This is a genomic window from Lysobacter solisilvae (genome assembly GCF_016613535.2).
Taxonomy (GTDB): domain Bacteria; phylum Pseudomonadota; class Gammaproteobacteria; order Xanthomonadales; family Xanthomonadaceae; genus Agrilutibacter; species Agrilutibacter solisilvae.
Window position 1 is genome coordinate 3,019,354 of the sequence record NZ_CP071518.1, and the last position, 56,247, is coordinate 3,075,600.

47 protein-coding genes, 4 tRNA genes and 1 pseudogene (2 of these 52 cut by a window edge) are annotated in these 56,247 nt (G+C 69.6%); 23 read left to right on the plus strand and 29 right to left on the minus strand.

Going from position 1 to position 56,247, the window contains the following annotated elements; translation table 11 throughout:
• Nucleotides 1-210, plus strand: the end of a protein-coding gene (locus I8J32_RS13210) for a hypothetical protein (protein ID WP_200616400.1). It extends 591 nt beyond the left edge of the window; 210 of the gene's 801 nt are visible here — the last part of the coding sequence; the start codon falls outside the window, past its left edge; its stop codon occupies nt 208-210.
• 51 nt (nt 211-261) lie between these two features.
• Here the strand turns inward: I8J32_RS13210 and I8J32_RS13215 are convergent, their stop codons facing one another.
• The 4 genes from I8J32_RS13215 to I8J32_RS13230 all read right to left on the minus strand — a co-directional run bounded on the left by I8J32_RS13215 (nt 262) and on the right by I8J32_RS13230 (nt 4,588).
• Nucleotides 262-1,656 (minus strand): TIGR03013 family XrtA/PEP-CTERM system glycosyltransferase, encoded by a 1,395-nt coding sequence (locus I8J32_RS13215; protein WP_200616402.1) that lies wholly within the window; start codon nt 1,654-1,656, stop codon nt 262-264.
• Between the two features lie 249 nt (nt 1,657-1,905).
• Nucleotides 1,906-2,565, minus strand: a complete 660-nt coding sequence (locus I8J32_RS13220; RefSeq protein ID WP_200616404.1) for a 4'-phosphopantetheinyl transferase family protein — start codon at nt 2,563-2,565, stop codon at nt 1,906-1,908.
• 363 nt (nt 2,566-2,928) lie between these two features.
• Entirely contained in the window at nt 2,929-3,456 is a 528-nt protein-coding gene (locus I8J32_RS13225) for a hypothetical protein (RefSeq protein ID WP_207526612.1), read from the minus strand.
• A gap of 235 nt (nt 3,457-3,691) precedes the next feature.
• Entirely contained in the window at nt 3,692-4,588 is an 897-nt protein-coding gene (locus I8J32_RS13230; protein ID WP_200616407.1) for a 4'-phosphopantetheinyl transferase family protein, read from the minus strand.
• Between the two features lie 159 nt (nt 4,589-4,747).
• Between I8J32_RS13230 and imuA the strand changes: the two are divergent.
• The 4 genes and pseudogenes from imuA to I8J32_RS13250 form a co-directional block, all read left to right on the plus strand.
• Nucleotides 4,748-5,356 (plus strand): annotated as a pseudogene (imuA, locus tag I8J32_RS17695) (translesion DNA synthesis-associated protein ImuA); the annotation flags it as partial.
• A gap of 393 nt (nt 5,357-5,749) precedes the next feature.
• Nucleotides 5,750-7,246, plus strand: coding sequence for a Y-family DNA polymerase (locus I8J32_RS13240; protein ID WP_200616411.1), 1,497 nt, complete (start codon nt 5,750-5,752; stop codon nt 7,244-7,246).
• A 35-nt stretch (nt 7,247-7,281) separates the two neighbouring features.
• Nucleotides 7,282-10,440: an error-prone DNA polymerase gene (locus I8J32_RS13245; protein ID WP_407061030.1), complete on the plus strand. Its 3,159-nt coding sequence runs from the start codon at nt 7,282-7,284 to the stop codon at nt 10,438-10,440.
• 95 nt (nt 10,441-10,535) lie between these two features.
• Nucleotides 10,536-12,074, plus strand: coding sequence for a hypothetical protein (locus tag I8J32_RS13250; protein ID WP_200616413.1), 1,539 nt, complete (start codon nt 10,536-10,538; stop codon nt 12,072-12,074).
• Nucleotides 12,075-12,147: 73 nt separating this feature from the next.
• Here the strand turns inward: I8J32_RS13250 and I8J32_RS13255 are convergent, their stop codons facing one another.
• Nucleotides 12,148-13,506: an aminotransferase-like domain-containing protein gene (locus tag I8J32_RS13255; RefSeq protein WP_284691287.1), complete on the minus strand. Its 1,359-nt coding sequence runs from the start codon at nt 13,504-13,506 to the stop codon at nt 12,148-12,150.
• 175 nt (nt 13,507-13,681) lie between these two features.
• On the opposite strand from I8J32_RS13255, the gene I8J32_RS13260 reads away from it, so the two are divergent.
• From I8J32_RS13260 to I8J32_RS13290, 7 genes are all read left to right on the plus strand, one after another.
• Nucleotides 13,682-14,032, plus strand: a complete 351-nt coding sequence (locus tag I8J32_RS13260; protein WP_200616416.1) for a hypothetical protein — start codon at nt 13,682-13,684, stop codon at nt 14,030-14,032.
• The gene (locus I8J32_RS13265; protein WP_200616417.1) at nt 14,029-14,232 is read left to right on the plus strand and encodes a DUF2909 domain-containing protein; all 204 of its coding nucleotides are present in this window, start codon (nt 14,029-14,031) and stop codon (nt 14,230-14,232) included. Before I8J32_RS13260 ends, I8J32_RS13265 begins: the two co-directional genes overlap by 4 nt.
• 249 nt (nt 14,233-14,481) lie before the next feature.
• Nucleotides 14,482-15,057: a sigma-70 family RNA polymerase sigma factor gene (locus I8J32_RS13270; RefSeq protein ID WP_200616419.1), complete on the plus strand. Its 576-nt coding sequence runs from the start codon at nt 14,482-14,484 to the stop codon at nt 15,055-15,057.
• A complete protein-coding gene (locus I8J32_RS13275) occupies nt 15,054-15,830 on the plus strand; it encodes an anti-sigma factor (RefSeq protein WP_200616420.1) in 777 nt (258 codons plus the stop codon). The genes I8J32_RS13270 and I8J32_RS13275 overlap by 4 nt, the downstream gene beginning before the upstream one ends.
• Nucleotides 15,831-16,148: 318 nt before the next feature.
• The gene (locus tag I8J32_RS13280) at nt 16,149-17,555 is read left to right on the plus strand and encodes a DUF4331 domain-containing protein (protein ID WP_200616422.1); all 1,407 of its coding nucleotides are present in this window, start codon (nt 16,149-16,151) and stop codon (nt 17,553-17,555) included.
• A 126-nt stretch (nt 17,556-17,681) separates the two neighbouring features.
• A complete protein-coding gene (locus tag I8J32_RS13285) occupies nt 17,682-18,857 on the plus strand; it encodes a hypothetical protein (protein WP_200616424.1) in 1,176 nt (391 codons plus the stop codon).
• The gene (locus I8J32_RS13290; RefSeq protein ID WP_200616426.1) at nt 18,854-19,963 is read left to right on the plus strand and encodes a HupE/UreJ family protein; all 1,110 of its coding nucleotides are present in this window, start codon (nt 18,854-18,856) and stop codon (nt 19,961-19,963) included. The genes I8J32_RS13285 and I8J32_RS13290 overlap by 4 nt, the downstream gene beginning before the upstream one ends.
• 126 nt (nt 19,964-20,089) lie before the next feature.
• On the opposite strand, the gene I8J32_RS13295 is transcribed toward I8J32_RS13290, so the two are convergent.
• Both I8J32_RS13295 and I8J32_RS13300 read right to left on the minus strand, forming a co-directional pair.
• Nucleotides 20,090-20,165, minus strand: a tRNA-Glu gene (locus tag I8J32_RS13295).
• 55 nt (nt 20,166-20,220) lie between these two features.
• Nucleotides 20,221-20,296, minus strand: a tRNA-Ala gene (locus I8J32_RS13300).
• Nucleotides 20,297-20,410: 114 nt separating this feature from the next.
• On the opposite strand from I8J32_RS13300, the gene I8J32_RS13305 reads away from it, so the two are divergent.
• Nucleotides 20,411-20,950, plus strand: a complete 540-nt coding sequence (locus I8J32_RS13305; RefSeq protein WP_200616427.1) for a hypothetical protein — start codon at nt 20,411-20,413, stop codon at nt 20,948-20,950.
• Nucleotides 20,951-21,045: 95 nt separating this feature from the next.
• Here the strand turns inward: I8J32_RS13305 and I8J32_RS13310 are convergent.
• The 4 genes from I8J32_RS13310 to ppsR form a co-directional block, all read right to left on the minus strand.
• Nucleotides 21,046-21,121: transfer RNA gene (locus I8J32_RS13310), tRNA-Glu, on the minus strand.
• Between the two features lie 55 nt (nt 21,122-21,176).
• Nucleotides 21,177-21,252, minus strand: a tRNA-Ala gene (locus tag I8J32_RS13315).
• A 45-nt stretch (nt 21,253-21,297) separates the two neighbouring features.
• Nucleotides 21,298-21,795 carry a DUF1249 domain-containing protein gene (locus tag I8J32_RS13320; protein ID WP_200616429.1) on the minus strand — a complete coding sequence of 166 codons (498 nt, stop codon included), beginning with the start codon at nt 21,793-21,795 and terminating at the stop codon, nt 21,298-21,300.
• A gap of 317 nt (nt 21,796-22,112) precedes the next feature.
• Nucleotides 22,113-22,934, minus strand: coding sequence for a posphoenolpyruvate synthetase regulatory kinase/phosphorylase PpsR (ppsR, locus tag I8J32_RS13325; RefSeq protein ID WP_200616430.1), 822 nt, complete (start codon nt 22,932-22,934; stop codon nt 22,113-22,115).
• A 141-nt stretch (nt 22,935-23,075) separates the two neighbouring features.
• Between ppsR and ppsA the strand changes: the two genes are divergently transcribed.
• Nucleotides 23,076-25,448 carry a phosphoenolpyruvate synthase gene (gene ppsA, locus I8J32_RS13330; protein ID WP_200616431.1) on the plus strand — a complete coding sequence of 791 codons (2,373 nt, stop codon included), beginning with the start codon at nt 23,076-23,078 and terminating at the stop codon, nt 25,446-25,448.
• A 7-nt stretch (nt 25,449-25,455) separates the two neighbouring features.
• The gene (locus I8J32_RS13335) at nt 25,456-26,499 is read left to right on the plus strand and encodes a mechanosensitive ion channel family protein (protein WP_200616433.1); all 1,044 of its coding nucleotides are present in this window, start codon (nt 25,456-25,458) and stop codon (nt 26,497-26,499) included.
• A 75-nt stretch (nt 26,500-26,574) separates the two neighbouring features.
• Here I8J32_RS13335 and orn read toward each other — a convergent pair whose 3' ends face one another.
• Entirely contained in the window at nt 26,575-27,183 is a 609-nt protein-coding gene (gene orn, locus I8J32_RS13340; protein WP_200616434.1) for an oligoribonuclease, read from the minus strand.
• Between the two features lie 67 nt (nt 27,184-27,250).
• On the opposite strand from orn, the gene I8J32_RS13345 reads away from it, so the two are divergent.
• Nucleotides 27,251-27,709, plus strand: coding sequence for a DUF2721 domain-containing protein (locus I8J32_RS13345; protein ID WP_200616436.1), 459 nt, complete (start codon nt 27,251-27,253; stop codon nt 27,707-27,709).
• Nucleotides 27,710-27,740: 31 nt separating this feature from the next.
• Here the strand turns inward: I8J32_RS13345 and tadA are convergent, their stop codons facing one another.
• From tadA to folD, 4 genes are all read right to left on the minus strand, one after another.
• A complete protein-coding gene (gene tadA / locus I8J32_RS13350) occupies nt 27,741-28,190 on the minus strand; it encodes a tRNA adenosine(34) deaminase TadA (protein WP_200616496.1) in 450 nt (149 codons plus the stop codon).
• Between the two features lie 58 nt (nt 28,191-28,248).
• A complete protein-coding gene (gene guaA / locus I8J32_RS13355; protein ID WP_200616437.1) occupies nt 28,249-29,814 on the minus strand; it encodes a glutamine-hydrolyzing GMP synthase in 1,566 nt (521 codons plus the stop codon).
• Nucleotides 29,815-29,977: 163 nt separating this feature from the next.
• The gene (guaB, locus tag I8J32_RS13360; RefSeq protein WP_200616438.1) at nt 29,978-31,435 is read right to left on the minus strand and encodes an IMP dehydrogenase; all 1,458 of its coding nucleotides are present in this window, start codon (nt 31,433-31,435) and stop codon (nt 29,978-29,980) included.
• Between the two features lie 750 nt (nt 31,436-32,185).
• Nucleotides 32,186-33,046 (minus strand): bifunctional methylenetetrahydrofolate dehydrogenase/methenyltetrahydrofolate cyclohydrolase FolD, encoded by an 861-nt coding sequence (folD, locus tag I8J32_RS13365; RefSeq protein WP_207526613.1) that lies wholly within the window; start codon nt 33,044-33,046, stop codon nt 32,186-32,188.
• Nucleotides 33,047-33,180: 134 nt separating this feature from the next.
• Here folD and I8J32_RS13370 point away from each other — a divergent pair, with 134 nt between their 5' ends.
• The 3 genes from I8J32_RS13370 (at nt 33,181) to I8J32_RS13380 (ending at nt 34,785) form a co-directional block, all read left to right on the plus strand.
• Entirely contained in the window at nt 33,181-33,492 is a 312-nt protein-coding gene (locus I8J32_RS13370) for a DUF1244 domain-containing protein (RefSeq protein ID WP_200616441.1), read from the plus strand.
• Nucleotides 33,493-33,751: 259 nt separating this feature from the next.
• On the plus strand, nt 33,752-34,516 hold the full coding sequence (locus I8J32_RS13375) for an alpha/beta hydrolase (protein ID WP_200616443.1): 765 nt from the start codon (nt 33,752-33,754) through the stop codon (nt 34,514-34,516).
• A 56-nt stretch (nt 34,517-34,572) separates the two neighbouring features.
• Entirely contained in the window at nt 34,573-34,785 is a 213-nt protein-coding gene (locus I8J32_RS13380; protein ID WP_200616444.1) for a hypothetical protein, read from the plus strand.
• A 407-nt stretch (nt 34,786-35,192) separates the two neighbouring features.
• Here I8J32_RS13380 and I8J32_RS13385 read toward each other — a convergent pair whose 3' ends face one another.
• From I8J32_RS13385 to ndk, 11 genes are all read right to left on the minus strand, one after another.
• A complete protein-coding gene (locus I8J32_RS13385; protein WP_200616446.1) occupies nt 35,193-36,209 on the minus strand; it encodes a DUF2272 domain-containing protein in 1,017 nt (338 codons plus the stop codon).
• Nucleotides 36,210-36,297: 88 nt separating this feature from the next.
• A complete protein-coding gene (gene moeB, locus I8J32_RS13390) occupies nt 36,298-37,428 on the minus strand; it encodes a molybdopterin-synthase adenylyltransferase MoeB (RefSeq protein ID WP_200616447.1) in 1,131 nt (376 codons plus the stop codon).
• Between the two features lie 57 nt (nt 37,429-37,485).
• Nucleotides 37,486-38,712, minus strand: a complete 1,227-nt coding sequence (locus I8J32_RS13395; RefSeq protein WP_207526614.1) for a molybdopterin molybdotransferase MoeA — start codon at nt 38,710-38,712, stop codon at nt 37,486-37,488.
• Complete coding sequence (mobA, locus tag I8J32_RS13400; protein WP_200616451.1) at nt 38,705-39,307, minus strand: molybdenum cofactor guanylyltransferase; 603 nt, start codon at nt 39,305-39,307, stop codon at nt 38,705-38,707. Before mobA ends, I8J32_RS13395 begins: the two co-directional genes overlap by 8 nt.
• 61 nt (nt 39,308-39,368) lie before the next feature.
• Nucleotides 39,369-40,769: a ribosome biogenesis GTPase Der gene (gene der, locus I8J32_RS13405; protein WP_207526615.1), complete on the minus strand. Its 1,401-nt coding sequence runs from the start codon at nt 40,767-40,769 to the stop codon at nt 39,369-39,371.
• A gap of 93 nt (nt 40,770-40,862) precedes the next feature.
• Nucleotides 40,863-42,026 (minus strand): outer membrane protein assembly factor BamB, encoded by a 1,164-nt coding sequence (gene bamB, locus I8J32_RS13410; protein ID WP_200616454.1) that lies wholly within the window; start codon nt 42,024-42,026, stop codon nt 40,863-40,865.
• 83 nt (nt 42,027-42,109) lie between these two features.
• Entirely contained in the window at nt 42,110-42,739 is a 630-nt protein-coding gene (locus I8J32_RS13415; protein ID WP_200616456.1) for a YfgM family protein, read from the minus strand.
• A gap of 81 nt (nt 42,740-42,820) precedes the next feature.
• Nucleotides 42,821-43,627: a helix-turn-helix domain-containing protein gene (locus I8J32_RS13420; RefSeq protein ID WP_200616457.1), complete on the minus strand. Its 807-nt coding sequence runs from the start codon at nt 43,625-43,627 to the stop codon at nt 42,821-42,823.
• Entirely contained in the window at nt 43,624-44,451 is an 828-nt protein-coding gene (locus tag I8J32_RS13425; RefSeq protein ID WP_200616459.1) for a tetratricopeptide repeat protein, read from the minus strand. The genes I8J32_RS13420 and I8J32_RS13425 overlap by 4 nt, the downstream gene beginning before the upstream one ends.
• The gene (gene rlmN / locus I8J32_RS13430; protein ID WP_200616497.1) at nt 44,438-45,622 is read right to left on the minus strand and encodes a 23S rRNA (adenine(2503)-C(2))-methyltransferase RlmN; all 1,185 of its coding nucleotides are present in this window, start codon (nt 45,620-45,622) and stop codon (nt 44,438-44,440) included. Before rlmN ends, I8J32_RS13425 begins: the two co-directional genes overlap by 14 nt.
• 136 nt (nt 45,623-45,758) lie before the next feature.
• Entirely contained in the window at nt 45,759-46,184 is a 426-nt protein-coding gene (gene ndk, locus I8J32_RS13435; RefSeq protein WP_200616460.1) for a nucleoside-diphosphate kinase, read from the minus strand.
• 225 nt (nt 46,185-46,409) lie between these two features.
• Between ndk and I8J32_RS13440 the strand changes: the two genes are divergently transcribed.
• From I8J32_RS13440 to I8J32_RS13450, 3 genes are all read left to right on the plus strand, one after another.
• On the plus strand, nt 46,410-47,030 hold the full coding sequence (locus I8J32_RS13440) for a TetR/AcrR family transcriptional regulator (RefSeq protein ID WP_200616462.1): 621 nt from the start codon (nt 46,410-46,412) through the stop codon (nt 47,028-47,030).
• Nucleotides 47,031-47,103: 73 nt separating this feature from the next.
• A complete protein-coding gene (locus tag I8J32_RS13445) occupies nt 47,104-49,479 on the plus strand; it encodes a 3-hydroxyacyl-CoA dehydrogenase/enoyl-CoA hydratase family protein (RefSeq protein WP_200616463.1) in 2,376 nt (791 codons plus the stop codon).
• Nucleotides 49,480-49,578: 99 nt separating this feature from the next.
• Nucleotides 49,579-50,787: an acetyl-CoA C-acyltransferase gene (locus I8J32_RS13450; RefSeq protein WP_200616465.1), complete on the plus strand. Its 1,209-nt coding sequence runs from the start codon at nt 49,579-49,581 to the stop codon at nt 50,785-50,787.
• A gap of 156 nt (nt 50,788-50,943) precedes the next feature.
• On the opposite strand, the gene I8J32_RS13455 is transcribed toward I8J32_RS13450, so the two are convergent.
• Entirely contained in the window at nt 50,944-54,744 is a 3,801-nt protein-coding gene (locus I8J32_RS13455; protein WP_200616466.1) for a M48 family metallopeptidase, read from the minus strand.
• A gap of 124 nt (nt 54,745-54,868) precedes the next feature.
• The gene (locus I8J32_RS13460; RefSeq protein WP_200616468.1) at nt 54,869-56,161 is read right to left on the minus strand and encodes an NAD(P)/FAD-dependent oxidoreductase; all 1,293 of its coding nucleotides are present in this window, start codon (nt 56,159-56,161) and stop codon (nt 54,869-54,871) included.
• A gap of 48 nt (nt 56,162-56,209) precedes the next feature.
• Here I8J32_RS13460 and I8J32_RS13465 point away from each other — a divergent pair, with 48 nt between their 5' ends.
• On the plus strand, nt 56,210-56,247 hold the beginning of the coding sequence (locus I8J32_RS13465) for a hypothetical protein (RefSeq protein WP_200616470.1). 391 nt of this gene lie beyond the right edge of the window; only the first 38 of its 429 coding nucleotides appear in the window; the start codon lies at nt 56,210-56,212; its stop codon lies off the right edge, out of view.

Genomic DNA, 56,247 nt, shown 5'->3' on the forward strand with positions numbered 1-56,247 from the left:
GTGCTGGTGACGCTGGAGGAAAGCCTGGAGATGGCCGGCGTGATCTTCTTCATACGCGCGCTGCTGGGCCACATCGCCACCTGCTTCGGTGACCTGCATCTGCACCTGCGCCCGGCCGCCGAAGCGGTGTCCAGCCAGGCTGCAGATTCAGACGCAACGAACGGAGCCATCGCCGATACCAGCCTGCTACCGCGCGGAACCGGATCCTGACGATCGTTGCCGGCCCGCCGGCCTCCGCCTTGGCCCGTCAGGTCGCTGTCTTCAACGCGACCCGCGATGGAACAGCACGACCTCCACTGTCTGCAGCAGGATCATCAGGTCGAACACCAGGCCGTGGTTCTTGACGTAGAACAGGTCGAAGGTGAGCTTCTCTTCCGCATCCCGCACCGAGGCGCCGTACGGATAGCGCAGTTGCGCCCAGCCAGTCAGGCCCGGCTTCACGCAATGCCGCACGCTGTAGTAGCGCACCTCGCGATTGAGCATGTCGACGAACTGCGGACGCTCCGGCCGGGGGCCCACGAAGCTCATGTCGCCGCGGATGACGTTGAACAGTTGCGGCAGTTCATCCAGGCGCGACAGTCGGATGATCCGTCCCACGCGCGTGGTGCGGTCGTCACCCTGGCTCGCCCAGCGCGCCACGCCGTCGGCCTCGGCATCCACGCGCATGCTGCGGAACTTGATCAGCTCGAACGTCCGACCATTCTCGCCCACGCGCGTTTGCCGGTACAGGATGGGGCCTCGTGACTCCAGCGCGATGCATGTGGCCACGACCAGCATCGCCGGCCAGGCGACCATCAACAGCGCGCCGGCGGCGGCCAGGTCGAAGAAGCGCTTGCTGAGCCGACGCGGCACCGAATGGTCGAACCCTCCCGAGAAGGCCAGCCACGAGGGATCGGCCACGTTCAACTTGACCATGCCCGCCTCGCGCTCGAAGAAGGTCGTCAGGTCGGTGACCGTGATGCCCCGCTGCGCGCACTGGAGCATCTGCTCCATCGGCAACGCACCGCGCCGTTCATCCGGTGCGACGACGATCTCGTACACCTGCAGCCACTCGGCGATCTCCGACAACGAGAAATCCGTGTTGAGCAGCATGCTGTCGGGCACGTGCACGGGCTGATCCGGCAGCGGCAGGAAGCCCACGACGACGAACGACTGCCGGTCGGCGCGCCGGCGCATGCGGCTGTTGATCATGTCGGCGTGCATCCCCGCTCCCAGCACCAGCACGCGCCGCCGGAACACGTCCGTCTTGATCAGGCGCCCCACGACCAGGCGCAATGCGGTGACCGCCACGAAGCCCAATACCATCGAGATCGCCATGACGCCGCGGCCGATATAGGTGGGCGGGACAAGGTAGTACAGCACCAGCAGTCCAATCCCTCCGAAGGCGAACGAAAGCGACACCCGCAGCAGGAAATCAATCCGGCTGTGACGCACGTGCACCTGGTACAGGCCGAAGGCGACCATCGCCACGGTGATGAAGGTCGCGAAGACGACCGCGCGGGGGCCCAGCGCCTGGAGGAAGTCGCCCAGGCCTTCGGGATTGCGGAGGAAGCGGAGCCAGGCCGCGGCGGCAACTGCCAGGATCAGCAGGGTCATCTCCGCGATCCAGAGCAGCAACAACGCCCGACTCTTGCGACTGGCCAATGCGATGCTCATGCCCACTCCGTTCCCGAATTCGAGGGACTGCCGGTCTTCGCGACCTGCAGCGCAATCGCCAGTGCCATGTATCGTCCGTGAGCGGGTGCGCGGCGGCACGCTGCACCCGGTTTCATGTCCACGCGCGCGCCTCACGGTCCGGCGGGCTGCTCAGCAGCCATCGCCGCAGGTCGGGCCCGCACATTGGAACCAACGAGGAAATCCCGACGTGCCGGCCGTGCATGTTGCGTAGAGCCAGGCCCGCATCGCTCAGAATGGTCCAGCCGCGTCGCCAACCGCCGGCCGCAACCAGAGCGCGTCGATCGCGATGTCGCACGGCGCAGCCACTGCCGCCACCCAGTAGGGCCCGACATCCAGCATCGATACCTGGCAGATGTTGCCGTCTGGCAGGTCCAGGCGAGCGCCGTCATCCGCGGTGAAGCTGGTCATTTCCCGCTGCAGGCCCAGGCCGGTCGCCTTGAGGAATGCCTCTTTGCGCACCCAGGTCGTCAACAGGGCTTCGCTCCTGGCCAGTCGATCCAGCGTGGCCATGGCCGCGGTCTCCGCGGGATGGCAGGTGCGCGTTTCTATCTCGAGCATCACCGCCGCGCGTGTGGAAGGTTCCAGATCCACGCCGACGGGACCCGCCCCGGAGATGGCCACCGCGACGCAGCCATCGGCATGGCTGAGGCTGGTGAACCACGCGCCGCCACGCACCCGCGGGCAGCCTGCGTGATCGCGTCCGAGGGGCACCTGTCCCGCATCGCAACCCAGGGCCTGGCCCAGCAGCAACCGGTGCAGTGCGTAGGCCAGCGCAAGGTCGTCCCGATGGGCGGGCGCCCGCCTGCCGAGCACTCGCCTGGATTCGTCCGCATCGAGAAGGGCATGCGCGTCGGAAACCCATGTCCACCAGTCGCGAAGGTCGAACATGCCTACGCACGCGCGCGGTGCGAGAGCGCGCCGGTCCAGTCTCCCGCGGGCATCGCGCGTTCGAACGCCGCGCGAAGACTGGTGCGCAGCCCACGGAAAGCATGGGTGGTCCGGTGGGGAGGCCTGTACTGCAGCATGCAATGCGCCGTGGCGCACGCCACGCGCCTGTCCATCAAGTCAACGCTGTCGGGGCATGCCGTCGGACATGCCCGGCGGACCAGGTTCTCCGGACCATACCTGGCGGACCGCGCAGAAATCAGTGCATCGCGGCCGACGGTCGCCTGGGGGGTGTCCGGGTGTCGCTCAAACCGTACTCGAAGCGCTCCCACGCGGATCGGGTCCGGTCGTACAGCGCCTCGATGGTCAAGGGCACCCCGCTCCCCTCGCGGCCGAAATAAGCCATGCCGTTGGCATTGATGCGCAGGAACCGGCTGCCGCCCTCCACTGTCGTGATCCGGTCCAGTCGCAACCAGGCCGATGGCTGCCGCAGGTCATGCGCCAGGGCGGCGGTGACCTGTGGCCCTCGAGTTGTTCGACCAGCGCCACATCGTTGGGCATGTCGCGCTCGCCACTGGCCGCGCCGCCGATGCTCACGTCCGGAAATGCCGCCCGCCGCAACCGGCTGTCGTAGCCCAGTTCGTAGTTGAAGCCGATCCATTCGCCACGTCCGCCGACCTGCACCTGGCCCGTGCCCCTGACCGCACTGACGCCGGTTTCCATGGGCTCGACTTCGGCGGTGGTCAGCCGCATGTCGACGCGGCGGCCGCCGAACTGCTCCGCCAGCGCCACCACCAGCGGCCCGGCGATGGCGTTGCTCAGGGTTTCGTCGGGCGCTGCCCGCACGGGCCTCGGGACGGCCGGGGTTTGCCCGGGCCTGGCCTGCGCGGCCACTGCGCCGCTTGCGCAGGCGCACAGGAGCAGGACACCAATGGCAGAACGGTGCGGCACGGGTCTCTCCGCCGGCGGCTTGACCGCCTGATCAGATCAACGCGGTGAGGCGGGTCTGCCGGGCAGCGGCCGTGGCGAATTCTGCGGGGACGCACGAGTCGTAGTTTTTAAAATCAACTAGTTGCAATTGACTCATGACAAATTGAATTAATGTTCAGCCACCCGCGAGGCCCGCCCATCAGGCCTCCGGATTGGATGCTTCAAGGCCGTGATGCGATCCACCGGAAGTCCTGAGGAAGGTCAGTTCCAGCCTCGCCCTTGCCGTTGGCGCCATCAGTCGGTGAAAGCGCACCGTCGGCGCCGGACCCTCCCCCTGCTCCGCGCACAAGGCGAGCAGATGGTCCGGCGTCGGCCGGCATTGCCAGAACCGCCATCGGTCCGCGTCGTCACCCAGGGCCGGATCGACCGTGAGCTGGACGGCATGCTCGTGGGGATAGTGGAAGGCGAACTGGTCCAGCGGAATCGACAGTCCCATGCCCCGCGCCTTGATGTAGGACTCCTTCAAGGTCCAGTACTCGAAGAACCGATCCTGCTGCCCGGCCTGCGGTACGCGCGCCAGGTCGGCCACCTCCACCGGCGCGAAATAGCGCTGCGCGATATCCATCGAGACCGGGCGCTGCGTCAGCTGCTCGACGTCCACGCCCAGGGCGCGGTGCCGGGCCACGGCCAGCGCGATCAGGCCGCGGCTGTGCGAGATGTTGAACGACAGCGCACAGGCCTCGCCATGCCGTGGCGCGATGTGCGGACGCCCGTAGTCGTTGCACTCGAACGTCCAGTCGGCGGGCGCGATGTCGGCGTACTGCGAGAGCACGGTGCGGACCATGCCGCGGGTGATCAGGTAGCGGCTGCGGTCATGGTCGAAACGGAAACGCTGCTGTTGCTCCCGCTCGGCCGCGGTCATCAATGCGCCGAATCCGGCCCGCGCTGCCTCGTCGATCTCGTCCTCGACGGCGAGCCATATGTCGATGTCCTGCTCGGGGGCAGTCATTTCCTGATCCCTCATGGCGTCCTTTCCCTGGTCCAGCCGGGGCGCATTCTGGCAGAGCGGCTGCGTAGCTTGGCTTGCCGCATCCATCACCTGGTCGATTGGAGGGCGGAATGCGGGTTCTCTGCACAGGCCCCACTGCAGGTATGCATTGCAAGCCTTTGAATTTCCGAGTCTTAACCAGTGAGACCCGGGTATTAGTATTATTGCTAACATGCAACCGTCCCGCTCACGCACAAGGCACTGTCCATGGGCGCCGTAATCGCCCTCGAGGGGCTGCTGGCGCAGCGGCGGGTGTGGCGTGGCCAGGCCGTGCCGGCCCCCGCACCCGCGCACCCCACCGGGTGGACCGCCCTGGACACCGCACTCCCCTCCGGTGGCTGGCCCGATGCCGCCCTGAGCGAACTGCTGTTGCCCGCCGATGGCATTGGCGAACTCCGCCTGCTGTGGCCCACCCTGGCCCGGCTGAGCCAGGCCAGCGACGCCGTCATCGTCCTGGTGTCACCGCCCTGCCGCCCCCATCCGCCGGCGTGGCAGGCCGCCGGCATCCGCCTGGGGGCGCTGCATCTGATCGAGACGGCCCATGCACGCGAGGCCCTGTGGGCCACGGAACAATGCCTGCGCTCGGGGGCCTGCAGCGCGGTCCTGGGCTGGCCCCGGCAAGCCGACGATCGTGCGCTGCGACGCCTGCAGGTCGCGGCCGAAACCGGCCAGACCCTGGGCTTCGCCTTCCGCCCCCTGAAGGCCGCGGTGAATCCTTCGCCTGCCGCCCTGCGGATCGCCTTCGACCCGGCGGCGCGACAGTTGCGGGTGCTCAAGTGCCGCGGGGGACTGGCGCCCGCGCACCCGATCGCCCTGCCGGACCTGTTCCTGTCGGCCACCGAACTGCGGCGTCATTGCCTGCCATCGCCCGCGCCGCCGGTCGAGGCCCCGCCGCGCCCGAGGTTGCACGAGGTATTGCAGGGAGGGATGCGACCGATCACCTTGCCGGCTGCTGCCGGCACCACGCCCGGCGCTTGCGCGCCCGACGCGGACGCACCCGACGAAGATCCCGCGCAGAGGCACGCGCCACTGCCACTGCCACCCGCCGCAGCGTCCCTGCGGCCTCCCTTGGCCTTCGCCTTGCCACTGCCGCCCGCGGCCGCCGTCGCGCGCCCGGCGGGCGTGACACCGCCTTCCTCCGCGTCGCCAGGACCCGCGCCGCTTGTTCCTGCGCACGGAATCGCCCTTGCTCCCGTCCAGGCCTGAGCCATGCGCTGGGCCTGTCTGCTGCTGCCGCAACTGGCCGTCGACGGCGTCCTGCGCCGGCAGGTCCGCGCCGGTACGCAGGAAGCCAAACGCCAGTCCGATACGCCCGATACGTCCGATGCGTCCCAGCCCGACCCCGCCCAGACCATCGCGCTGGCCCTGCTCACCGGGCCCGCCCAACGGCGCGTGCTGCATGCGGTGACGCCGGCCGCGCGGGCGCTGGGCCTGCGTCCGGGCTTGTCGCTGGCCGCCGCCCAGGCCCTCGCCACCGGTTTTGTCACCGCGCAATACGATCCGGATGACGCCCGGCGCTGGCGCGAACTGCTGGCCGCCTGGGCCTACGGGTTCAGTTCCCAGGTCAGCCTCGACCTGCCGCACGCGATCGTGCTCGAGGTGGGCCACAGCCTGCAGCTGTTCGGGCCATGGCCGCGTTTCCAGGCGCGACTGCGCGAGGAACTGCGTGCGCTCGGCTTCCGCCATCGCATCGTCGCCGCCCCCAATCCCCACGCCGCGCGGGTGCTGGCCAACGTGCACGACGGCCTGGCCATCGGCGAGAACGCGCTGGACAACGCGCTGGGCCAGTTGCCCATCGAACGCGCCGGACTGCCGCGCGAGGTGGCCCTGGCGTTCTCGCGCATGGGCCTGCACAAGCTGCGACAGGTGTTCGCCCTGCCCCGCGACACGGTGGCGCGGCGCTTTCCGCCCACGGTTCTGCAGCACCTGGACCGGCTGCGTGGCGAGGATGCGCCGCTGACCTGGTTCCAGCCGCCCGATGCCTTCGAAGGGCGCATGGAGTTCGACCACGAGATCGAATCCAGCCAGGCACTGCTGTTCCCGCTGCGCCGGCTCACCGCCGACCTGGCCGCTTTCCTGGCCGGACGCGATGGCGGCGTGCAGCGTTTCACCCTGGTGCTGGAACACGAATTCCTCGCACCCAGCGAGGTCAGCGTGGGCCTGCTCGCGCCCGAGCGCCAGGCGTCGATGCTGTTCGAACTGGCGCGTGGCCGGCTGGAGCAGGCCCAGGTGCCCGCGCCGGTGCGCGGGCTGAGGCTGCTCGCGCCCGAACTGCCGGCCTTCGTGCCGGCCGAGCGGGACCTGTTCGACGCCCGTCCGCAGCAGGCGATCCCCTGGACGCAACTGCGCGAGCGACTGCGGGCCCGCCTGGGCGACGACGCGGTGCACAGCCTGCCCTGGCATCACGACCATCGCCCCGAACGCACGCTGTCCACCGACGGGGCCATGACCGCGCGAAAATTCCCGTCTCCCGACCCCGCCGCGCCACCGCGCCCGGGCTGGCTGCTGCCGCATCCGATGCCCTTGCGCGAGCCGGTGCGTCGCGTCATCGCCGGGCCGGAACGGATCGAGTCGGGCTGGTGGGACGATGCGGACGTGCGCCGCGACTACTACCTGGTGGAGACCGCGCAGGGACAGCGGGCCTGGGCCTTCCGCATCGCCGGCGAGGCCAGCGGCCCCTTCATGCTGCACGGCTGGTTCGCATGAACGGGCCGGTCAATCCCGTGCCGGCCGCCCACGAAATGTCCGCCCGCGACATGCCTGGTCGCGACATGCCTCGCCGCGATGCACTGCCCGACTACGCCGAACTGCATTGCCTGTCCAACTTCAGCTTCCAGCGCGGCGCCTCCAGCGCACGCGAGCTGTTCGACCGCGCCAGGCAACAGGGCTACCGCGCGCTGGCCATCACCGACGAATGCAGCCTGGCCGGCATCGTGCGCGCGCTGGAAGCCTCCGAAGCCACGCAGCTGCCGCTGATCGTGGGCAGCGAATTCCATCTGGCCGACGGGCCGCGCTGCGTGCTGCTGGCCGAAACCATCGAGGGCTACCGGCGCCTGTGCCAGCTCATCACCCTGGCCCGGCGGCGTGCCGGCAAGGGCGAGTACCAGGCGCTGCGCGCCGACCTGGAAGGCAGCACGCAGGGACTGCTCGCGCTGTGGCTGCCGGGTGCGCAACCCGATGCGGGCGAAGGACACTGGCTGCAGTCGCGTTTCCCGCAGCGCACCTGGCTCGCGGTCGAACTGCACCGCGGCCCCGACGACGAAGGCCGCCTGCACACGCTGCTGGCATTGGCCCAGTCACTCGGCCTGCCCGCGGTGGCCACCGGCGACGTGCACATGCACGTGCGCCGCCGGCGCGCCCTGCAGGACACGATGACCGCCATCCGCCTGCGCACCACGCTGGCGCTGGCCGGCCATGCCCTGTTCCCCAACGGCGAGCGCCACCTGCGCACGCGCCAGGCGCTGGCCGCGATCCATCCCGAAGCGCTGCTGGCCGAATCGGTGCGCATCGCACAGCGCTGCACCTTCCACCTGCGCCAGCTGCGCTACGAATATCCGCGCGAACTGGTGCCCGATGGCCACACCAGCGCCTCCTGGCTGCGGCAACTGGTGGAAGAAGGCCTGCGCGCGCGCTGGAACCGCGCGGTGCCGCTGCCGCCGCAGGAGCACGAACACCGCAGGGCCAAGACGCTGGCGCTGGTGGAAAAGGAACTGGCCCTCATCGCCGAACTCCACTACGAATCGTATTTCCTCACCGTCCACGACATCGTCCGCCATGCGCGATCGCTGGGGATCCTGTGCCAGGGACGCGGTTCGGCGGCCAATTCGGCGGTGTGCTACGCGCTGGGCATCACCGAGCTGGAGCCGGGCAAGATGGAGCTGCTGTTCGAGCGATTCCTGTCGAAGGAGCGCAACGAACCGCCGGACATCGACGTCGACTTCGAACACGAGCGGCGCGAGGAAGTGCTGCAGTACATCTTCAACCGCTACGGCCGCGGCCGCGCCGCGCTGACCGCGGTGGCCATCCGCTATCGCGGCCGCAGCGCGATCCGCGATGTCGCCCGCGCTCTGGGCCTGCCCACCGACCAGATCGACGAACTGGCCCAGGTCATGGACCGCTGGGGCGGGGACCAGCCCCTGCCCGAGCATCTGCGCGAACGCGGTTTCGACCCGGATTCGCCGCTGCTGCAGCGCGTGATGGCGCTGACGATGGAGCTGATCGGCTTCCCCCGCCACCTGTCCCAGCATCCCGGCGGCTTCGTGATCAGCGAGCACCCGCTGTCCACGCTGGTGCCGGTGGAGAACGCGGCGATGGAAGACCGCACCGTGATCCAGTGGGACAAGGACGACCTGGACGTACTGGGCCTGCTCAAGGTCGACTGCCTGGCGCTGGGCATGCTCACCTGCATCCGCAAGGCCTTCGACCTGCTGCGCGCCAGTGGCCGCCGCGACATGGTGCTGCAGGACATCCCCCAGGATGACGCGGCCACCTACGCCATGATCCAGCCCGCCGACACGGTGGGCGTGTTCCAGATCGAATCGCGCGCGCAGATGGCGATGCTGCCGCGGCTGAAACCGCGCAATTTCTACGACCTGGTGATCCAGGTCGCGATCGTGCGGCCCGGCCCGATCCAGGGCGACATGGTCCATCCCTACCTGCGCCGCCGCAGCGGCCAGGAGCCGGTGACCTACCCCTCGCCCGCGCTGGAGGAAGTGTTCCGGCGCACCCTGGGCGTGCCGCTGTTCCAGGAGCAGGTGATGCAGCTGGCCATCACCGCCGCCGACTACACGCCCGGCGAAGCCGACCAGTTGCGCCGCTCGATGGCCGCCTGGAAGCGCCACGGCGGCATGGAGCACCACCGCGACAAGATCATCAGCGGCATGCTGCGCAACGGCTACACGAGCGAGTTCGCCGAACGCATCTTCGAGCAGATCAAGGGCTTCGGCAGCTACGGGTTCCCCGAATCCCACGCGGCCAGCTTCGCGCTGATCACCTACGACAGCTGCTGGCTCAAATGCCACGAACCGGCGGCCTTCGCCGCGGCGCTGATCAATTCCCAGCCGATGGGCTTCTACGCGCCCAGCCAGATCCTGCAGGACGTACGCCGCCATGGCGTGCAGGTGCGGCCGGTGGACGTGCGTTACAGCCAGTGGGACTGCACGCTCGAACCGCTGCCCGATGCGCGCGCGCAGCCGGCCATCCGCCTGGGCCTGCGGATGGTCAACGGTTTCCGCCAGGACGTGGCCGAAGCCATCGCCCGGGCGCGCGCGGCACGCGTTTTCCTGGACGTGACCGACCTGTGCGATCGCGCCGGCCTGGATGCGCGTGCACGCGACCTGCTGGCCGATGCCGGCGCCCTGCGCGGGCTGGCCGGCCACCGGCACAAGGCGCGCTGGGCGATCGCGGGCGTGGAGGCCCAGTTGCCGCTGTTCGCCGAAGTGGGCGCCACGGCTGAAGCGGCCGTCGCGCTGCCCCTGCCCAGCGCGGAACAGGACATGCGCACCGACTACGCCCTCACCGGGCTCACCCTCGGCCCGCATCCGCTGCGGCTGCTGCGGCCACAGCTGCGCGCGCGCCGCTATCGGCGCTCCAGCGAACTCAAGCAGATGCCGCATGGCCGCGACGTGGCCTTCGCCGGCCTGGTCACCTCGCGCCAGCAACCGCAGACCGCCAGCGGCGTGATCTTCATGACCCTGGAAGACGAAGACGGGCTGGTGAACGTGGTGGTCTGGCAGCACGTGGCCGAGCGCCAGCGGCGGGCACTGCTGGAATCGCGCCTGCTGGCCGTGCGCGGGCGACTGGAATCGCAGGACGGGGTGCAGCACCTGATCGCCGGGCGGCTGGAGAACCTGGGACCGCTGCTGGGTTCGCTGCGCACGGCCTCGCGGGATTTCCACTAGCCAGCGCCCGACCCTGCCGTCGGCTGGCCGCGCACCGCCCGTGGCCGCGTTGCTCAAGGAGGAACCGCCGCCCGCAGTTCATGGAGGAAGCCTGCATGTCCCTTTCGCGCCTGCCATGGCTGCTCGCGCTCGCGACCAGCCCGATATTGGCCCAGCAAGCACTGGCCCAGGAAGCACTGGCCCAGGAACCGCCCGCTTCCACGGCGCCGGCGCGCCATCGCCTGGAGGCGCGCAGGCTTTCGGAAGCGCGCATCGAGCCGCGGCTGGTGCGGGAACTGCAGGTATCCACCGTGGCCGCCGACCAGTCGCTGGTGAGCGATCGCGTACGCGCGACCGACCTGCACGTCGCACTTCCAGATGCCTCCACCGCAGTCGATTCCACTGCTGTGGACGCCGCCGCCGTCGACGCCGTCGACGGCGCGACGCCGGGCCGGGCGGTCGCGGACGCGGCCGGGGCCGCCTCCACGCCGTCCGTGGACCAGGTCACGCTCGACCTCACCCGCCTGGGCACGCGCATCGGCGATCTCAAGCAGACCACGCTGTTCGATCGGGGCGTGCGCGTGCCATTGCCCGCGGGCAGCGACGAAGTCACTCTGCAACGGGGCCAGATCCTGGCGATCGGACGCCACGAAGATGCCGCCCAAGTCATCACCGCCGGAATCACGACAGCTTCTTCGCCCAGCGTGCTCTACACCGTCGACCGCCAGCTGCGCGCCCGCGAACTCGGCCTGGTGCACAAGACGGCCGGCCTGAACTGGGACGGCGACAAGCGCCGTTTCATGGGCCAGATCCTGGTCGGCATCATCGACCGCGAGAATGCCGGTGCCAGCGAGCCGATCGATGCCACGCTCACCGTGCAACTGCTCGCGCCCGGCAATTCACTTACGCCGGCGCTGCTCGAGATCCACCGCATCGGCCAGCCATTCCAGTCCGTGGAGGTCGCGCTGGAGGCACCGGATGATCCCTTCGAAGTCCAGCTGCTGTCGCAGGTCGATCCGGACCTGCCGCCCGCACGACTGTCCGTGCGTCGCACCCAGCTGGTGCTGTCGGCGCCGACGCTGATCGACGGCCTGGGCGTGGGGTCGGGCGAAGTCACCGTGCGCTCGGCCGGCGCGCGCCTGCGCGAAGGCGAGACCATCACCCTGCACCTGGATCGTGGCCGGCTCGAATCCTCGACCCTGGTCGTCGGCGCCAACGGCGTGGCCACCACGCGCATCCACTCCACGACGCTGGGCGACGGCACCCTGCGCCTGGAACCCGGGCCGTACGTCGCGCAACCGGTGCAACTGCGTTTCGTGCCGCCCTGGCCCCTGATCGCGGCCACGCTGCTGGGCAGCGCGCTGGGCACCTTCATCCTCGTCTATGCGCTGCGCCAGCGCACGCCGCGACGGCGCCGCAGTTACATGCCCGATGCCGTCGCCGGCATGGTCGTGGGGATCGGCGCCACCTCGATGGTGTATGCCGGCATGGCGCTGCCGGACTGGGTGCCGCTGCCCCAATCGCTGGCCGGCGCCATCGCTCCGTTCGCGCTGTCGTTCTTCTGCGCCGCCGCCGGGTCTGCGTTGATCGGCTGGTTGAGTGGTACGCGCATCGCGCCGGTGGCGGCGGCGCCCGAGCCCGCGTCGACCGGCTGAACGACCGCACCATCGACCGCGCTCGCGAATGTAACGAGTGGGTGCGCGCCGAACGCGCGCACCATCGGCGAGATCACCCCCGCCCGGCCAACCGCCCCAACGTCCCCAGTGCGCCGTCGACCCGCGCGTCCAGCGGATGTCCGTAGTTCAGGCGCAGGCAATGCCCAAAGCCGCGACTGGCCGAGAACATCGGGCCCGGCGCGATGCTGATGCCCAGCTGCGAGGCCTGCCGCTGCAGGCGCAGCGCGTCGCTGCCCTCGGGCAGTTCCAGCCAGAGGAAATAGCCGCCGGCGGGCCGCGTCACGCGCGTGCCCGTGGGGAAGGCGCGCCCGATCGCGGCGATGTATTGCGCCTGCTGGTCCTGCAGCGTGCGACGCAGGCGACGCAGGTGGCGGTCGAAGCCGCCGCGTTCGAGATAGCGCGCCAACGCGATCTGGGTGGGCACGTTGGTGTTGAGGCTGCTGGTCAGCTTGCCGCGCGCCACGGCCCTCGCATGCTTGCCCGCGGCGACCCAGCCGATGCGGTAGCCCGGGGCCAGGCTCTTGGAGAACGACCCGCAGTGCATCACCCCGCCGTCCTTGTCGAAGGCCTTGGCCGGCAGCGGACGTCGCGCACCGAAGTGAAGTTCGCCATACACATCGTCCTCGATGAGCGCGATGCCCTGCCGTGCGAGCAGTTCCACCAAAGCGCGCGTGCGCGCTTCTGGCATCGTGCTGCCCAGCGGATTCTGGAACGTCGTCATCAGCCAGCAGGCGCGCGGCGCATGTCGCGCGATGGCGCTCTCCATCGCGTCCAGGTCGATGCCGTCCCGCGGATGGGTGGGGATCTCGATCGCGCGCAGGCCCAGGCGTTCGAGCACCTGCAGGGTGGCGTAGAAGCACGGCGACTCCACCATCACCGTATCGCCGGGGCGTGTCACCGCCTGCACGCTGAGGTTCAGCGCTTCCAGCGCGCCGTTGGTGATGACGATCTCGTCGGTCGACACTTCGATTCCGTCGATCAGGTAGCGCAGCGCGATCTGCCGACGCAGCGCGGCCTGGCCGGGCGTGAGGTCGTCGACGGTGCTCCATGGATCCAAGTGCACCGCCGCGGTGGCCAGCGAGCGTCCCAGCCGTTCCAGCGGAAAGAACAACGGGCTCATGAAGGCCGAGCCCAGCGGCACGATGTCACGCTGCATGGCCGACTGCAGGACGTCGAACACCAGTTCGCTGACGTCGACTTCGCGCGACAGGCCATCGGGCTGGGAAGCCGTGTCCGGTTCTGGCGGCAGGCGGGGCACGGCACGGGCCACGTAGTAGCCCGACCGCGCGCGCGATTCGACCAGTCCGCGCGCTTCGAGCAGGTAATACGCCTGGAACACCGTCGACGGGCTGAGCCCGCGCGCGGCGCTGGCCTGGCGCACGGAGGGCAGGCGCTCGCCCGGCTGGAGCACGCCGGACTGGATCGAGCGCGCGATGTCGTCGGCCCAGGGCTTCGTAACGCTTCACGGCGCGCCCCAGGCGGCACCGGCCTGAACTGATATGGTTTTTTGCCGCATATCTGATTCTGGTCCTTCTGTACTGCCGGACCTAGCATGCTCGGGTCCGCAGTCGCTGGGAAGCCGCAGAATGAACCCGCTGGTCGAACTCAACCTGGCCCTGATCCTGTTCCTGCCCTGGTTCGCGATCCTGGCCGTGCTGTTCTGGATCTACCCCCGCCGCCCGGTGCGGCCCGGGCGCCGCCTGTTCGACGCCGCCAGCCTGGCCCTGGCCCTGGCCGCCGCCTGCGCGGGCATGTACTGGAGCATGGCCAACGCCGACACCCGCTTCGGCGCGATGTGGCAACAGGTGCTGGCCAGTTCGGTGTCCTACGGCGCCTTCCTGCTGGTGATGACCCTCGCCTTCTTCGCACGGCGTCGCTGGCTGTCCGCCGGTCCCACCGTCCCCCACGCCAGCGGCACCGGAGCCCTCGCCCCATGAAGACCCTGCTCATCGTCGGAATGCTCGGCGTCATCCTCTACAACCTGGGCGCCGGCCTGTACTACATGCTCACCGACATGGGAACGACCAAGCGCACGGTCAACGCGCTCACGCGGCGCATCGCCTGGTCGGTGGCGTTGATCCTGCTGGTGGCCGCGGGCATCGCCTCGGGCGTGCTGCACCCGCACGGCGTGGGTTGAACGCGCGGCCGTCTGTCACCCCGGGAGCCCCCCTGCATCCGGATGCCGCCGGCGCGCGTAGTGAAGGGAACATCCCTCACACAGGACGCCGCCCTTGTCCCGCGCTTCCAATGCCGCCTGCCGCCCTGGCCCCCTCCTCGGGGTCCGTACCTGTCCGGGTGAATCCGGCCCTCATCGGGCTGCGCTAGGCTGCTGCACGGCACGGCCAGGGAATCGGCCGCGATGAGTCACGGCGCAGCGGGGATGGCGATGACGCAAGCGGACGTATCCGATACGACGGCGGCGGCCTTCGAAGTCGACCAGTTGCTGTTTCGCGTGGCCTCGGGCGACCAGGCCGCGTTCGAGTCGCTCTACCACGCCACGTCACGGCAGCTGATGGGCGTCTGCCTGCGCGTGCTGACCGACCGCAGCGAAGCCGAGGACGTCCTGCAGGACGTCTACGTCACCGTGTGGGGCAAGGCCGCGCAGTTCGACGGCACGCGCGCCCGCGGCATCGCCTGGCTTGCATCGATCGCCAGGCACCGCGCGATCGATCGCCTGCGTGCGCTGCCCACGCGGGCGGCGCGCGCGCCCATCGACACGGTCGAATCCCTGCCCGACCCGACGCCTTCCCCCGCCGCGCGAACCGAGCAGGCGCGCGAGCGCGCACGGCTGGACGAATGCCTGGAGCAGCTCGAACCCAGGCGGCAGGGACTGATCCGCACGGCCTTCTTCGATGGCGCCACCTACGAGGAGCTGGCCAGTCGTTCGGGGTCGCCGCTGGGATCGGTGAAGAGCTGGATTCGCCGCGGGCTGCAACAACTTCGCATGTGCCTTGAACAATGAATACGACCCGCGGCCCTTCCGACGACGACACCCATGGCCCCGCGCCGGACGACGACCTGCAGGCCGCCGAATACGTGCTGGGCGTGCAGGACCGCGCCGAGCGCCATCGCGTGCAGCTGCGGCTGGCCGACGAGCCCGCGTTCGCGGCACGCGTGCTCGCCTGGGAGGCGCGCCTGTCACCCTGGCTGCTGCGCATCGAACCCGCCACGCCTTCGCCGCACGTCTGGCCGCGCATCCGGACCCGACTGGGCTGGCCGGCGGTGGGCACCAAGGCCCGGCCGGGCGTGTGGAACGACCTGCGCTTCTGGCGCGGCGCGGCCGGGCTGGCCGCGGCGGCCGGCGTCGCCGCGATCGTGTTCGCATTGCGCGTGCCCGCGCCCGCGCCGGCGCCGCCGGTGGTGGTCACGCCGCCTCCGGTCGTGCAGCCCGCCGTGCCGCTGCCGGTGACGGTGCTCGCGCGCGACGACGGGTCGACCGGCTGGATCGCCTCCATCGACAAGACCGCCGGCGTCCTCAAGCTGGTGCCGGTGCCCGCCCCCGCCGACAGCGCCGGACGGGTAAACGAGCTGTGGATCATCCCGGCGGGAGCCGCGCCGATTTCGCTCGGCCTGCTTTCGCATGAGATGTCGCACGAGGTCGAGCTGCCCGCGGCCGCGCGCAGCGCATTGCAGGCCGGCGCCACGCTCGCCGTGACGCTCGAGCCGGCGGCGGGCATCCCGCATGCCGCGCCCAGCGGCCCCATCGTCGCCAAGGGCACGATCGGGAACATCTGATCTGCGAAATCTGATCTGCGAAATCTGATCCGCGAAATCTGATCACGCCCCGGTCCGTTTCCACGGCCGGGGACCGTGGGCGCAGGCGCATGCCTCTCGCGCATGCGCCTGAACGCATTGCGGGTCCGGCGATCGCGCCCGGCCAGCACAGCGGAACACAGCATCACTTGCCGCTCACGCCGTTCGCCCGACGAACGGTGCATCCGCCCACGGTGGGGCCCGTAGTGCCTTGTGCACCACGGGCGAAGTCCGCAATCCCGCGACCTGCGCCCGCACCCATTCCGCGCCATTGCTGGCGCTTAACCGCGGAGATCCGACATGAGCAGCACCAAATTGCGAAAGACCCGAATCGCAGCAGGCCTGGCCACGGCCGGGCTGCTGGCCTCAGGCGTGCTGGTCACCGGGGTGGCGGTCGGTTCCAGCCACCGCGAGGCGCCCCTGATCACCCAGATGCCGAAGATCGACGCGACGGACTTCTACATGTTCCGCAGCTACGAGCCGGGCCGCGCGAACTTCGTGACCTTCCTGGCCAACTACCAGCCGCTGCAGGCCCCCTATGGCGGACCGAACTACTTCCTGATGGACCCGCACGCGCTGTACGCCATCCATATCGACAACGACGGCGACGCGATCGAGGACATCTCGTACTTCTTCCGCTTCTACAACCAGCAGCGCGCGCTCACCGTGCCGGTCAACGGCATGGACATCCCGGTGCCGCTGAGCAACATCGGGGCCTTCGGCGACACCACCGCGCAGGATGGCAACCGCAACGTCAGCGAGTCCTACGTCGTGGTCAGTTCCCGCAACGGGCGCCAGGCGGCGGCCCGCAACCTGGGCTTCGGCGGTTACCTGTTCGCCAAGCCGTCCGACAACATCGGCCGCAAGTCGATCCCGAACTATTCGGCCTATGCCGGCCGCCACATCACCCGCATCGGCGTGGACCAGTGCGCCACCGAAGGCCGCGTCTTCGCCGGCCAGCGCAAGGAAGGCTTCGCGGTGAACCTCGGCGAAGTGTTCGACCTGGTGAACACCAACCCTGTCGGGCCGCCCGACGGCGAGAAGAACACGCTGGAAGACGCCAACGTCACCACCATCGCGCTGGAACTGCCCATCGCCTGCCTGACGGCCAACGGGCCGATCATCGGCGCGTGGACGGCCGCGTATCGCCGCCTGCAGCCGGATGGACCTTACGTGCAGCTTTCGCGGCTGTCGGCGCCGCTGGTCAACGAAGTCGTGATCGGCCTGCCGGACAAGGACCGCTTCAACGGCTCGCACCCGGCCGGCGACGCCTCGTTCGCGAAGTACGTGACCAACCCTTCGCTGCCGATCCTGCTGCAGGCGCTGTTCGGCGTGCGGCCACCCACGCAGTACCCGCGCACCGACCTGGTGGCCGCGTTCCTCACCGGCGTCAGCGGACTGAACCAGCCAACGAACGTGAGACCGGCGGAAATGATGCGGCTGAACACCTCGATCGCACCGCGGCCGGCGCTGACGCAGCAATCGCTGGGCGTGCTGGCGGGCGACACCGCCGGGTTCCCGAACGGCCGCCGCCCCGGTGACGACGTGGTCGACATCGAGCTGCGCGTAGCCATGGGCGCCCTGCTGCCGGCGAATGTCGCACCGGACGGGCAGTTGCCCTACACCGACGGCGCCTGGGTGAGTGCACGCGGCTTCAGCGTGAACTTCCCCTACCTGGGCACGCCGCTGCCGGGCTCGCCGAACTGACGCAACCACCGGCGGCCACCCGCCGCTGGATGGCACGGAGCGGGCGACGCCGCTGGCGCCGCCCGCACCGACCACGCGAGGTTCCCGATGATCCACTCAAGCACTCGACAGGCGCCCGCTCGCCACGTGCCCGACAGCGCGGGACATGCGCCACGCCCGTCGGAGCACGACGCGCTGCTCAGCCGCATCATCGCCGCGCTGGTCCTGGCGCTGCTGCTGTTTGCATTGCCCGGCCTGTTGCAGGTGGCGCACGCGGCACGCCCGGTGGCCTTCGTGCCCGCCGACGGCAGCGTGGTGCTCGATCGCCTGCCCGGCGGCTACATGCAGGTAGTGCCGGTCCACCGGGAAACACCGGGCGAGGCCGCGCTGCGGGCACAGCGTCTCTACCAGCTCGCCGCGCGCACGGGCGACGCGCGCCTGGCCACGCGTGCCGACGCCCTGCTCGCCCGTCAGCCCACGCTCCAGCGAAACGCCGGCGTCCGCATGGCACGCGCCTTCAGCGCCCAGCATCGACACGATTTCCCGGCCGCGCTGCGCGAACTGGATGCGCTCATCGCCGCCTCGCCACGCCACGGTGAGGCCCGCCTCGCCCGCGCCCAGATCCAGCTCGTGCGCGGCAACCTGGCCGCGGCGCGCCAGGATTGCGTGGCGCTGGCCACTGGCATCGACCAGGACAGCGGCCTGCTGTGCGTGGCGATGCTGTCGCTGCGACAGGGGCGCACCGGCGTCGCCGCCCAGGTGCTCGATCGCTGGCTGCGGCAGGACGGCCTGGACCCGGCGCGACGTGCCCACGCGCTGCTGCTGCGCGCCGACGTGGCCGCCCGCGCGCGTGATCCCGGGGCCGACGCGTTTTACCGCCACGCCATGGCGGCCTCACCGGGCGACGTACGCGTCCTGCTGCCCTATGCACGCTTTCTGCGGGACACGCGACGGCCGTCGCGGGTCGAATCCCTGCTCGCCGCTTACGCCGACCATGACGGACTGCAGCTGCAGCGCGCCCTCGCCGCGCAGGAAGCCGGCGCCGCCAACGCGGCCACCCTGCGCCAGTCACAGGCGCGCCGCTACGCCCTGCTGCGCGCCCTGGGCCAGACGCCCGAGCTGCGCGACGAAGCCGAGTACCTCCTGCTCCTGCGGCACGACATCCCCGGCGCGCTGGCCGTGGCGCAACGCAACTTCCGCACCCAGCGTGATCACGAGGACGTGCAGGTGCTTGCGCGCGCAGCGCAAGCGGCCGGCCGCACGGAAATCCTGCGCAACCTGCACGACTGGTCCGCGCAGCAGGGCATCGGGGCAACCCCATGAACCGCGTCCGGGCCGCCCTGCTCTTTCTCACCCTGCTCCCCCTGCTCGCCGGCCCCGCCTTCGCGCACAGCCTGTCCGTGGCGCATGTCGACATCGACGCACGGCACGCCGGCGATGTCGCGATGGAGCTGGATCTTTCCCTGCGCGACGTGGCGCTCGCCCTGCCACTGGATGGCGATGGCGACGACCAGGTGACCTGGCAGGAAGTGCAGGACCAGCGCGCGGCGTTGCACGCCATGGTCCTGGCCGAAGTCGGCCTGGCCACGAGTGCGGGCCCCTGCGCACTGTCGCCGGGTCCGCTGGCGGTCCGCCGCTACGACGACGGCGTGTATGTGGTCGTCCGGCTGCGCGGACCCTGTCCCGCGCGCACCGGCTGGCAACTGCGCTACGGCCTGCTGTTCGACCAGGATCCGAAGCACCGCGCGCTGGTGACCCTCCACCAGGGCAGGCAGGCACTGGCCGCGGTCGCCGATGCATCGTCCAGGCGCCTGTCCCTGGGCAGCACCGGCCGCATGGATTTCTTCCTGGGTTTCCTGCGCCAGGGCGTGGCCCACATCCTCGACGGATACGACCACCTCGCCTTCCTGCTCAGCCTTCTGCTGCCGGCCATGCTGGTACGCGCACAGGGACGCTGGCATGTCACGGGCCACTGGCGCGACGGGCTCGCCCAGACCCTGGGCATCGTCACCGCGTTCACCGCGGCACATTCGATCACGCTCACGCTCGCGGCCCTGGCGTGGGTGACACCGTCCTCGCACTGGGTCGAGGCGGCGATCGCCGCCAGTGTCCTGCTGGCGGCCCTCAACAACGTGTGGCCGCTCATCACGCGCAAATTGTGGATGGTCGCGTTCAGTTTCGGCCTGATCCACGGCTTCGGTTTCGCCGGCGCGCTGGGCGAAGCCGGCCTGCCCACGCACGCCCGGCTCGCACCGCTCGCCGGCTTCAATCTGGGCGTGGAAATCGGGCAACTGGCGGTGGTGGTCGTGTTGTGCCCGCTGCTGTGGGCGTTGGCGACCCGCCACTGGTATGTGCGCACGGTGATGCCGGCGCTGTCCGTCGCAATCGCGGGACTGGCCGGATGGTGGCTGTGGGAGCGGCTGGTGTGAGCAGACCGGGGAATCGGGCCACCGCCGATGCCGGAAGCACTGCGGGCCGGACGATGCGACCGGGCCCCGCGCAGACGCCCGCACCGGGGGGGCCCGGTTTCCCCGGCCCCATCTGCTTGAATCAATTGGCGTCCCCACGGGGATTCGAACCCCGGTCGCTACCGTGAAAGGGTAATGTCCTAGGCCTCTAGACGATGGGGACGCAGTAAAGCTTTGGCCTTTTGATGCCGCGGATACTCCACGGCGTCCGGCAGTGTTGGTGGAGCCAGGCGGGATCGAACCGCCGACCTCCTGCATGCCATGCAGGCGCTCTCCCAGCTGAGCTATGGCCCCACGTGCCGGAACGGCGCGAAGTCTAAAGGAAATCGCGCACTGCGAATACCCTTTCGTTCCGGCGCGCTTCGCGCTATATGCGCAGCAACGTGTTCTTCAGGGAGAGATGCCGTGATGCTGCGCTTGCCTTTTGCACCGTTGATCGCCGCCTGCCTGGCGCTGATGCCCTGCGTCGCCGCGCAGGCCCATGACCCGCATGCCGCCACGGCCGACGCGAGCGCTGGCGCCACCGCGGCGCCCATCGAAATCGTCCTGCCCGATGCGCGCGTCGTCGCGCTCACCGATGTCCTGCTGGGAAAGGTCGCGCGCCATGCGCTCACCGCCACGGCGCACGGGAAGACTTCGACCTACGAAGGGCGCGACTTCGTCGAGGTGCTCAAGGTGGCGGGCGTGCAGCCGGTGGAATCGCTCGAGGGCCCGCAGCTGCGCACCCTGGTGACGGTCATCGGACGCGACGGCTACCAGGTGGTGTTCGCGCTGGCCGAACTCGATCCCACCATCGGCGGCCGCCAGGTGATGTTCGCCGATCGCGCCGACGGCGCCGCGCTGGATGCACGCGACGGTCCGTGGCAGCTGGTCGTCCCCGAGGATCAGCGCCCGGCGCGCTGGATCCGCCAGATCGCGCGGATCGTGGTGTCGAACGCCGGCTCATGACGACGCGTGCGGCGTCGCAGCGTCGTGCGCGCGGCGACATGGCAGCGCAAAAACAATCAGGGCCCGGTTTCCCGGGCCCTGATTGCTTGCAGAAGTGGCGTCCCCACGGGGATTCGAACCCCGGTCGCTACCGTGAAAGGGTAATGTCCTAGGCCTCTAGACGATGGGGACGCAGTAAAGCTTTGGCCTGTTGGTACTACGTATCCGCGCGCACTCCGACGAGGAGTGGTGGAGCCAGGCGGGATCGAACCGCCGACCTCCTGCATGCCATGCAGGCGCTCTCCCAGCTGAGCTATGGCCCCACGGCGCTGGAAAGACGGCAAGTTTAGGGGGCGTGAAACGGAGCGTCAAGCCACCTTGTCGACGCCGGGCTGAATCGTCGGCCCGACCGGGTGCAGCGTGGCCACCCCGTGGCCACGTTCGGCAAGGTACTGGATCCACTTGCCCAGGAACGTGTTCATGCGCAGGCGATGCCCGACCACGGCGGCCGGCGGCGGGTACATGCCGATCACGTCCTGCCAGCGGCGGCCGACGTAGCAGTGCGTGGCTTCCAGCTGGCGCGCATCGTGGTACAGCCGCAGCCAGGCGGAGGGATCGGGTTGGCCGGTGACCGGGTCGGTGATGGCGTAGGTCAGGCGGATCTCGGTCGTGTAGCGGTGCTGTTCCAGCACTTCCAGCTGCACGGGCAGGCCGTCGCCGATGTCGGACTGGTAGCGTCCGGCCGGCAGGTGCGCGGGTTCGAACAGACGCGCGAACCGCGAGTGATTCTCGGAGTACAAGGCCATCAGCCAGCCGAATCGGCTGAGCCGGGGAATGCGCGCGGAGCGGGAAACGATCTGCACCATGAGCCCGATCCTACACGTGCGATCCACCCAGCGGCAGCGTTGACGTGCATGCATCGGGAGCCTATGGTCACAGTTCTCCCCGGCCCTTTGCCGGGGCTTCAGTTTCAAGGCTCCCGCGCCGCGCCAACGCCCGCCGATTGCGGGTCGCGGAGCGCAGACCAAGCTGAACTCGATATGGCCTGATTCGGTATCGCTCGATCCGATTTCGCCGGCCTGGATCTCGCCGGACTGGATCTCGCCGGACTGGATATCGCAAGACCGGCCTGGCTTGACCGGGTCTCGCTGAACCGCTCACGCCGGCGCGCGGACTCACGCCATCAGAACATCTCGCGGTGGATGCCCAGGGTCGTCATGACCTTGCTGGCGATTTCCTCGATCGAGGTGTGCGTCGTGCTCAGCGTCGGAATGCCTTCGCCACGGAACATCATCTCGGCCGCCGCCACCTCGCGCTTGCAGGTGTCGAACTGGGCGTAGCGCGAATTGGGCCGGCGTTCCTGCCGGATCTGCTGCAGCCGGACCGGGTCGATGGTCAGGCCGAACAGCTTGCTGCGGTACGGGCGCAGGCGCGGCGGCAGGCGGTCCTGCTCGAGGTCTTCCTCGGTCAAGGGGTAGTTGGCCGCCCGGATGCCGTAGTGCAGCGCCAGGTACACGCAGGTCGGGGTCTTGCCGGCCCGCGACACGGCCACCAGGATCACGTCCGCGCCGGCGTAGTCGGTGGCCTGGCCGTCGTCGTGGGTCAGGGCGAAGTTCATCGCGTTGATGCGGCGGTGGTAGGTGTCGAAGTCCACGATGCCGTGGGCGCGGCCGATGTGCCGCTCGCGCGACTCGCCCAGCTCGCGTTCCAGCGGCTCGATGAACGGCGCGAACACGTCGAGCATCAGCGCCCCGCTCTCGGCGACCGCGGCGCTGACGGCCGAATCCACGCAGGAATTGATGACCACCGGGCGCACCCCGTACTGCTCCCCGGCGGCCCGGATCGTGCCGGCCAGCTCGCGGCCCCGCTCGACCGTCCCGACGAAGGAATAGCGCTCGGTGACGAACCGGGTCAGCGTGAACTGGGTCAGCAGGCTGTGGCCGATCGTCTCGGCGGTGATCCCGGTGCCATCGGAAACGTAGAAGACCGGCCTGACTCCGGGCATCGCCCACCTCGCAAATAACCTGTGGCCATAGGGAAAAACGGCGGCCCCGCGTTTGTCGGGGGCCGCCACCATCAGGGATAATAGCGGTTTGGTCGCGCCGCCCCTGCCCTCCCCCCGCAAGACGCCCCACGGAGATCCGCCTTGAACGAGAACATCCTCTGGCTGCACGCGCTGCGCCTGTCCGACCTGGCCCGCGTAGGTGGCAAGAACTCCTCGCTGGGCGAGATGATCGGCAACCTGGCCAATCTCGGCGTGTCCGTCCCGGGCGGCTTCGCGACCACGGCCGAGGCCTTCAAGGCCTTCATCGCCCACAACGACCTGCACCAGCGCATCTTCGACCGCCTGGCCACGCTGGACGTCGAGGACGTCCCCGCACTCAATGCCGCCGGCAGCGAGATCCGCCGCTGGGTGATCGACGCCCCGCTGCAGCCCGACCTGGACGCCGACATCCGCACCGCCTACCGGCAGCTGTGCGCCGAGAACGGCGGCGGCGACGTTGCCGTGGCGGTGCGCTCCTCGGCTACCGCCGAAGACCTGCCCGACGCCAGCTTCGCCGGCCAGCAGGAGACCTTCCTCAACGTGACGGGGGCCGACGACGTCGTGCACAAGGTGAAGGAAGTCTTCGCCTCGCTCTACAACGACCGCGCCATCGCTTATCGCGTGCACCACGGCTTCAAGCACGAGGACGTGTTCCTGTCCGCCGGCGTGCAGCTGATGGTGCGCTCCAATGTCGGCGCCTCCGGCGTGCTGTTCACGCTGGACACCGAATCGGGCTTCCGCGACGTGGTGTTCATCACCTCGAGCTTCGGCCTAGGTGAGATGGTCGTGCAGGGCGCGGTGAATCCCGACGAGTTCTACGTCTACAAGCCGACCCTGATGCAGGGCAAGCCGGCCATCCTGCGTCGCTCCATCGGCGCCAAGCAGCAGCGGATGGTGTATTCGGACACGCCCGGCGAGCGCGTGCGCATCGAGGAGACGCCCGCCGCGCTGCGCGACAGCTTCTCCATCAGCGACGACGACGTCCACGAACTGGCGCGCCAGGCCCTCACCATCGAGCAGCACTACGGCCGTCCGATGGACATCGAATGGGCGAAGGATGGTGTCAGCGGCAAGTTGTTCATCGTGCAGGCGCGCCCGGAGACGGTGAAGTCGCGCGGCAAGGCCACCCAGATCGAACGCTACGCCCTCACCCGCCGCGGCACCGTGGTGTGCGAAGGCCGCGCGATCGGCCAGAAGATCGGCAGCGGCGTGGCCCGCGTGGTGCGGTCGCTCGACGACATGGCCCGGGTGCAGCCCGGCGACGTGCTGGTGGCCGACATGACCGATCCGGACTGGGAACCGGTGATGAAGCGCTCGGCCGCGATCGTGACCAATCGCGGCGGCCGGACCTGCCACGCCGCGATCATTGCCCGTGAACTGGGCGTGCCGGCGGTAGTCGGCACCGGCAACGCGCTGGACACCATCCGCGACGGCCAGGAAGTCACCATTTCCTGCGCCGAAGGCGACACCGGCTTCATCTACGACGGCACCCTGCCCTTCGAGCGCAACGTGGCGGACCTGGACAAGATGCCGCCGGCGCCGCTCAAGGTGATGATGAATGTCGCCAACCCCGAGCGCGCCTTCGACTTCGCCATGCTGCCCAACGCCGGCATCGGCCTGGCGCGCCTGGAGATGATCATCGCCAGCCACATCGGCATCCATCCCAAGGCGCTGCTGGAGTACGCCTCGCAGGATGCGGCGACGAAGCAGAAGATCGACGCCCGCATCAAGGGCTATGGCGACCCGGTGGACTTCTACGTCGACCGCCTCGCCGAGGGCATCGCCACGATCACCGCCTCGGTGGCGCCGCATCCGGTCATCGTCCGCCTGTCGGACTTCAAGTCCAACGAATACGCCAACCTGATCGGCGGCTCGCGCTACGAGCCGCATGAAGAGAACCCGATGATCGGCTTCCGCGGCGCCAGCCGCTACGTCGATCCCAGCTTCGCCGATGCCTTCGCGCTGGAATGCCGCGCGGTGAAGAAGGTGCGCGAGCTGATGGGCCTGGACAACTGCTGGGTCATGATCCCGTTCGTGCGCACGCTCGAGGAAGGCCGCAAGGTCATCGCGGTGCTGGAAGCCAACGGCCTCAAGCGCGGCGAGAACGGCCTGAAGATCATCATGATGTGCGAGGTGCCGTCCAATGCCCTGCTGGCGGACGAGTTCCTGGACATCTTCGACGGCTTCTCGATCGGCTCCAACGACCTCACCCAGCTCACCCTGGGCCTGGACCGCGACTCGGCGATCGTCGCGGGCCTGTTCGACGAGCGCGACCCGGCGGTGAAGAAGCTGCTGTCGATGGCGATCAGCGCCGCGCGCGCCAAGGGCAAGTACGTGGGCATCTGCGGCCAGGGCCCGAGCGACCACCCAGATTTGGCCGAGTGGCTGATGCAGCAGGGCATCGAATCGGTGTCGCTCAATCCCGACACCGTGGTCGACACCTGGCTGCGCCTGGCCAAGGTCAAGGCGGCCTGACGGCACGATGGGCATTGCGGCGATCGGCCTGCTCAGCACCCTGTCCGCCGCGGCCTCGGCCGCGGCCACCGTGCCCGCCGCGGCCGCGCCCGCGGCTCCAGTCGCAGCCGCCCCGGCCACGGCGGCGTCCACGCTGAACCAGCTGCATTCGCTGGATCACTGGCTGGCCATGGGCGAGCTCTATGGCCTGCGGCTGCTGGGCGCGATCGTCATCATCCTGGTCGGCCTGTGGCTGGCCAAGCGCCTTTCGCGCGCGCTCGACGCGGTCCTGGAACGCACGCAGACCGAGGCCACGCTGCGCGGCTTCCTGCGCAACATCGCCTACGGGGCGATGGTGGTGGTCATCATCCTGGCGGCACTGCAGTTCGTGGGTTTCGCCCCCGCGTCGCTGTTCGCCGTTTTGGGCGCGGCGGGCCTGGGCATCGGCCTGGCGCTCAAGGATTCCCTGTCGAACCTGGTGGCGGGCCTGCAGCTGATCGTGCAGCGTCCGTTCCGGGCCGGTGACTACGTGGTGGCGGCGAACCTGGAAGGCACCGTCGAACAGGTGCGCGTGTTCCAGACCCGCCTGCGCACGCCCGACAACCGGGTGCTGATCCTGCCCAACAGCCTGATCATCGCCGCGGCAATCACCAACTTCACCGCGGTGATGAAGCGCCGGATCGACGTGGCCACCAGCGTGGGCCACGCCGAGGACCTGCAGGCCGCGCGCACGCGGCTGGTGGAAATTGCCCGCGCGCATCCCAAGGTCATGCGCGAACCCGAGCCGGCGGTCGTCGCCACGGCGCTGGGCGCCGACAACCGCATCAGCCTGGAACTGCGCGCCTGGGTCCGCACGGGCGACGTGCAGACCGCACGCAGCGAGCTGACCGAAGCGGTGCGCAACGGAATGATCGAACTGGGGATCGGCACGCCGGCGGTGGCGCGTGAGATCCGCATCCTGCACCAGGGCGCGGGGGAACTGCCGATGGACCAGCTGCTAGCCGCGCCGGCGGCGGCTCCTGGCGCGGGAGCGCCGACGGCCGAGGATGTGGGCAAGCCGCAGACCCGCTGAGCGGGCTGCTCGGGGCGGCCTGCCCGAGGGCGGCCCCCACGTTCGCCGCGACCTGGTGGCGGGTCGAGACCCGCCCTATTGGCTGGAGCCGTTGGCCGGGCGCTGCGAGTGGTTGTTGCCCAAGCCACCCAGCTTGCCCATTGCCGTGCGGTAGTGCCGCAGTTCGGCGATCGAGTCCTGGATGTCGCTCAGCGCGGTGTGCTTGGCGTCCTTGCGCACGCCGTTGAGGACGTCGGGCGCCCAGCGGCGCGCGAGTTCCTTGAGCGTGCTCACGTCCAGGTTGCGGTAGTGGAAGTAGCCCTCCAGCCGCGGCATGCAGCGGTGCAGGAAGCGGCGATCCTGGCAGATCGAATTGCCGCAGATCGGCGAGGTGTTGGCCGGCACCCACTGGGCCAGGAAGTCCAGCGTGCGCTGTTCGGCTTCCAGCATGGTCACGCCCTGCTCCACCACGCGCTGCCACAGCCCGGACTTGCGATGCTGGTTGCGGTTCCAGTCGTCCATCGCCTCCAGCCGCGCGACCGGATGGTGGATCGCCAGCTCCGGGCCTTCGGCCAGGATCTCGAGCTGGGCATCGGTCACGATCGTGGCGATTTCCAGGATGGAATCATTGTCGGTATCGAGCCCGGTCATTTCCAGGTCGATCCAGATCAGTCGCTGTTCCCTATGCTGCGGGTGGGCTGCCATGCGCGCTCGCACTGAAGGTCGGGTTCGTCGCATCATAGCCGACGACACGCAACACACGGGACGCCCCATGTTCGACGAGACCTCCCTCGGTCACTACGGCATTCTGACCTCCATGCTGGCCCCCGCGCTGCTGATGGCGGCCACCGGGTCGCTGCTGGTATCGGCCAATGCACGGCTGGCGCGCGTGGTCGACCGGCTGCGTTCGCTGATCCTGGCCTGGGAGGAGTCGGCCCCCGACCGCGCCGAGCGCGACACCCAGATCCTGCGCCACCGCCAGCGCGCGCACCTGGTGCTGCGTGCGTGCCAGCTGCTCTATGCGGCGCTGGGCGCCTTCGTGGGCACCAGCCTGTCGCTGGCCATCGACGCCTTCCTCGGATTCCGCCTGGGCGTGGTGCCCACGGTGCTGGCAATCGTCGGCGTCAGCTTCCTGCTCGGGGCCAGCATCGTGATGGGCATCGAGGTCAGCCTGTCGGTGCGCAGTTTCGGCGAGGAACTGGACCAGGAACTGGCCCGCCGCCGCGTCTGACGCCGCGCTGCGAGCGCCACAACGCGGTGGTTCAGAGCGGCGGCTTGCCGCGCTTGGCGCGGAAATAGTTGGTCAGGCGACTGCCGGCTTCGTCGGCGAGCACGCCACCGCTGACCTCGACGCGATGGTTGTGGCGCGGGTCGCCCAGCAGGTCGAATACGCTGCCGGCCGCCCCGGTCTTGGGATCGCTGGCTCCGAAGACCACGCGCGCGACGCGGGCATGCACCATCGCCATCGCGCACATCGCGCACGGCTCCAGGGTCACATACAGCGTGGTGCCGAGCAGGCGATGGTTGCCCAGCTTCGCGCCGGCCGCGCGCATCGCCACGATCTCGGCGTGCGCGGTGGGGTCGGACTGGGTGATGTTGCGGTTCCAGCCCTCGCCCAGGACATCGCCTTCGGCCGAGACCAGCACGGCGCCCACGGGAATCTCGTCGTCCTCGTGCTGCGCGCGTTGAGCGAGATCGAGGGCGTGCCGCATCCAGTGTTCGTCGCGTTCTGCCGTGCTCACCCGGAGGGCCCTGCGCTGGCGGGAGCCATCACTCCCACTCGATCGTCGCCGGCGGCTTGCCGCTGATGTCGTACACCACGCGCGAGACGCCGCGCAGTTCGTTGATGATGCGGTTGGACACGGTGCCCAGGAACTCGTGCGGCAGGTGCGCCCAGTGCGCGGTCATGAAGTCGATGGTTTCCACCGCGCGCAGCGCGATCACCCATTCGTAGGCGCGCGCGTCGCCCACCACGCCGACCGACTTCACCGGCAGGAACACGGCGAAGGCCTGGCTCACCTTGTCGTACAGGTCGGCGCGCCGCAGTTCGTCGATGAAGATGTGGTCGGCCTTGGCGAGCAGCTGCGCGTACTCGCGCTGCACTTCGCCCAGGATGCGCACGCCCAGGCCGGGGCCCGGGAACGGATGCCGGTAGACCATCGAGTGCGGCAGGCCCAGTTCGACGCCCAGGCGACGGACCTCGTCCTTGAACAGTTCGCGCAGCGGCTCGACCAGGCCCAGCTTCATGTGCTCGGGCAGGCCGCCCACGTTGTGGTGGCTCTTGATGACGTGGGCCTTGCCGGTCTTGCTGCCGGCCGACTCGATCACGTCGGGATAGATGGTGCCCTGCGCCAGCCACCGGGCGTTGGCGAGCTTGGCCGACTCCTCGTCGAAGATCTCGACGAACAGGTTGCCGATGATCTTGCGCTTGGCTTCCGGGTCGGCGACGCCGGCCAGCCGCTCGAAATAGCGGTCGGCGGCGTTCACGCGCACGACCTTGACGCCCATGTGCTCGGCGAACATCGCCATCACCTGGTCGCCCTCGTTCCAGCGCAGCAGGCCGGTGTCGACGAACACGCAGGTCAGCTGCGAGCCGATGGCCTTGTGCAGCAGCGCGGCGACGACGGACGAGTCCACGCCCCCGGACAGCCCAAGGATCACCTCGTCCTGCCCCACGACCTCGCGCACGCGCTCGATCTGGTCCTCGATGATGTTGGCCGCCGTCCACAGGGTGCGGCAGCCGCTGATCTCGACCACGAAGCGGCGCAGCAGGGCCAGGCCCTGCTTGGTGTGGGTGACTTCGGGATGGAACTGCACGCCGTACCAGCGCTTTTCCTCGAGCGCCATCGCGGCGACGGGGATGCGGTCGGTGACGGCGGTGACGGTCCAGCCCGGCGGGGCCTGCGCGACGTGGTCGCCGTGGCTCATCCAGACGTCCAGGCGGCGCTCGCCGTCGTGGTCGCTCAGCCCGCCCAGCAGCGCGTCGTGCGCGACCAGTTCGACTTCGGCGTGGCCGAACTCGCGCGCATCGGCCGCTTCGGTCGCACCACCCAGCTGCGCGGCCAGGGTCTGCATGCCGTAGCAGATGCCCAGGATCGGCAGGCCCGAATCGAAGACCTCCTGCGGAGCCTTGGGGGCGCCGAACTCGGTCGTGGATTCCGGGCCGCCCGACAGGATGATGCCCTTGGCGCCGAACTTCGCGATCTCGGCCGGGTCGTGGTCCCAGGCCCAGACTTCGCAGTAGACCCCGATCTCGCGGATGCGGCGGGCAATCAGCTGCGTGTACTGCGCGCCGAAGTCGAGGATCAGGATCTTGTCGGAATGGATGTTGGTCATGGGCACGGGTCGGACATCTGCCCTTGCTCGTCATTCCCGCGTACGCGGGAATCCAGTGACTCTGCGCTTGTCGATGAAAGCAACGCAGGCACGGCGAACGGCAACGGCTAAGGCACTGGATTCCCGCGTACGCGGGAATGACGGTTGAAACAAAGCGCCGGCATCAGCCGGCGCGGTAATTCGGTGGTTCCTTCGTGATCTGCACGTCGTGCACGTGGCTCTCGCGCGTGCCGGCCGAGGTCACGCGGACGAAGCTGGGCTTCTTGCGCATGTCCTCGATCGTCGCGCAGCCCACGTAGCCCATGGTGGCGCGCAGGCCGCCGGCGAGCTGGTGGACCACGCCGCGCAGCGGACCGCGGTACGGCACGCGGCCCTCGATGCCTTCGGGCACGAGCTTGTCGGCGTCCGACGCGTCCTGGAAATAGCGGTCCTTGGAGCCGAGCTCCATCGCGCCCAGCGAGCCCATGCCGCGGTAGCTCTTGTAGCTGCGGCCCTGGAAGAGTTCGACCTCGCCCGGAGCTTCCTCGGTGCCGGCGAACAGGCCGCCGATCATCACCGTGGAGGCGCCGGCGACGATCGCCTTGCCGATGTCGCCCGAGAAGCGGATGCCGCCGTCTGCGATCAGCGGGATGCGGTCCTGCAATGCCTCGGCGACCATGGCCACCGCGGTGATCTGCGGCACGCCCACGCCCGCGACGATGCGGGTGGTGCAGATCGACCCCGGGCCGACGCCGACCTTCACCGCGTCCGCGCCGTGGTCCATCAGGGCCAGCGCCGCATCGCCGGTGACGATGTTGCCGCCGATGACCTGCAGCTGCGGGAAGTTCTTCTTGACCCACTGCACCCGCTCGAGCACGCCCTGCGAATGGCCGTGCGCGGTGTCGACCACGACGACGTCGACGCCGGCCGCGGCGAGCGCTTCCACGCGCGCCTCGGTGTCGCCGCCCACGCCGACCGCCGCGCCCGCGAGCAGGCGCTCGGAGCTGTCATAGGCGGCGTTGGGGTTGTCGGACTTCTTCTGGATGTCCTTGACAGTGATCAGGCCGCGCAGCTCGAAGCCGTCGTTGACCACCAGCACCTTCTCGATGCGGTGCTTGTGCAGGAGCTGGACGACTTCCTCGTCCGACGCGCCCTCGCGCACGGTGATCAGGCGATCCTTCTTGGTCATGATGTGGCGGACCGGATCGTCGAGCTTGGCCTCAAAGCGCATGTCGCGGCTGGTGACGATGCCGACCAGCTGGCCGCCGTCCACCACCGGCACGCCCGAGATGTTGCGGGCGCGGGTGAGCTTGAGGACGTCGCCGATGGTCGCATCGGGGCCGACGGTGAAGGGCTCCTTGATGACCCCCGCCTCGAACTTCTTGACGTGCGCGACCTGCGCGGCCTGGGCTTCCAGACTCATGTTCTTGTGCAGGATGCTGATGCCGCCCAGCTGGGCCATGGCGATGGCCAGGCGTGCTTCGCTGACGGTGTCCATGGCCGCCGAGACGATGGGCAGGCGCAGGTTCAGGGTGCGGGTGAGGCGGGTGGCCAGCGAAACGTCCTTGGGCAGGACGATCGAGTGCGCAGGTACGAGGGAGACGTCGTCGTAGGTCAGCGCTTCAGCCTGGATACGCAGCATGGGCGGTCCCGGTTTGATGAAGCGCGCCATTGTAACCGCGCCAGGTATCTCTACGCACGCCACAAATGAAAAACGCGCCGCCGCGCGCGACGGATTCACCGTTCCAGAGCCGTCCTTTGAACCCGACCCCGCCGCGCGCGACGAACTCCCCGTTCCAGAGCCGCCCTCGAACCCGGCCCCGCCGCCGCGCGCCACGAACTCCCCGTTCCAGAGCGCCTTTTGAACCCGGCCCCGCCGCCGCGCGCGATCCCCACCCCGCCCCGCCAGTGTCCGAGCCACACCCGCGTGGCTCCCGGCCCTTCCCGCAAGGTGCCCGGGGCCGTCCGGCCAGGCTCCGGATCCCTCCAGAGCGTGTTCGAGCTCCTCCATCAAGGCTCCGCATCCTTCCCGAATACCGCCGAGCCCTAATGGTGGGCAAAAGCAGCCCTGATCGAAGGGCAAAAAGCCTTTCGCATGAAGCAAAAAGCCTTGCCGATGAAGCCCTCGAGCCTCGACGCCAAGGCATTTTTTCCTGCCCATGAGGCTCAAAGCCTCATCCAACAGGCCCCGGGAGCGCCTCCGCCAAGGCTTTGAGCCTCATCGGCAAGGCAAATAGCCTCAAGCCCAAGGCTCGACAGCCTCAAGGGAAAGGCTCGCAACCCCAAACGGCAAACGGCCCAGCCGTACACGCGTGGCCGGCGAACGAAAGCGCCCTGCGAACAAACGCGCCGCCCCGAAAAAGCGGGTCCGGCGCAGAGCACCCGGCCCCTGTCAGCGGTCGGCCGCTTCCGCCGCCTCGAGCGTGTTCTGCATCAGCGTGGCCACCGTCATCGGGCCCACGCCGCCCGGCACCGGGGTGATCCAGCTGGCCCGCTCCGCGGCGGCCTGGAAGCCCACGTCGCCGACCAGGCGGCCGTCGTCCAGGCGGTTGATGCCCACGTCGATGACCACGGCGCCGGGCTTCACCCATTCGCCCGGAATCAGCTGCGGACGGCCGACGGCCACCACCAGGATGTCGGCGTGGCGCACCGAGGATTCGAGCACGTCCTTGGGGGTGAACTTGTGGCAGCTGGTCACCGTGCAGCCGGCGATCAGCAGCTCCAGCGCCATCGGCCGGCCGACGTGGTTGGACACGCCCACGATCGTGGCGCTCTGGCCGCGGACCGGTCGGTCGGTGTAGGCCAGCAGCGTGGTGATGCCGCGCGGCGTGCAGGGCCGCAGGCCGAACTGGCGCAGGGCCAGGTGGCCGACGTTCTCCGGATGGAAGCCGTCCACGTCCTTGCCGGGGTGGATCCGGTGGATCAGGTGAGTGGCGTCGCGATGGCCGGGCAAGGGCAACTGCACCAGGATGCCGTGGACCGAGGGATCGGCGTTGAGCCGGTCGATCAGCGCCAGCAGCTGCTCGTCGGAGGTGTCGGCGGGCAGGTCGTAGTCGATCGCGCGGATGCCGACCTTCTGCGCGGCGCGCCGCTTGTTCTTGACGTAGACGCTGGAGGCCGGGTCGTTGCCGACCAGCACCACCGCCAGCCCCGGCGCGGGCTTGCCGGCCTGGATGCGGGCGTCGACCTGCGCCTTGAGGTTGTCGAGCAGGTCTTCGGCGATGCGTTTGCCATCAAGGATGCGGGCGGTCATTCGATTCGGGATTCGCGAAAGTCGGAGGCGGGGACAGGCACGGGGCGCGGTGCGGGCGGCAGCCCGACGCGGTGGCGCGGCCCGGCGAGGAAGGCGCACATTATCGCCCAAGCCTCCCCCGCTCCGGACGATCCATGACCGAACTCGACTTCGAAACCCAGCAGATCCAGGCCGCCGTCTTCCGCCGCCTGCAGCAGCACCTGCTGCAGGACCGCCCGGACGTGCAGAACATCGACCTGATGATCACCGCCGGCTTCTGCCGCAACTGCCTGGCCGACTGGTACCGAGATGCCGCCGGTGAGCGCGGCATCACCATGACCCGCGACGAGGCGCGCCAGGCGCTGTACGGCGAACCCTTCGCGCAGTGGAAGGAAAAGCACCAGCGCGAAGCCACCCCCGAACAACTGGCCGCCTTCGCCGCGGCGCAGGCGGGGCACGGCGGCTGATCCCGCGCGACCGCGCCGTTCGGCCGGCCGGTCGTTCCGGACTTCGGACACGCGCACCGCCTCACCGTCCGTGGACAGCGGCAGTGGTATCGCAGTGGCGTGCGAACGCATCGGCGCCGCCCGACGTCGCCGGCTCCATCGCGCCGCCCGCCCATCCGGCCGCGGGCTCCGTGCGACGGACCGGGTGCCCGGCTCCCGCCCGCCCTTGCGTTCTCACTAGGAGAGTCGCCACTTCGTCGTCCTGCTGCTGCGGGTGCCCATGATCTGGATCGCGCTACCCATCGCCCTGACCTACGTAGCCGCCTGCGGTTACCTGTATGTCCGGCAGCGCGACCTGACCTACTGCCCGCAGCTGACCCGGGTGGGGGTGGAGCAGACCGACTTCTCCCTGTCCCAGGACGGCGTAACCCTGCGCGGCTGGGTCGTCAACCCGGGACGCCGGCGGGCCCTGATCTATTTCGGCGGCAACGCCGAATCCATCCAGGACCATCGCGACACCTTCGCGCAGTGGTTCCCCAACCACACCGCCTACCTGGTGGCCTACCGCGGCTTCGGCGCCAGCGAGGGCGAGCCCAGCGAGCAGGCCCTGTTCTCCGATGCGCTGGCGCTGTTCGACACCGTGCGGGCCCGGCACCCGCGCGCGGGCGTGGACGTCATCGGGCGCAGCCTGGGCACGGGCGTGGCCAGCCACGTCGCGGGCCATCGGCCCGTGCGGAGGCTGGCGCTGGTGACGCCGTTCGACACGCTGGTCGATGTCGGCCAGCAGTACTACCCCTGGCTGCCCGTGAAGCTGATCGCGCGCGAGCGCTTCGACTCGGTGACCTATCTCTCCCGCTATGCCGGGCCGCTGCTGGTGGTGCAGGCGGGCCGCGACGTGGTCGTGCCGCCGGCCAACACGCGGCGGCTCATCGCATCGATCGGGCGGCCGGCCAAGGTGCTGGACCTGCCCGATGCCGACCATTCCAACGTGGGTGCCGATCCGGTATTCCGCCAGACGCTGACCCGCTTTTTCACCCGGCGCTGAGCGCTTTTCCGAAGACTTTCCCGCAATGACCCGGCGACCCCGCGAGGACGTTTGACATGATCAATCAAGGCGAATGCCCGAAGTGCGGCAATCGGCTCCTGCATGTCCGCATCGAGAGCATCTTCGGACAGAACAACGGCAGCGGCGAAGTCCGGTGCCTGAGCCTGAGCTGCATCCACTGCAACATCGTGCTGGGCGTGCAGATGGATCCCCGCAGCCGGGCGCGTCCGCGCCGCAAGGAAGCCGAGGAAGGCCGCACCGTCGTCTAGCTGTGCGCCAGATGCCGGATAGGGTGGGTCTTGACCCGCCGCCCCGCTTGGCAGTGCGACCACATCAGCGCATAGGGCGGGTCTTGACCCGCCGCCCCACGTCCGCCGCCACCGCGCGGCGGGTCAAGACCCGCCCTATGGCGTGAAGATGCACCCCGCGGCCGGGCGCATCCGCGCCGCAAGGAAGCCGAGGAAGGCCGCACCGTCGTCTAGTTGTGCGCCAGAAGCCGCATAGGGCGGGTCTTGACCCGCCGCCCCACGTTCGCCGCCACTTCGCGGCGGGTCGAGACCCGCCCTATGGCGTGAAGATGCCCCCTGCGGCCGGGCGCGTCCGCGCCACGTCCGCCGCCACCTTGCGGCGGGTCGAGACCCGCCCTATGGGTGCCGCGCGGCGGCGGGTCAGGACTTCAGGGATTCGTCGGCGCCTGCATCGGCGGTGTCGAGGCCGGGGCGGCACACCGGCGCATGCCCTCGGGCATCGGCAACGGACAGGCCGTGCAGCACGCCGGCTGCGTGGAAGGCAGCGAGATCGCGCGCGTCGGCGCCGGTAGCGGGTTGAGCTTGAGCAGCGCCACCCAGTCCTGGCGATTGAAGTTGCAGGCGTCCTCGTTGTCCGGACGACACTCCGATTCGCCCCCCGTGCGTCGCGGCAGGCCCCAGGGCAGCCCCTGGCGATTGAGGTTCAGCACGCGCATGGTGACGCCCTGCAGCACGTTGCCGCCCACCAGGTAGAGGCGATGGTCGCCGCCGGGGCTGGCGGCCACGACGATGTCGCAGTGCATGGCCAGGCCCGCGCCGTCGTTGGCGGCCAGCATGCTGCGCATGCCCGGATACCCGTAGGTGGCGCGCGTGCGCGAGAAGCAGAGCATGTCGCCCGGCGAGGCCGGCGTGGTGTCGGGATCGGCGAACGAATAAGGGCCGGCGGCGGGATTGTGGAAGGCGGCGCGCACGTAGTCGATGTGGCTGGCCGAGCCCAGGAACCCGGGTACGCCGGCGCGGTTCATCACATAGGTCACGAATACCGCCGACCAGGGCGTGTCGACGAGGAAGGCACGGCAGGACGCCATCTGCATCGGCGCGCCGGACTCACCCGCGCTGCAGTCCGCCGCGCCGGGGTATCCGGACATCTGCCAGAGCATGCCGCTGCCCTTCCAGTAGTCGGCCACGCGGCGCCAGGCCGGCGTCGCGCCGTCGCTCAGGCGCAGCTTCTCGGCTTCCGACACCGACATGCGGGCCAGTCGCCCGTTGACGTCGATGAAGGGGCCGAACCAGAGCTGGTTCTCGGCGCAGGCCAGCGCCGCGATGCGGCTGGCGTAGGTGTCGGGCGCGCCCGGCGCGCGCTGGCACGGCGAGGCGGCCGCGGCCTGGAAGGAAAGCGCCAGCGCGCCCGCCATCACCACCCTGATCCCTGTGCTGCAGGCCATGTTCCACCTTCCGTCGACGTGGCGTTCCGTGGTTCCTCCACGGTAGGAACGCGGCGCCGACCCCGGATCCGGACGTTGGATGCGGACGTCAGCCCCCCGCGCAGAACCTCGCATAGTCGATGTATCCGGGGAATTCACGTCCGGCGGCGCAGACCGGGCAGTCCGGATCGGGGCGCAGCCGGGTCTCGCGGAAACGCATGCCCAGGGCGTCGAAATGCAGCAGGCGTCCGCGCAGCGGCTCGCCGATGCCCAGGATCAGCTTCAGGGCCTCGGTGGCCTGCAGCAGGCCGATCACGCCCGGCAGCACGCCCAGCACGCCCGCCTCGGCGCAGTTGGGGGCGGCCTCGGGCGGCGGCGGCTCGGGGAACAGGCAGCGGTAGCACGGCGCCTGGCCGCGATGGCGTCCGGCGTCGAACACGCCCACCTGCCCTTCGAAGCGGTGCACGGCGCCGTACACCAGCGGCTTGCCCAGCTTCACGCACGCATCGTTGAGCAGGTAGCGGGCGGGAAAGTTGTCGGCGCCGTCGATCACCACGTCGGCGTCGGCGATCAGGCGCTCGACGTTGCCGGCGTGGATGCGCTCGGCGAAGGGCTCCACGCGAACCCGCGGGTTGAGCGCGTTGAGCGTGGTGCGGGCCGAATCGGTCTTGGGCCGGCCGACGCTCGCCTGCGTGTGCAGGATCTGGCGCTGCAGGTTGCTGCGATCGACCACGTCGTCGTCGGCCAGCACCAGCGTGCCCACGCCCGCCGCCGCGAGGTAGAACGCCGCCGGCGAACCCAGGCCGCCCGCACCGACCATCGCCACGCGCGCGGCCTCGAGCCGGCGCTGCCCCGCTTCGCCGACTTCCGGCAGCCGCAGGTGGCGGGAATAGCGGTCGTAGAAGTCGGCCTGGTCCTGGTCGGGCACGGTCATCGGCAGGCCCTCGGCCTGCCAGCGCGTGGTGCCGCCCTCGACCGACGCGAGGTTTCGGAAGCCCGCGGCCTCCAGTGCCCTGGCCGCCTGCGTCGAACGGCCGCCCATCTGGCAGATCAGGACCACCGCGGTGTCCGCGCTGGGCACGGTCGCGAAGGGATCGGCTTCCAGCTGTGACCGCGCGACGCCCAGCGCGCCCTGGGCGTGGCCCGCCGCACGTTCGTGGGCCTCGCGCACGTCGATCAGCACGGCGCCCGAACGGACGCGCTCGAGCGCCTGCGCCGGGGTGAGGAATTCGATGGTCATGCCGCGATTATCGCCGACGCGCCCGGTACTCCGGGGCTGCGCCGGCCGCATGCACCGTTACAGCGGGAGGACCTCGACCACCTGCCCCGCCGCCAGTCGCTGCGGGCCTTCGGGCACCACGATCAGCGCGTTCGCGCGCGCGGCGGCGTGCAGCCGGTGCGAACCGGTCGCGCCGTCGGCCTGCACGTGGAGCACGCCGTTCTCGCCGGCCGCGAGGTGGCCACGCACGAACTCGCGGCGGGCGTGGGTCTTCTCCAGCGGTTCGACCAGTTGCGCGCGCCAGCGCGGCCGCGGCTCGAGCCGGCCCTGCAGGCCGTCGATCAATGCGCGGCCCACGGTCAGGTAGGTCGCGTAGACCGACACGGGGTTTCCCGGCAGGGCCAGCACGCGCGACTGGTCCAGGCTGCCGAACAGCAGCGGCATGCCCGGCTTCATCCGCACCTTCCAGAAGTGGGTGTGGCCGAAGCGCTGGATCACCTCGGGCAGGTGGTCCTTCTCGCCGGCCGAAACGCCGCCGGCGGTGACGATCAGGTCGAACGCGCAGCCGGCATCGCGCAATGCGATCTCCACCTGGCGCGGGTCGTCCGGCAGGCGGGGCCAGGCGGTGGGCTCCAACCCGTCGGCGCGCAGCAGCCCCATCAGCAGTTCGCGGTTGCTGTCGTAGATCTGCCCCGGCGCCAGCGGCATGCCCGGTTCGATCAGTTCGTCGCCGGTGGTGAACACCGCCACGGTCGGCTTGCGCGACACCGGCAGGCTCGCGATGCCCAGCGAGGCGGCGAGCGACACGCGCGCCGGGGTCAGGACGCTGCCCGCGGCGAGGACGTGATCGCCTTCGCGCACGTCCTCGCCGGCGCGGCGGACGTTCGCGCCGGATGCCGTGTCCACCGGCACGCGGACGGTGTCGCTCTCCACGCCGCACACTTCCTTGATCGCCACGCTGTCGGCGCCGGCCGGCAGCGGCGCGCCGGTGGTGATCCGCGCGCATTCCCCGGCGCCGAGCGCGAGATCCACGCGCAGGCCGGCGAACTGTTCGCCGACCAGCCGCAGTCCGGTCGCCTGCGCCTGGAGGTCGGTACGAAGGTCGGCATGGCGGAAGGCGAAGCCGTCCATCGCGCTGTTGTCGAAGGGCGGCAACGCCATCGGCGCGGTGATGTCATGCGCCAGCACCCGGCCGTGGCAGCGTGGCAGCGCCAGGGATTGCGTTTCGAGCCGGTGCGCCTGCGCCACGTCGCGCACGATCGCCAGCGCCTCGTCCAGCAGCAGGCCGGTCGGGAAGTCACTCATGGGAAATACCTGCCGCCAGCAGATCTTCTGGCGTGTTGAGGTTGCCGAAGCGCACGCCGCGGAATGTCACACAGGCCATGTCCAGGCGCGCCTGCAGCGCGTGCACGGCGCCGCTTGCTTCAGGCATGGAGGCCAGCGCCTGGCGCATCGCTTCCACGCGCCACAATGCCACCAGCGGCTGTCCGCCCTCCTCGTCGCGCGCCCACGCCCCATCGGCGGCGCTCCCGGCCACGAGCGTGGGCAGCAGGCAGTCGTTCACGCCGAACAGGTCCACGGGCAGCGTCAGCATCCAGGGCGTGGGGCATGCGTGGGCGAGTGCGTCCAGGCCGGCAACGGGCCCTGCCCCGGCGGCAGGGGCCGCGCCAGGAAGGCGGTCGGCGACCGCGTGCAGCCCATGGCGCGCGTAACGCGGGAGGTCACGGTTGGCGCTGACGATCATGCCCGCCACCTCCGGCGCGAACCGTCGCTGCCAGCGCAGGACCTGCGCAGTGCCGTCGCGCTCGATCCACGCCTTGTCGCGGCCGCCCAGGCGCGTGGCCAGGCCGCCGGCCAGGACGCCGAGCGTGATCTGCGATGCGGGGATGGCGGCGGTCATCGGACATGCCCGAGGCGGGCCGTCCGGCGGGCAACGTGGTGTCGACCGGGCGCCGCCGCCCTCATTTGCCGCGCTTGACGTGCCGGATCAGCCGGCGCTTCTTGGCCACCTGGCGCTCGGTCAGCACGTTCTTCTTGCCCTCGTAGGGATTGGTGCCTTCCTTGAAGATGAAACGCACCGGCGTGCCCACCAGCTTGAAGCGCTTGCGGAAGAAGTTCTCGAGATAGCGCTTGTAGCTGTCGGCCAGGGTGCGCAGGCGCGTGCCGTGGACGATGAACGTCGGCGGGTTCACGCCGCCGGGATGGGCGAAACGCAGCTTGGGGGCATGGCCGCGCACGACCGGCGGCGGGTTGGTCTCGTAGGCGATTTCCATCGCCTTGGTGACCTCGCTGGTGCCGATCTCGGTGGTCGCCGAGCGGTGCGCGCGATGGATGGCGGCGAACAGTTCGCGCAGGCCCGAGCCGTGCTTGGCGCTGATGCGCACCGCTTCGGCCCATTCGACGAACGCCAGCTTGCGCACCAGCAGGTTCTCGGTCTGCTGGCGCTGGTAGTCGGTCTGGCCGTCCCACTTGTTGACCGCCACGACCAGGGCGCGCCCGGCGTCGAGCGCATAACCCAGCACGCTCGCGTCCTGGTCGGTGACGCCCTCGCCTGCATCGAGCATCACCACGGCGACCTGGCATTCCTCGATGGCGGCCAGCGTCTTGATGATGGAGAACTTCTCCACCGCTTCATCGACGCTCCGCTTGCGGCGCAGGCCGGCGGTGTCGACCAGGCGGTAACGGCGGCCGTCGCGCTCCATGTCGACGGACACCGCGTCGCGCGTGGTGCCGGGCACCTCGGACGCGATCATCCGCTCCTCGCCCAGCAGGCGGTTCACCAGCGTCGACTTGCCCACGTTCGGGCGGCCGATGAAGGCCACGCGGATGCGTTCGGGGTCGGCGTCCAGTTCGACGGAGGTGCCTTCCTCCGGCAGCCGCTTCATCACGTCCTCGAGCAGCTCGTCGATGCCCTGCCGGTGCGCGGAGGAGACGGCGATGACGTCCTCGAAGCCGTAGCGGGCGAACTCGGCGATGGCGGCGCGCACATCGATGCCGTCGGTCTTGTTGACCACCAGCAGCGTCGGGCGGGCGGCCTTGCGCAGCCAGCGCAGGATGTCGTCGTCCAGGGCCGAGGGGCCTTCGCGGCCGTCGACGATGAACAGGACCAGGTCGGCCTCCTCCGCCGCGGCGCGGGCCTGGCGCGCGGTCGCGCCGGCCAGCCCTTCGTCCTCGCCGGCGATGCCGCCCGTGTCGACCACGGCGAAGGGCCGCATGCCTTCGGGGCGTGCGACGCCGTAATTGCGGTCGCGGGTGACGCCGGGCTGATCGTGGACCAGGGCGTCGCGCGTGCGGGTCAGGGCGTTGAACAGCGTCGACTTGCCGACGTTGGGACGACCCACCAGGGCTACGAGGGGGAGCATGCGGACCTGCCGATCAGAAGGAGAAAGCGCGGGTAGGCGCCGGAAAACAATAACCCCGGCGCAGGGCCGGGGTCATGCGGAACAACAACGCGATTACTGGCCCAGGCGGTAGGCGGCCACTTCTCCGTCGACATCCTGGGCCACCAGCACACCGTCGACCACGACCGGCGCGCCGCGCAGGGCCTTGCCGCTCAGGCGCGTGCGGGCGGCCAGTTCGCCGTTCTCCAGCTTGAGCCAGTGCAGGTAACCGTCGAAATCACCGACCACGGCGTAATCGCCCTGGACGACCGGACCGGTCAGGTTGCGCCGCTCCAGCGCGGGCTGCTTCCACAGCGAGGCGCCATTGCTCTTGTCGAGCGCGTGCACGTTGCCGGTCGGGTCGGACACCAGCAGGCGGTCGCTGCCCAGGCCCAGCCGACCCACGCCCCCCTCGCTGGAGACCCAGACGGGACGGCCCGAAGGGGCATCGATGGCCAGGGTCTGCTTCTTGAAGCTGGTGGCGTACAGCGTGGTGCCGTCGAGGATGGGGGTGCCATCGACGTCGGCGACCCGATCCAGTTCGGTGCGGCCTTCAGGCTGCGCCACCGGGAGGCTCCACAGGCTGTGGCCGTCGGTGGCCGACAGCGCCGTCACCGAACCGTCGTCATTGCCGACGAACACGAAGCCCGGGCCGAGCGAGACGGCGTCGTTGCCGCGCAGGGTGAGCGCCGGCGGCTCATGGGTCCAGAACCAGCGGCGTTCACCGGAGGCGGCGTCCAGTGCCGTCACCCGGCCGTCGGCCGAATGCACGAACACGCTGCCCAGGCCGATGGTCGGGGCGGCGACGATTTCCGCCGGGATCTTCGCGGTCCACTTTTCCTCGCCGGTGGCGGCGTCCAGCGCGATCACCTCGCCGTCGAGGCCGCCAGCGACGACCAGGCCGTCACCCACGCCCGGACCACCGGAGATCAGCAGGTCGGACTCGTGGTGCCACACCGTCTTGCCGGTCTGCAGGTCCAGGGCGCGCACGCCACCCTTGAGCGCGGCGGCATACACGCGGCCGTCCGCGACGGCGGGACCCTGGCGCGCGCCGATGCGGCCTTCACCCTTGCCGGCACTGGCCGACCACAAGCGGGTGACTTCAACCGAAGGCGTGATGTCGGTCAGCGGCGCCGGTTCGTTGGGCTCGTCCTTGCCGCCGTCGAACCAGCCCTTGACCGTGGAACAGCCGCCCAATGCAAGGGCGCAGGCCAGGGCGACCGACAGCCGCAGTCCCATGGACGAACCCCTGGAAACCGATCCCGGAGCGCGGGAGCGGGCGGACGTGCCGTGGAGACGGAGCGGTGTCTGGTAAGGCGTCATCAGGACTGGGTCTCGGTCTTGGGGGGAGTACCGCCGGCTTCCGTGAGCTTGAGTTCCAGCAGGCGACGCTGCGGCGTGCCCACTTCAGTCCTCAGCAACGCCTTGCCGTATGTCTCGCGGGCCTGGTCGCGCTTGCCCAAGGCCAGCTGCGCGTCGCCGCGCACTTCCATCGCGGCGATGGAATCGGCCGAAGCGACCAGCTTGAGGGCCTCGTCGGCCTTCTTCGCGTCGATCAGCAGGCGCGCCAGCCTCACCTGGACGACCGGCGCGAGGGCCGGATCGCTGGTCTTGACCGCACGCAGCGTGGCGATGGCGTCATCGCGCTTGCCGGCGGCGTACTGGGACTTGGCCAGTTCGAGCTGGGCCAGGGCGCGATAGATGCCATCGGGCGTGGCATTCACCTTCGCGCTGGCGGCCGCGTCCTTGCCTTCGATCGCCGTCACGGCCGACTGATAGGCATCGGCCGCACCGGTGAGCTGGTTCTGCCGGTGGACTTTCCACCACTGCCAACCGCCGATAGCAGCAAGGCCGAGGGCAATGCCGATGGTGAGCGCGCTGCCGTTACGGCGGAGCCATTCGCGGACGCGTTCGCTCTGTTCGTGTTCGTCTAGGAGTTCGTCGATCGCCATGGAGTCTCGCCCCGCCGGTCAGGCAGGGATCGCAGAAAGGACCAGCGCTAGGCCGGTGGGAGGGTCGACCCGCAACGCGGGTCAGTTGGCGACCGGCGCGAGGGAACCGTCAGAGGATAGCGTAAAGCGCGCCACGTTCGCGCGGCTGAATGGCGCGAGGTCGACGTTGGCACCCGCGCGCTTGACTTCGACGGCGTCCACGTTGCCCAGCACGATCTGGCCCACTTCGCCGGTGGCGTAGCTGCGCTGCTGGCCGGCGCTGAGCACGCCTTCCTCGACCAGGTGGCCGTCGGGCCCGACGGCGCGGAACCAGCTTTCGCCGGTGAAATTCAGGGAAAGCGCGGGCTGCGTGGCAGCCGGCAGCGTCGCCATGGACGCCACGACCGGGATGCGCTGGCGGACTTCACCCTGCGCGGGTGCCGCTGCCTGCTGCGTCGTGGAGACCGGCACGTCCAGCGACTCCAGGGCCAGGTTGCCCCCGTTGAGATGGGTGCGCGTGCCCAGCCAGACCGGCACGACGATTGCGGCGGTGATGGCCACGTAGATGGCGCGGCGACCCCAATGCTCGGCGAAGCGGCGATAGGTCGGCGTATGGGAATGGCTGACCAGGGTCGACGGTGCGACGGTGGCCGTCTGGCCGCTCTGCTCGAGCAGCGGTTCGAGATTCACGTCCAGCAGGCGCGCATAGCTGCGCAGCTGGCCACGGACGAAAACCGGCGCGCCCAGGGACGACCAGTCGTCGGATTCGAGGTTGGCCACGGCGCGGACGGTCATGCGCAGCTGGGTGGCCACCTGCTCAATGGACAGGCCGGCCGCCTCCCGGGCTTGCCGCAACACCGCGCCGCACCCAGGCTGGCCGCCCGTCGTGTTCTGGTCGGAATACGTCATTGCCTGCCACCTTCCCCCGTTGTGGAGCCTCGTGCTTCCGGTGCGCCAGGAAACTCCTTTTTCAGGCGCGCAACGTAGCGCGCGGCCGCAGCCGTGTCGCCGAGTTTTTCTTCGATCTGTGACGCAAGCAACAACGCCTGGGGGTCCGGTGGTGCTGCAGCGAGACGCCGTTCCGAAAATGCACGCGCCTCGAAGGCGTTGCCGGCCTGGAACTGCCTGCGCGCGATCGCCCCAAGCGCCTTGGCATTGACCGGGTCGAGCGCCACCGAGCGACGCAGGTCACGCTCCGCGCGGGCCTGATCACCGGCCTGCTCGGCGCACACGCCGGCATTGGCCAGCACCGTGGGTTGCTCGCGCGCGGCTGCCAGGGCCTTGTCGAACAGCACCAGGGAATCGCGCGCCCGCCCCTGCCCGCAGAGCCAGAGCCCGTAGTTGTTCAGGGCATGCGGGTTGGCCGGCGCCAGTTCGACTGCCTTGCGGAAATGCGCGCCGGCGCCAGAGGAATCGCCCTTGCGCGAGAGGATCGAGGCCATCACGGTCTGGCCGTCGATGGAGGTCGGGTCCTGCCGGATCACGTCGGCCGCGGCGCGTTCGGCGGCGGCCAGGTCGCCCTTGGCGAGGTGTTCCCGGGCCAGCACCAGGTTGCGCTGGGCCTGGGCCGAAGTCCCGCGCCGCTTGTCGCTGACATGGACCTCGGTGGCGGTACGGGTGAAATTGCGCTGGCCTTCAACGCTCGTGCGCACGTAGCCGGGGTCGCCCCCGCAGCCCGCGACCGCCAGGGCCGCAAGCGCCAGGAACGTCCGCAGCGGCTCAGGCCGCCGCATCGTTAGCTCCCGCGGGCCGTCCCTGTGCCTGCAGACGCTTGCGGAAATCGGCCTGGCGGCGGGTGCGGTCCATCACCTGGCCCTTGAGCTGGCCGCAGGCGGCATCGATGTCGTCGCCGCGGGTGCGGCGCACCGGCGCGATCATGCCGGCGTTGTTGAGCAGTTTCTGGAAGCCACGGATGGCTTCGTCACCGGGGCGCTCGTAGCGCGTGCCCGGGAACGGATTGAATGGAATCAGGTTGACCTTCGCCGCGTCCTTCATCTGCACGGCGTTGTCGAACGCGCGCAGCAGTCGGATCAGCTCGCGGGCGTGCTGCGGCTGGTCGTTGACGCCCTTCATCAGGGTGTATTCAAACGTCACCGACGTGCCGCGCTTGCGCAGGGCATAGCGCACGCAGGCATCCATCAGCTGCTCGATCGGGTACTTCTTGTTGAGCGGCACCAGTTCGCTGCGCAGTTCGTCGTTGGGCGCGTGCAGCGAGACGGCGAGCGACACGTCGGACTCCTCGCCCAGGCGGTCGATCATCGGCACCATGCCCGCGGTGGACAGGGTCACGCGCTTGTTGGCAAGGCCATAGCCCAGGTCGTCGCGCATGATGCTCATGGCGCGCACGACGTTGTCGAAATTCGCCAGCGGCTCGCCCATGCCCATCATCACCACGTTGGTGAGCTTGCGCTGCTGGTGCGGGACGTTGCCCAGGTGGCGCGCGGCGATCCAGACCTGGCCGATGATCTCGGCGGTGGACAGGTTGCGGTTGAAGCCCTGCGTCGCCGTCGAGCAGAACGTGCAGTTGAGCGCGCAGCCCACCTGCGAGGACACGCACAGCGTGCCGCGTCCCTTGTCGGGGATGTAGACGGTCTCGATGGCGTTCTTCGCGTCCATGCCGAGCAGCCACTTGTGGGTGCCGTCGGTGGAGGCCTTGTCGAACAGCAGCTGCGGGGCATGCACCACGGCACGCTCCTCGAGCTTGCCGCGCAGGACCTTGCCCAGGTCGGTCATGTCCGCGAAATCGGTGACGTAGCGGTGATGGATCCACTTCATCACCTGGTGGGCGCGGAACTTCTTCTCGCCCAGTTCTTCCTCGAAGAAGCGCTCCAGGGAGACGCGGTCGAAGTCGAAGATGTTGGTACGCGCCGGACCGGCCGGGGCCGGTCCGGGCGCATCACGCATGGCTTCCGGGAGGCCAGCACCCGACGCCGCGGCATCGACCGGGCGTGCCGCCGCATTGCCTGCGTCGGCGAGCTTGAGATCGATGGGTGTACGCGTGGTCATGGCGATGGCGTGGGGAAGTCAGGCGGCAGCCCGATCAACGGGTGTAGACGTCGGTGGCCGGGAAGAAGTACGCGACTTCGATCGCGGCGTTCTCCAGCGAATCCGAACCGTGCACGGCGTTGGCGTCGATGCTGTCGGCGAAATCGGCGCGGATCGTGCCCGCGGCGGCGTCCTTCGGGTTGGTGGCGCCCATCAGTTCGCGGTTCTTCAGCACGGCGCCTTCGCCCTGCAGCACCTGGATCATCACCGGGCCGCTGATCATGAATTCAACGAGCGCGTTGAAGAACGGACGCTCGCGGTGCACGGCGTAGAAGCCTTCGGCCTCGGCGCGCGACAGGTGCTTCATGCGGGCGGCGGCGACCTTCAGGCCGGCCTTCTCGAAACGCGAATAGATTTCACCAACGACGTTCTTGGCGACGGCGTCGGGCTTGATGATGGACAGGGTGCGCTCCAGCGCCATGGGACATATCTCCGGATTGGCGGGCGACGGTGACTTCCGCTGTTCGCGCCCGAGAATAACAGAAAAACCCGCGTCGAATCGCGGGTTTAGCCGAAATGGCTGGGGCAAATTCTAACGGAAGTACGGTCCCCTTTGCACTTTCCAGACTGAACGGACGGGTTGACGTTCGGTGGCGTATGGTGCAAGTATCAAACGGATGTTTGAATCACCTGCCGAGCCCCGCCGATGACCGTGAGCCACCCGTTCTCCACCAAGGACCGCATCCTGGGCGCGGCGGAGGAACTGTTCGCCCAGTTCGGCTTCGCTGGCACCTCGCTGCGCCAGGTGACAAGCCGGGCGGACGTCAACATCGCGGCGGTCAACTACCACTTCGGCAGCAAGGAGAACCTGGTCAACGAGGTCTTCCGCCGCCGCATGGACGAGATGAGCGCGCAGCGCCTGGCCGCCCTGAAAGTGGCCGTCCGCGAGCATCCGGGCGAGCTCGAACCGATCCTCGCCGCCTTCGTCAGCCCTGCCCTGGCCATCGCGCAGGACCGCCACGGCGGCGCGTTCGCGCGCATGGTCGCGCGCGCCTTCGCCGAGAAGAACGACGCCCTGCGCCGCTTCCTGTCCGAGCATTACGGCCATGTCCTGCGCGAATTCGCCAAGGCGATCGCCGCCTGCCTGCCGCAGCTGAGCAAGGATTCGCTGTACTGGCGGCTGGACATCCTGGTCGGCGCGCTGACCTATGCCATGGCCGACTTCGGCCTGATCAAGCGCCCATCGGGCGTGACCGAGACCGCTCACCGCGACCGCGCGGCCCGCGAACTCATCGCCTTCGCCGCCGCGGGCTTCCGCAGCGCCTGAAGGCACGCCCCCGACTTCCCTCTCCGCCGGCGGAACGGCCGGCAATGTCTTGCCAACCAAGGACTTGCAGAACATGTCTAACAAACTACTTGTCCGGCGCGCCGCAGTGCTGGGCGCAGGCGTGATGGGTGCGCAGATCGCCGCCCACCTGACCAATGCCGGCGTCGACACCGTGTTGTTCGACCTGCCGGCCAAGGACGGCGACCCCAACGGCGTGGTCACCCGCGCCATCGCCAACCTGGCCAAGCTGAGCCCGGCGCCGTTCGCGGACAAGGCGCTCGCCGAGCGGATCACGCCGGCCAACTACGAGACCGGCCTGGAACTGCTGCGCGAATGCGACCTCATCATCGAGGCGATCGCCGAACGCATGGACTGGAAGCAGGACCTCTACCGCAGGATCGCCCCGTTCGTGCCTGCCCATGCGGTGCTGGCCAGCAACACCTCGGGCCTGGGCATCAACACCCTGGCGGACGTGCTGCCCGAGGAACTGCACGGGCGCTTCTGCGGCGTCCACTTCTTCAATCCGCCGCGCTACATGCACCTTGCCGAGCTCATCCCCGCCCGCACGACCGAAACGGCCGTGCTGGAAGGCCTGGAAAGCTTCCTGGTCACCACCCTGGGCAAGGGCGTGGTGTACGCCAAGGACACGCCGAACTTCATCGGCAACCGCATCGGCGTGTTCTCCATGCTCGCCGCGATGCACCACACCGAGCAGCTGGGGCTGGGCTTCGATACCGTCGACGCCCTCACCGGCCCGGCGATCGGGCGGCCGAAGTCGGCGACCTACCGCACCGCGGACGTGGTCGGCCTGGACACGATGGCCCACGTCATCAAGACCATGGCCGACACCCTGCCCGAGGACCCCTGGCACCCGTACTTCAAGGCGCCAAAGTGGCTCCAGGGCCTGGTGGACAAGGGCGCGCTGGGACAGAAGGCCGGTGCGGGCTTCTATACCAAGCGCGGCAAGGACATCCTCGTCCTCGACCTGCAGGCGCAGGACTACCGCCCCAGCGCGGGCGAACCCGATGCCGAAGTCGCCGCCCTGCTGAAGGAGCGCGATCCGGCCAGGAAGTTCGCCGCCCTGCGCGCCAGCGAGCATCCCCAGGCGAAGTTCCTATGGGCGTGCTTCCGCGACACCTTCCACTACAGCGCCTTCCATCTGGAATCGATCGCTGAAACCGCACGCGACGTCGACCTGGCCATCCGCTGGGGCTACGGCTGGTCGCTGGGCCCGTTCGAGACCTGGCAGGCCGCGGGCTGGAAGCAGGTGGCCGAATGGATCGCCGAAGACATCGTGTCCGGCCAGGCGATGAGCAATGCGCCGCTGCCCGATTGGGTCTTCGACGGCCGCGACGGCGTGCATGGCACCGCAGGCAGTTTCAGCCCGGCGCGCAACGCCATGGTGCCCCGCTCCTCGCACGCGGTGTACGGCCGCCAGCGTTTCCCCGATGCGCTGATCGGTGAGAAGGCCTCCCAGGGCCGCACGGTGTACGAGAACGATGGCGTGCGGATGTGGGCCGATGAAGGCGACGACATCGCGGTCGTCAGCTTCAAGACCAAGCTGCACACGGTGAACGACGCCGTGCTGCAGGGCCTGCAACAGGCCATCGACATCGCCGAGCGCGACTTCCGCGGCCTGGTCATCTGGCAGCCGAAGGAGCCCTTCTCCGCCGGTGCCGACCTGCAGGGCGCGCTGGGCCTGCTGCAGGCGGGCAACGTGGCCGGTTTCGAGGCCATGGTCGCCGACTTCCAGAAGACCAGCCAGCGCATCAAGTACGCCCAAGTGCCGGTCGTGGCCGCGGTGCGTGGCCTGGCGCTGGGTGGCGGGTGCGAGTTCCAGATGCACGCAGCGCGCACCGTGTTCGCCCTGGAAAGCTACGTGGGCCTGGTCGAGGCCGGCGTCGGCCTGCTGCCTGCCGGTGGCGGCCTGAAGGAATTCGCCGTGCGCGCATCTGACGCCGCCGGCCCTGGCGGCGACGTGTTCGCCCAGCTGCGCACCGCCTTCGAGAGCGTGGCGATGGGCAAGGTATCGACCTCCGCGATGGAGGCGCGCGCCTTGAAGCTGGCGCGCGAGACCGACCTGGTCGTGTTCAACACCTTCGAGCTGCTGCACGTCGCGCGCCAGCAGGCCCGCGCGCTGGCCGAGTCCGGTTACCGCCCGCCCCTGCCCGCCCGCCGCATCCAGGTGGCCGGCAATGTCGGCATCGCGACCTTCAAGATGATGCTGGTCAACATGCTCGAAGGCCGCTTCATCTCGCCGCACGATTTCGAGATAGCCACCCGCATCGCCACGGTGGTCTGCGGCGGTGACGTGGACCGCGGCACGCTGGTCGACGAGGAGTGGCTGATCCGCCTGGAACGCGAGCATTTCGTCGCCCTGGCGCAGATGCCCAAGACGCAGGAACGCATCATGCACATGCTCAAGACAGGCAAGCCCTTGCGGAACTGAGCCCGGCCCAGCGCCGTTCGCATTGAACAGGGCCCGCGGGCGAAGCCGCGATCTCCGCTTCGCTCCCTGTCCCCCGTACCCGCTTTTCGAGACGCCAACATGACCAAGCAGATCCAGGACGCCTACATCGTCGCCGCCACCCGCACCCCAGTGGGCAAGGCGCCGCGCGGCGCGTTCCGCAACACCCGTCCCGACGACATGCTCGCGCACGTGCTGCGCAGCGTCGTCGCCCAGGCGCCAGGCATCGACCTGGCCCGCATCGATGACGCGATCATCGGCTGCGCCATGCCCGAGGGCGAGCAGGGCATGAACGTGGCGCGCATCGGCGTGCTGCTGGCCGGCCTGCCGCATTCGGTCGCCGCGCAGACCATCAACCGCTTCTGCTCCTCGGGCCTGCAGTCGGTGGCGCTGGCCGCCGACCAGATCCGCCTGGGCAATGCCGACCTGATGCTCGCCGGCGGCACCGAGTCGATGTCGATGGTGCCGATGATGGGCAACAAGGTGGCGCTCAGCCCGAGCGTCTTCGCCAACAACGAGAATGTCGCCATCGCCTACGGCATGGGCATCACGGCCGAGAAGGTCGCCGAGGAATGGAAGGTGTCGCGCGAGGACCAGGACGCGTTCGCGCTCGCTTCGCACCAGAAGGCGATCGCCGCCATCCAGGCCGGCGAATTCGCGGCGGAGATCTCACCCTTCGAGGTCATCGCCCGCCTGCCCGACCCGGCCGGCAATACCGTCCGCCTGAAGAAATCGCTGGTCGAGATCGATGAGGGCCCGCGTCCGGACACCTCGCTGGAGGGCCTTTCCAAGCTCAGGCCGGTGTTCCGCAACGGCCAGTTCGGCGGCACGGTGACGGCCGGCAACAGCTCGCAGATGTCCGACGGCGCGGCCGCGGTGCTGCTGGCCTCCGAGCAGGCGATCAAGGACTACGGCCTCACCCCGCTCGCCCGGCTGGTGAGCTTCTCGGTGGCGGGCGTGCGCCCGGACGTGATGGGCATCGGCCCGATCGCGGCCATTCCCAAGGCGCTCAAGCAGGCCGGCCTCACCCGCGACCAGCTGGACTGGATCGAGCTCAACGAGGCCTTCGCCGCGCAGGCGCTGGCGGTGATCCGCGACTGCGAGCTCGACCCGTCCAAGGTCAATCCGCTGGGCGGCGCCATCGCGCTGGGCCATCCGCTCGGCGCGACCGGTGCGGTGCGCACCGCGACGATCGTGCACGGCCTGCGTCGCCGGCAGCAGAAGTACGGCATGGTGACGATGTGCATCGGCACCGGCATGGGTGCAGCGGGGATCTTCGAGGCGTTGTAAGCCGGGCAGCGCGATCGGTCGGGCGGACCGGCGGATCTGATCGCGTGGTCAGAACCGCAAGCTGATGGATCGATCCCGCCAGAAATGAAAAAGGCCGACCCCTTGGGGCCGGCCTTTTTTCATGTCACCTGTCGCCCGGGCCAGCGCCCGCAAGCGTCACCCCAGATACGGCCGCTCCATCACGAACAGCAGACGCCGCGCAGCCTCGCGCCATTGCGCCGGGCAACGCTGGCCCCGCAGGACCGCGGCCATGGCGTAGGCCGTGCCGCGCGCCCGCGGACTCACGTCGCCCAGGGCCTGCTCCGCGGCCTGTTCGCCTCCGCCGGAGCGGACCTGGTCGAAGAAGCGCAGGACGGCGCCGGCATCTTCGTCCTCACTGGCGGCAAGCCTGGCGCGCAGCGCCGAGGTGTCGGCGCCTTCGCGGGCGGCCACGGCGAGCGCAAGGAACGCGACCGACTCGCTGGCGTCCTGGCCCGGCGGCGTGCGCACTGAGCGCGCGACCACGTCGTCCGGAGCGCCATCGGACGCCGCAACCAGGTGGACGACGTCCTCCTCGACTTCGCTGTCCGCCGACTGCTTCAGGCCCGTGACCAGGTCGCCCTTGGCCAGCGATGCGTACGCGGCGTACGGCGTGTCCTCGCCCGTGCCCGCTTCCAGCAGGAGCATCTGCCGGAGCATGGAGGACACCTGGGCGAGGTCCGCCACCGCCGTGTCGCTGCCCTGGGCCATGCGACGCACGCGGGCCAGGTCGAGCCCGATCCATTCACCCGCCGCAGGCAGGCGCTGGGTGGCGCCGGTCCACAACGTGCTCGCCTGGTCCCACTGCTGGCGCTCGGCCGCAACGTAGCCGGCCGCGAGTTGCAGCCAGCCGTTGTCCGGCCATCGGGTGTGGGCCGCCAGGAAGGCCGCATCCTGCTGCGCGCCGTCGGGCATGCAGCGGATGGCCAGGTACTGCAGGTCGGCGTTGTCGGCATTGCGCTCCGCCATCGCCCGCTGGTCGGCGCACACGCGTTCGTGCGCCGCGCCCTTGCTCGCATCCTGCTGCATGCGCAGGGTCAGCACTTCGCCGGGATGGCGCTCGAGGCGCTGCGCGAGGAGCGCGTCGAACCCGGGCAGCGGCTGGGCGCGCCACATCCACAGTGCGAGCGAGCGCGAATCGCTCGGATCCCAGCGCAGGTGGGCCTGGGCAACCCGGGCCTGTTCCTCGGGAGCGTTGACGGTGGACATCACCGCGTTGGGATCGGCCAGCGCGCTGAGAACCGAGCGCGTCCCGCCGTTGCGCCCGGTCTGGATCTGCTGCGGCGGATCGACGAAGAGGTATTCCGCGTCGGTCTGGGACCAGCGCGGCACGCCGAGCATGCGTTCCGAACGTCCGCCGGCGCTGCCATAGCTGGCGGTCCATTCCACCAGCGATGCCGCGCTGGCGACGTTGTAGACGTAATGCGCGGCGCCGTCGGTCGTGGCGGTGAACGTCTCGACCACGGCGCCGTCAACGGTCGCGGTGCGGACGTCATGGTCGCCGTCGCCGTCCAGCGACAGCGAGGCATGCTGCTGCGCCGCCACGTCGATCGTGCTGCCGTCCACCGCGATCTGCACCGGCACGTCCAGTCCGTTGAAGATCACCAGCTCGCTCTTTCCGAACGCGCTGCCGGCGAACACCACAGCCCCGACGACGCCGCCCGCCGCCACCACGCGGGCGAGCGTCGGCCCGACCCCTTCGGCGGTCTGGAACCGGTCCCACCAACCCAGCCGGTTCTGCAGCTTGCGCTCCATGCCCGGACGCAGGCGCGGGAATTCGGTGGGGACCTTCAGCGCGGCGGGCGCGGGCCCGACCGAAGCCGAATGACTCACTGCCGCGGCCACTTCGTCCTCCGCCTCGAGCAGGGTTTCGAGCGCGGCGCGACGCAGGGCCGACAGCGCCGAGGTCGTGGCGTTGACCCAGCCGTCGACGACGCCCAGCCACTGGCCGATGTTGTCCTGGTTCGGAGCCGAGAGCGAAAACGCCCCCAGTGCATCGGACCACGTCGTGCCCAGCCTTGTCGCGGTGCGCTCGTCCAGGGTCAGCTGCGGGCTGTTGCGGTACAACGGCGACAAGGCGCGATGGACCTCGTTGGCGGCGTTCACCAGCCGGCGCAGTTCGTTGCTGCTGACGTTGCGATCGGCCGTGACCACCGTGTAGGTGTTGATCAGCAAGCCATGCGCGTCGCGCAGATTGGCCTCGCTGTGCTCGGCGTAATGCAGCACCGCCGCCAGGCTGCGTAGATAGGCCTCCCACTCCCCGCCCAGGCGGCCGGCCGCGAGCACGTGCAGGTGCCGGCATTGGCGGTCGTGCTCGAGCACCTGCTGCTTGAGCGCAGCGGCGTCGCGCTTGATCTGTTCGAGCACGCGGGGCACCTCCCGCCGCGAGACGTCGGCGCCACGCCAGTGCACGACGCCCCCCGATGGCGTGAGGTAGCCGTCCTGGACGGCCTGCAGCGTGCTGCGCGCCTGTTCGAGCTCGCGCAGCTGCTCCAGGCGGTCGCCATGCTCGGCCGGATAGAGCGCGGCGATCTGGGAATGCAGGTCGGTCACCACGCCCGGGGCGGCGTAGACCTCGTCCAGGTGCTCATGCTCGCGGAACGGCATGCGTCCCAGGTAGGTGCCGCGATAGCGCTGGTGCAGCGAGCGACGGGAGAACTCCTCGTCGAGTCGCGCCAGCGAGTCCTCGATGGCGACGGCCGGCGGGAGCTCGCCCGTGAACAGCTGGCGCGAGATCCGCGCCTTCAGGGCATCGGCATCGCGCAGCAGCACCAGCGCCGGGCGCGTGTCGATCGAGGCGGCGATGTACCGGCGCTTGACGTTCTCCTCGCGATCGGCGTTGGCCGGATGCGTCGACCACATCTGCGGCGGCCTTGCGAGCTCCTTGCCGAACACGCGGTGCTGTTCCGGCTGGGCTCCCGCGGGCGCGGGCGACTGGCCCAGGCTCGCGTCGGCAAAGATCACCCGCAGGTGGTCGAGGACGCGGGTCTGGATGGCGAACACGTCCTTCACCGGACGCTGGGCTCCCGCCTCGGCGGCGGCGAACCCCACCGCGCGATCCCATGCATCATCGGCGCCGCCCAGGCGGTGCAGCGAATGCACGAGCGCATCGCTGCCGGTGAGCGACGCGGCCACCAGGTCTGCCTGGTACTCCATTTCGCGCGAGAGCGCGCGCTGGGCCAGCACGACCACCCGGAACAGCAGCTCCACCAGCGAACGGATCGACCACACCACGATCTGCAGCAGCCAGCCGATCCACGCCACGCGGAAGTCGACGCGCGACAGCGTCTGCAGCAGCGTATCCAGGGCGTCTCGCCGCGAGATGATGTGCGCGGCCACCTGCTGGGCGATGTAGACCCAGCGGCCGACCGCCATCGTGCGCTGGGCGAAATGCCCGAACTCGTGCGCCAGCACGGCCTTGAACTCGCCCAGGTTGAGCACGTTCATCAGGCCCAGGCCGATTTCCAGGTTCTTCCGCGACGGCAGGATCAGGTTGACTACGGAAAGGTCGTAGAACACCGCCGCATTGACGCGCGGCGACAGGTAGACCCGATGCGGGCGCGGCGCGCCGGCGTCGTCCGCCAGCCGGTGCAGGAAGGCGAACAGTTCGGGCTGCTCGCCGGGCGTCAGTTCCAAGTCGTCGGAAGACGCCTTGCGCCGCTGCACGAACACCAGCGCCTTCAGCATGAAGATCGCCAGGAAGGCCGCGCAGAGGCCGCCCACAATGCGGAACAGGACGTTGTCGTCGGCCCCCTGCGTGGCCAGTCCCTGGAACATCCGCCAGGCCGTGGACGCAAACCAGGCCAGCAATCCGAAATAGCCCGCGATGAACGCCATCAGGCCCGTCATGGCCAGCCAGGCGTGGCGGCGGTAACTGGCCGACGGTTCGGTCAGGCGCTCTGGTACCGCCGAAGGTCCGGCGGGGTAGATCGATTCCATCTGCTTCCCCTGTCAAGCAAATCAAACGGCGCGAACGCCAGATACGGAACGAGGAGCGCGCGGCTCCTCGTTGCGGCTTCGCTCCCCAGCGAAGTCATCCGAATCCTAGCACCGCCTTTTTCCGCTAGGAATGCCCTTCCCGCGCGGCTTTCCAGGCGTCGCGCGCCTCCGCCCACCAGTAGCTCAGCTGCGCGCCGAGGAAACCGGCGGGCTTGAGCGCGGACACGAGGCCAAAGTCGGCAAACTCGCGCCAGCGGGTGTCGCCCTGCGCGATCGCCGAGGCCAGCACTTCGCCGGCGAACGTGGTCGGGGCGACCCCGTGCCCGCCGAAGGCCTGCGCCAGCCACAAGCCGTCGTCGATCCGGCCGATCTGCGGCATCTGGTGGCGCGCATAGCTCATCAGGCCCGACCACGCATAGTCGACCGCGATGCCGTCCAGCTGCGGGAACACCTTCAGCAGGTCGCCGTAGAGCAGGCGTTCGACCGCGCGTGGCGAGCGGTCGAGGATGGAGATCCGCCCGCCCCACAGCAGCCGGGTGTCGGGCAGCGGACGGTAGTAGTCGAACGCGAAGCGGGTGTCGTAGACGGCCGCCTGCGTCGTCATCGCCTCGCCCAGGCGCGCACCCAGCGGCTGGGTCACCATCACATAGGTAGCGATGGGCAGCACGCCCGCGTCCACACGCGCGTGCAGTCGCGCCAGGTAGCCGCCGCAGGCGAGCACCACGTGTGCCGCGTCGATTTCGCCTTCCGGCGTGCGCACCCGCCAGCCCGCGCCGACGCGTTCCAGCGCGATGGCCGGGCTGGCTTCATGCACCGTGACGCCCCGCGCCTGCGCGGCGGCCGCGATGCCGCGGGCATATTTCAGCGGATGGAAATGGAAGGCCTGCGCTTCGAACAGGCCGTCGTGATAGCGCGTGGTGCGGAGCCGTTCGCGCAACGAATCCTGCGGCAACCATTGCCAGTGCTCGTCGTAGTGCTGGGCCAGCAGTCGCTGGCGATCGAGCAGGACCTGCTGGTCGCGGAACCAGTTGGCCCAGATGATGCCCGAGTCGCTGACGTCGCAGTCGATCGCATATTCGTCGACGCGACGACGGATCAGGCGCACGGCGTCGGTCGTCCCGCGGTACAGCGGCACCGCGCGCTCGGGGCCCAGCTCACGCAGCAGCGCTTCTTCTCCGCGCGAGAAGCCACCGAAGACGAAGCCCCCGTTGCGGCCCGAGGCGCCGTGTCCGACCGCTTCGGACTCCAGCACCGCCACTTCGCGCATGCCTCGCTCGGCCAGGCCCAGGGCGGTATTCAGCCCGGCGAAACCTCCGCCAATGATGCAGACCTGGGCCTCCCGCCGCCCCCGCAGGGGTGGTGCAGGCGGCACTTCCGGGACGGTTGCGCGGTAATAGCTGACGGGAGGTATGGACATGCCGCGGGGCCGAAGGGTTTGATGTGGGGCGCTCCGGGGAGAAACGCCGTGGAAGTCCATCACGCAGACAAAGCCTATCGCACGCG

What these genes read in the sequence shown, in the direction of transcription:
- ndk (WP_200616460.1), bottom strand. Translation starts at nt 46,184, where the DNA reads ATGGCGCTGGAGCGCACCCTGTCCATCATCAAGCCCGACGCCGTCGCC.
- I8J32_RS13380 (WP_200616444.1), top strand. Translation starts at nt 34,573, where the DNA reads ATGATCAATCAAGGCGAATGCCCGAAGTGCGGCAATCGGCTCCTGCAT.
- guaA (WP_200616437.1), bottom strand. Translation starts at nt 29,814, where the DNA reads ATGACCAACATCCATTCCGACAAGATCCTGATCCTCGACTTCGGCGCG.
- I8J32_RS13215 (WP_200616402.1), bottom strand. Translation starts at nt 1,656, where the DNA reads ATGAGCATCGCATTGGCCAGTCGCAAGAGTCGGGCGTTGTTGCTGCTC.
- I8J32_RS13370 (WP_200616441.1), top strand. Translation starts at nt 33,181, where the DNA reads ATGACCGAACTCGACTTCGAAACCCAGCAGATCCAGGCCGCCGTCTTC.
- ppsR (WP_200616430.1), bottom strand. Translation starts at nt 22,934, where the DNA reads ATGCCCGGAGTCAGGCCGGTCTTCTACGTTTCCGATGGCACCGGGATC.
- tadA (WP_200616496.1), bottom strand. Translation starts at nt 28,190, where the DNA reads ATGCGGCACGCCCTCGATCTCGCTCAACGCGCGCAGCACGAGGACGAC.
- I8J32_RS13395 (WP_207526614.1), bottom strand. Translation starts at nt 38,712, where the DNA reads ATGAGTGACTTCCCGACCGGCCTGCTGCTGGACGAGGCGCTGGCGATC.
- I8J32_RS13455 (WP_200616466.1), bottom strand. Translation starts at nt 54,744, where the DNA reads ATGGAATCGATCTACCCCGCCGGACCTTCGGCGGTACCAGAGCGCCTG.
- orn (WP_200616434.1), bottom strand. Translation starts at nt 27,183, where the DNA reads ATGGCAGCCCACCCGCAGCATAGGGAACAGCGACTGATCTGGATCGAC.
- I8J32_RS13250 (WP_200616413.1), top strand. Translation starts at nt 10,536, where the DNA reads ATGTCCCTTTCGCGCCTGCCATGGCTGCTCGCGCTCGCGACCAGCCCG.
- rlmN (WP_200616497.1), bottom strand. Translation starts at nt 45,622, where the DNA reads ATGCGTGATGCGCCCGGACCGGCCCCGGCCGGTCCGGCGCGTACCAAC.
- I8J32_RS13345 (WP_200616436.1), top strand. Translation starts at nt 27,251, where the DNA reads ATGTTCGACGAGACCTCCCTCGGTCACTACGGCATTCTGACCTCCATG.
- I8J32_RS13280 (WP_200616422.1), top strand. Translation starts at nt 16,149, where the DNA reads ATGAGCAGCACCAAATTGCGAAAGACCCGAATCGCAGCAGGCCTGGCC.
- guaB (WP_200616438.1), bottom strand. Translation starts at nt 31,435, where the DNA reads ATGCTGCGTATCCAGGCTGAAGCGCTGACCTACGACGACGTCTCCCTC.
- mobA (WP_200616451.1), bottom strand. Translation starts at nt 39,307, where the DNA reads ATGACCGCCGCCATCCCCGCATCGCAGATCACGCTCGGCGTCCTGGCC.
- I8J32_RS13420 (WP_200616457.1), bottom strand. Translation starts at nt 43,627, where the DNA reads ATGACGTATTCCGACCAGAACACGACGGGCGGCCAGCCTGGGTGCGGC.
- I8J32_RS13260 (WP_200616416.1), top strand. Translation starts at nt 13,682, where the DNA reads ATGAACCCGCTGGTCGAACTCAACCTGGCCCTGATCCTGTTCCTGCCC.
- I8J32_RS13415 (WP_200616456.1), bottom strand. Translation starts at nt 42,739, where the DNA reads ATGGCGATCGACGAACTCCTAGACGAACACGAACAGAGCGAACGCGTC.
- I8J32_RS13335 (WP_200616433.1), top strand. Translation starts at nt 25,456, where the DNA reads ATGGGCATTGCGGCGATCGGCCTGCTCAGCACCCTGTCCGCCGCGGCC.
- moeB (WP_200616447.1), bottom strand. Translation starts at nt 37,428, where the DNA reads ATGACCATCGAATTCCTCACCCCGGCGCAGGCGCTCGAGCGCGTCCGT.
- I8J32_RS13220 (WP_200616404.1), bottom strand. Translation starts at nt 2,565, where the DNA reads ATGTTCGACCTTCGCGACTGGTGGACATGGGTTTCCGACGCGCATGCC.
- I8J32_RS13230 (WP_200616407.1), bottom strand. Translation starts at nt 4,588, where the DNA reads ATGGATGCGGCAAGCCAAGCTACGCAGCCGCTCTGCCAGAATGCGCCC.
- I8J32_RS13290 (WP_200616426.1), top strand. Translation starts at nt 18,854, where the DNA reads ATGAACCGCGTCCGGGCCGCCCTGCTCTTTCTCACCCTGCTCCCCCTG.
- I8J32_RS13270 (WP_200616419.1), top strand. Translation starts at nt 14,482, where the DNA reads ATGACGCAAGCGGACGTATCCGATACGACGGCGGCGGCCTTCGAAGTC.
- I8J32_RS13245 (WP_407061030.1), top strand. Translation starts at nt 7,282, where the DNA reads ATGTCCGCCCGCGACATGCCTGGTCGCGACATGCCTCGCCGCGATGCA.
- I8J32_RS13385 (WP_200616446.1), bottom strand. Translation starts at nt 36,209, where the DNA reads ATGGCCTGCAGCACAGGGATCAGGGTGGTGATGGCGGGCGCGCTGGCG.
- I8J32_RS13440 (WP_200616462.1), top strand. Translation starts at nt 46,410, where the DNA reads ATGACCGTGAGCCACCCGTTCTCCACCAAGGACCGCATCCTGGGCGCG.
- I8J32_RS13265 (WP_200616417.1), top strand. Translation starts at nt 14,029, where the DNA reads ATGAAGACCCTGCTCATCGTCGGAATGCTCGGCGTCATCCTCTACAAC.
- I8J32_RS13305 (WP_200616427.1), top strand. Translation starts at nt 20,411, where the DNA reads ATGCTGCGCTTGCCTTTTGCACCGTTGATCGCCGCCTGCCTGGCGCTG.
- bamB (WP_200616454.1), bottom strand. Translation starts at nt 42,026, where the DNA reads ATGGGACTGCGGCTGTCGGTCGCCCTGGCCTGCGCCCTTGCATTGGGC.
- I8J32_RS13445 (WP_200616463.1), top strand. Translation starts at nt 47,104, where the DNA reads ATGTCTAACAAACTACTTGTCCGGCGCGCCGCAGTGCTGGGCGCAGGC.
- I8J32_RS13240 (WP_200616411.1), top strand. Translation starts at nt 5,750, where the DNA reads ATGCGCTGGGCCTGTCTGCTGCTGCCGCAACTGGCCGTCGACGGCGTC.
- folD (WP_207526613.1), bottom strand. Translation starts at nt 33,046, where the DNA reads ATGACCGCCCGCATCCTTGATGGCAAACGCATCGCCGAAGACCTGCTC.
- I8J32_RS13460 (WP_200616468.1), bottom strand. Translation starts at nt 56,161, where the DNA reads ATGTCCATACCTCCCGTCAGCTATTACCGCGCAACCGTCCCGGAAGTG.
- der (WP_207526615.1), bottom strand. Translation starts at nt 40,769, where the DNA reads ATGCTCCCCCTCGTAGCCCTGGTGGGTCGTCCCAACGTCGGCAAGTCG.
- I8J32_RS13320 (WP_200616429.1), bottom strand. Translation starts at nt 21,795, where the DNA reads ATGGTGCAGATCGTTTCCCGCTCCGCGCGCATTCCCCGGCTCAGCCGA.
- I8J32_RS13275 (WP_200616420.1), top strand. Translation starts at nt 15,054, where the DNA reads ATGAATACGACCCGCGGCCCTTCCGACGACGACACCCATGGCCCCGCG.
- I8J32_RS13375 (WP_200616443.1), top strand. Translation starts at nt 33,752, where the DNA reads ATGATCTGGATCGCGCTACCCATCGCCCTGACCTACGTAGCCGCCTGC.
- I8J32_RS13425 (WP_200616459.1), bottom strand. Translation starts at nt 44,451, where the DNA reads ATGCGGCGGCCTGAGCCGCTGCGGACGTTCCTGGCGCTTGCGGCCCTG.
- I8J32_RS13450 (WP_200616465.1), top strand. Translation starts at nt 49,579, where the DNA reads ATGACCAAGCAGATCCAGGACGCCTACATCGTCGCCGCCACCCGCACC.